Origin of the sequence: Coprococcus sp. AM97-35 (genome assembly GCF_027697525.1) — a bacterium.
GTDB classification, from domain to species: Bacteria; Bacillota; Clostridia; order Lachnospirales; family Lachnospiraceae; genus Allocoprococcus; species Allocoprococcus comes.
The window spans coordinates 1-50,017 of sequence record NZ_JAQESL010000020.1; the positions used below are offsets into that span (position 1 = coordinate 1).

A 50,017-nucleotide genomic window follows, 5' to 3' on the forward strand; every position below is an offset into this window, starting at 1 on the left:
CTTAAAAGCCGAAAATGAATCAACGAAATAAGGAACTATTATTGATCTAGATACTATAAAACTCAAAAACAAGTCAACAGAATAAGAATATTTTATTGACTTAGATACTGTAAAATTCAAAGCTAATCAACGAAATATGCAGATATAGTTGATTTAGAATTTCAGAAATTAAAAACAGATCAACAAATTCGTTTTAGTTTAATCTGGTTGATTGAAAATTACAGAAATCATAAATAAATCAACAAATTCGGCGTTGCTAGAGATGTTGGAAAATAATTGAATTAAATTTAGGGAACGCAAGACAAGGCGCGGGAAGCGGAGCTGAAGCTCCTGTTCCGCTGGAGATTGATTAGTTTGTGGAATGATGCACTCTACTCTTTTGCCCCGACACATACGCTGTGCTGCATTCGGCTAATGCTGTCGCATCAACCGAATGAGAGCTGGCGCTCTATATAAAAATAAAAAGATGCCAAAAATCATGCTCGCATGATTTTTGGCATCTTTCCATTTTTATGCACAGCTTGTAACGTTTTCAAACTGCGAATTATACAATTCCGCATAAAACCCATTCTTCTCAAGTAGTTCTTCATGGTTCCCCTGTTCGATAATATCGCCGTCTTTCATTACCAGTATAAGATCTGCATCTCTGATGGTTGAAAGTCGGTGGGCGATTACGAAGCTGGTTCTGCCTTTCATGAGGTTATCCATGGCTTTCTGGATCTGGACTTCGGTTCTGGTGTCTACGGAGCTGGTGGCTTCATCGAGGATCAGAATCTTTGGATCAGCCAGGATGGCTCTGGCGATCGTGAGGAGCTGTTTCTGACCCTGGGATACGTTGCTGGCTTCTTCGTTGAGAATCATGTTGTATCCGCTTGGAAGAGTCTGGACGAAACGATGTACGTGGGCAGCTTTGGCTGCTGCTACGACTTCTTCGTGAGTGGCATCGAGTTTGCCGTATTTGATGTTATCTTCGATGCTTCCGCTGAACAGCCAGGTATCCTGAAGTACCATTCCAAACATCTGTCTGAGTTCGCTCCGGTTGAAGTCTTTGATGTTGTGTCCATCGATCTTGATTGCCCCGCTGTTGACATCATAGAAACGCATCAGCAGTTTGATCATGGTTGTCTTTCCGGCTCCGGTCGGTCCTACGATGGCGATCTTCTGACCTTCTTTTACTTTTGCAGAGAAATCATTGATGATGATATGCTCCGGATTGTATCCGAAGTGTACGTGTTCAAATTCTACATTTCCCTGTAATCCTTCTACAGATACTGGATTTTCGGCAAACTGATCTTCTTCTTTTTCGTCCAGGAATTCAAATACTCTCTCTGATGCAGCGGCTGTCGACTGGAGCATGTTTGCTACCTGTGCAACCTGCTGGATCGGCTGTGTAAAGGATCTTACATACTGGATGAAGGACTGGATATCTCCAACTTCGATGGTCTGTTTGATTGCAAGGTAACCACCTAAGATAGAAACTCCTACATATCCAAGGTTTCCGACAAACTGCATGATCGGCATCATCATTCCGGAAAGGAACTGTGATTTCCATGCAGAACGGAACAGGATATCATTAGTCTCATCAAATTCGCGGATCACGTCTTCTTCTTTATTGAATGCTTTGACAATATTATGTCCGCCATATACTTCTTCTACCTGACCATTGATATGTCCCAGATATTCCTGCTGGCTTTTGAAGTATTTCTGTGAGTGTTTTACGATTACAGAAATCAGTACCATAGATACCGGCAGGATCAGAAGTGCGATCACGGTCATCAGCGGACTGATACTGAGCATCATGATCAGTACACCGATGATTGTTGTCACGGATGTGATCATCTGGGTTGCACTCTGGTTCAGGCTCTGGCTCAGAGTATCTACGTCATTGGTTACTCTGGAAAGTACCTCACCGTGTGTAGTCGTATCAAAATAATTCATCGGCATACGGTTGATCTTTTCAGAAATTTCTTTTCGCATGCGATAGGTCAGCTTCTGTGATACGCCTGTCATGATATATCCCTGGATAAAGGAGAAACATGCGCTGATCACGTACAGACACAATAAAGTTAACAGGATTTTACCAATCTTTGTAAAATCAATTCCACTGCCTCCGGATACTTTTCCAACCAGACCTTTGAAAATCTCCGTTGTCGCTTTTCCCAGAATCTTCGGACCAACGATATTGAAAACTGTACTTCCGATTGCGAATATCATAACAAAGAAAATACCGATTTTATATTCACTAAGGTAAGTAAAAAGTTTCTTCATGGTACCTTTGAAGTCTTTTGCTTTTTCGCCGGTTCCCATTCTTCCATGTCCACCGCCCATAGGTCCTCTTCTTCTTGGCTGATTACTCATACTATGCTTCCTCCTTTCCGTCAGTCTCATCATTCAAGTCTCTTGCCAGCTCTGTTTCTGAAAGCTGGGATGAAGCAATCTGATAATAAGCCTCACAGGATTTCAGAAGTTCTTTATGCGTTCCGATTCCTGCAACTTCTCCATCATCCAGGACAATGATCTGCTCTGCATGCAAGATCGTACTGATTCTCTGTGCTACGATGATCACTGTACTGTCCTGTGTATTTTCTTTCAGCGCCGCACGAAGTGCCACGTCCGTCTTATAATCCAGTGCTGAAAAACTGTCGTCAAAAATATAAACCTTCGGATTTTTTGCGATCGCACGTGCAATGGACAGACGCTGCTTCTGACCTCCGGATACATTGGATCCTCCCTGCGCGATCGGGCTGTTATATTTCTTATGTTTTTCTTCGATAAATTCGGTTGCCTGTGCAATTTCCGCTGCTTTCTTCATCTCAGCTTCGGAACCATCCGGATTGCCGTACAGAATATTGGACTCAATTGTTCCTGAGAAAAGTACACCTTTCTGTGGAACGTATCCAAGCTCATCCCGCAGATCATGCTGGGAAATGGTGCGGATATCTTTTCCATCCAATGTGATCGTACCTTCTGTTACATCGTAGAATCTTGGAATCAGGTTGATCATCGTAGATTTACCACTACCGGTACTTCCGATGATCGCCGTTGTCTGTCCCGGTTTTGCTGTAAAGCTGATATCATGAAGTACGTCCTCTTCTGCTCCAGGATAACGGAAGGATACGTGGTCAAATTTTACTTCGCCTTTTCTGGATTCTTCCAGTTTTTCCGGTGTTTTCGGATCTTCGATCGCTGTCCTGCTTGTCAGGATCTCATCCACACGTTCTGCTGCAACGGCTGCTCTTGGAAGCATAATGGAAACCATGCAGATCATAAGGAAGGACATGATGATCTGCATTGTATACTGGATAAATGCCATCATATCACCAACCTGCATCTGCCCGTCACTGACACCATGTGCACCGCTCCATACAATCAGCACAGTAATTCCATTCATGATCAGCATCATCATCGGCATCATAAATGTCATGGCACGGTTTACAAATAAGTTGGTTCTTGTCAGATCTCTGTTCGCTTTATCAAATCGTTCTTCTTCATGCTTTTCTGTACTAAATGCACGGATAACCGGAAGTCCGGTAAGGATCTCACGGGTAACAAGGTTCAGTCTGTCGACCAGGTTCTGCAGAATCTTGAATTTTGGTATTGCCACAATAAATAATACAGCAACAACCATCACGATCAGGATTACCCCAAGTACGATGATCCATGACATGCTGACATTCGTATGAAGAACCTTGAAAACTCCTCCGATTGCCATGATCGGTGCATACATAACCATTCTCAGAAGCATAACTGCAAGCATCTGGATCTGCTGGATATCATTGGTACTTCTTGTGATCAGGGATGCGGTTGAAAAATGGTCAAATTCTGCATTGGAAAATCCAACAACTTTTTTAAATACCTTTCCTCTCAGATCACGTCCCGTACTTGCTGCCACTCTGGAAGCAAGAAGTCCTACGGTAACACTTGCGAGCATTCCAAGAAATGCAAGTGCAAGCATCTTACCGCCAGTTGTTAAAATATATCTGTTCTGGATCTTATCTGTATTCACGCCCAGAACACTGTAGGTTTCTTTAATATATGAAGTTGCTGACTGTTCCAGCATAGTATCCGGCATATCGTCCATTTTTTCTGATATTTTATCAATAACGTCTGCTCTCTGTTCATCCGGTATCATGTTCAGGATCTCAAAAATATCTGCATTTTCGATCTTTTTCACCTGTTCATCAATGTTTTTCTGCATTTCATCCTGCTGTTTCTTGGCAAGCTCCGGATTTGCCGCAAGTGCTGCCTTCTGCTCATCTGTCATCTGGGACTGCATACTCTCTGCCTGTTTCTCAGCCTGTTCCTTTATAGAAGAAATCATATTCTCTTTCATGGATTCTTCCATCTTCTTTGTTGTATCACTTCCAGATTCAAATCCATAAGTCAGAAGCATCGGCTTTCCAAGGATGTCAAATACCTTTCCTGACTTTTCTTCATCTTTTTTCACGGAATCCTTCAGAACATAAATTGCTCCATCATACTTATAATCCGAATCGGATTCCTTTTTCTCATATGCATCCAGCACTGTCTGCTGGTCTTCTTCTGCCACAAAAAGCAACAGCTTATTCATCTCTTCCTCTGCGATTGCATCCGGAATCTTCTCATCAATTCCTCCCTGCTGGATTCCGACATTGACAATGTCTGAAGTATAAGAAGGCAATGACAGATCGCAGTACGCCTGAACAATCAGGATAACAACAATCGCTGCTATAGTTGCTGCATAAGGCTTCAAATGTTTGAATAACTTTCTCATATAGCAATTATTTCCTTTCTTAGTAACTATTTTTATTCCTCAAATGGGTTTTTACATGGCATATCACGGAATTCTTTTTCCTGGAAAAGATTGTCACTCATCTGTAAAAGCAGTCTTCTGCACAGTATTTTCTCTTCTGTGCTCATATTCTTCAGGAGTGTATTTTCCGTGCTTCGGAGAATCTCATGCATGTTGCCAAGAATCTTCTCTCCACGTTCTGTCAGATGGATCCTTGTCATCCGCTGGTCTTTTTCGTCCTGCTCTTTTCTAATATATCCGAGCTTTTCCAGTTTCTGAACTGCTACATTCACCGATGGCGGCGTAATATGAATATGATCTGCAAGCTCTCTCTGTGACATCGGTCCTACCATCTGCAATATTGCAAGAATTCCTGCCTGTCCGGCTTTCAGCTCTGTATCCTTCATCTGGTTCGTCACATACCATTTATACATATGTCCGACCTGTGCAAGAAGAAGTTGTACCGGCATATTCTCCCTGGTAAAATCCCCACACTCAAATTTATCCGACTTCACCCTTTCACCTCCCGCAATTTAATTAGATGTCTATTCATTAGAAGTCTAATCGTTATTTTATGCGTATCACACATATAAGTCAACATTTATTCTCAATAATTTATATTTTTATAATATTTTTCACAAACAAATAATTAAATGCCTAACTATTATTTTCTCATATTAAAACACTACGAAAAGCAAAAAAGGACTCTTCTGCCATTTTCTGTGCAAAAAAGTCCTTATCATTTACCATATCTGCCTTACCTGTAAAGCTTTATTCAATTTTTCACAAATTACATATCTTGCAGGAATGCCTTCACATTTTCCTCTTTTGTCGCCCAGGAAGTGCATAATCGGATCACACTATGGGTCTCATCGTACCTTTCCTGATAAGTTACGCCATATTTTTGACGGATTTCCTGCAATTTGGCATCTTCCACAATAATGAACTGCTGGTTGGTATTGCTGTCCATGAAGAATTCATATCCTTTTTCTTTCAGTCCGTCTTTCAAAAGCATTGCCATATCAATCGCATGTTTGGAGATTTCAAAATAAAGACCATCTTTAAAAAGCTCCAGGAACTGAACGCCAAGCAGTCTTCCTTTTGCAAGCATTCCACCTTTTTGTTTAATGCAGTAACGAAAATCTTGCTTTAGAAATGGATTTGCGATCACTACAGCCTCTCCAAATAATGCACCGACCTTTGTTCCTCCAATATAGAATACATCACAACACTTTGCAATATCCGGAAGTGTCACATCGGTTCCCGGTGCCATCAGCCCATAACCCATTCTTGCCCCATCCAGAAAAAGATAAAGTCCACATTCCTTACATACAGTAGAAATATTTTCAAGTTCATTCTTTGTATACAATGTTCCTACCTCTGTCGGATGTGAAATATAAACCATCTTTGGCTGTACAATATGTTCACGAGACTCATCACTCCAGTGCAGGTCGTAATATTCCTTGATCTGCTGTCCTGTGATTTTTCCTTCCTTTGAAGGAAGTGCCAGAACTTTGTGTCCGGTCGCTTCTACAGCCCCGGTCTCATGGACATTGATATGACCGCTGTCTGCGCAGAGCACTCCCTGAAATGGACGCAGAATAGAAGAAATTACTGTAAAATTCGTCTGGGTTCCTCCCACCAGAAAATGAACATCTGCCTCCGGTGCTTCACACACCTTCTTAATTGCTTCTCTCGCTTCTTCACAGTAAGGATCTTCCCCATATCCTACTGTCTGCTCCATATTGGTCTCGGCAAGCTTCTCGATAATTCTCGGATGTGCCCCTTCTGTGTAATCGCTAGTAAACAAAATCATTTCAACATACCCTCTACTTTCTCTTTTAATTCTTTTGTAGCCTGCTCAATATCCGGCTGTCCGAAAACTGCACTGATCACGGCAACTCCGCAGATTCCGTTTCCGGCAAGCTCTGTCACATTCTCTTCCGTGATTCCCCCAATTGCCACAACCGGAATGTCCACCGTCTCGCAGATTTCCTTTAAAACCTTATGATCCAGCTTTGTAGCATCTGCCTTTGATGTCGTGCCAAAGACTGCACCGACTCCCAGATAATCAGCTCCGTGTGCCTGTGCCTTTAGCGCCTGCTCGACCGTCTTTGCCGTAACACCGATGATCTTATCCTCACCCAGTGTTTTCCGCACATCAAGAGCTTCCATATCGCTCTGCCCCACATGCACACCATCGGCATCTACCTTCTTTGCAATCTCAACATTGTCATTGATCACAAATGGTACATGGTAGGATTTACAGAGCCTGGCAATCTCTTTTGCTTCTGCCAGAAACTCTTCCTCACCCAGATTTTTTTCCCTGAGCTGGATAAATGTAGCCCCACCTTTCAGCGCTTTTTCCACCTGGCTGTACAGGCTTTCTCCATTCAGCCAGTGACGGTCTGTTACCGCATACAGAACCATATCTTTCTTATCTAATCTCATATTTTGCACCTTCTTCCAATTCTTTTCCTTCCATATTATAAATCGCATCGATGATCCGATTACGGTAGGTTGCGTTTCCATCTCCCGGCTGCATATATTTCCAGCCAGTCTCACCGGCAAGCCCCATAGCACAGACCGCTGCTGCCGCTGCTTCCAGATTGTTCTCCGGATTCGCCGCAAGGAATGCCGTCATCATCCCGGAAAGCTGACACCCGGTTCCAGTAATCCGTCCCATCTCCGGACGACCGTTCCGGATCACAAAGCACCTCTTTGCATCACTTACAAGGTCTATTCCTCCAGTCACAGCAATCACGGAACCTGTCCTTCTGGAAAAATCCTTTATAAACGGAATCATTTTCTCCAGATTCTGCTCCGTCAGTGTATCTGCCTCGTCTGCATCCACACCACTCGTTGTACCATGTCCTGCTGCTAAGGTCTTGATCTCAGAAATATTTCCCCGGATCACATCAAACTGAATATCACGTATCAGATTCAGTGCCGCCTCTGTTCGGAACGAACTCGATCCTGCTCCGACCGGATCCAGCAACACTTTATGATGCAGTTCGTTGGATTTTTTCCCGGCTTTTTGCATACTTTCAATCTTGCGCGGATTTAACATTCCCATATTGATATTCAGTCCCTGACAGATGGATGTGATTTCTTCAATATCAGTCGGCTCATCTGACATAATCGGACTTGCACCGCAGGCAAGAACCATATTTGCCACATCATTGATCGTCACATAATTGGTGATATTGTGTATCAGTGGTGCTTTTTTTCGTACTTCATCCAGATAGTTTCCAAGCATTCTTTTCCTCCGGTAAATCATATTATTTCTTATATCTTTAAAATTGTCTCTATAATTATAAAAAGACAGATATATGTCTGCCTTTCTTCTTTTCACTATTTCTTATTATACTCTTGATTTTCTGAAATGCAATCTGCATTTACCTGAAACATATGTCATTTCCATTCTCATCCCTGTATCCGGCAGATCTATAAAAGACTTCTCCAGATAACAACCGGGGCAGATGCTTTTTCACATCCGCCCCGGCTTCTTATTCACATGTTCACATGGATTTCAATATTCTATTTACTTTCTGCTGCTTTCTTGCTCATCTCCGGTTTTACAATGAAGATTACCAGAAGAAGTCCAATCAGAGTAACGACTGCTGCTGTCCAGAATACAGATTTTACACCATTCTGGATCAGTGCTACATTGGTCGGATCAGCTGATGTACTTGCATTATATGCGACTGCAAATACTGCAACTGCAATTGTTCCTGAAAGTGAGTTTGCGAAATTAACCAGAGAAGTTCCGATTCCCATATCTTCCGGTGCCAGCATTGCCTGTGCTGTTGGCGTAATGGATACAGCACGGAAGCTTTCAGCGATACCTGTAACTGCAAGTGCTACAAAATAAATCATGATCGAAGCACCTGAATTTGTTACCAACGCCATCACAGCCATCGGGATCATTGCAAGACTTGTACCAATTACCATTGCTTTCCATGCATTGGCAGCTTTCTTTCCTACCCATGCACCTGCGATAGTAGGAAGAATGATTGTAATCAGTGTACGCGGCATCTGCAGTGCACCTGCTGCACTCGTGGATGCTCCCATAACCTGCATGGCACCGATCGGTGCATAATAGTTCATGGCATTCTGATAGAAATAACAGATAAATCCTACAATAAGGAGTACTGTGTAGTTTTTATTTTTAAATAATTTCATTGGAATCAACGGCTCTGCAGCTTTATTTTCAATCTTAACAAGTGCAATAAGAGCAATGATACCAATTACAAGACCTGCAAGAATCATTGGATTTGTCCATCCTATAGAAGATCCAAAGTTCAGTGCAAGCAGAATTCCGCAAAGTGATACGATGAGTGCGATCATCCCCGGAACATCAATCGTAACCTTTCCTTCTCTTTTCTGATTCGGCATGTTCATTCCGATCAGTACTATACCAAGAATAAGTGGAATTGCCGGCATAAGGATTGCCACAGTCAATAATCCCATATCTGTTAAAATACCTGCGATGATACTTCCTCCAAATCCACCAACAGCGATTGCGGTTGCAAGCATACCCATTGCCTTTGGTACATCTTTTCTTTCATTGATAAGACCTGCGATAATGTATGGTGCTGCTGTAAATGCGCCCTGTGCAAGGCTGACAATCAGTCTGAGGATCATAAGTGGAATCAGAGATCTGACAAATGCAAATGCAAAACCTGCAAGTGCGCAGATAATTCCAGGAATCACTACAATGTTTCTTCGCCCAATAAGGTCACCTAATTTTCCTCCGATCGGAGTCATAATCGATACACCGATCGCACCTACGATAGAGAAGAGTCCTACATATCCCATCGCATCAACTTTTTCAAGGATAGGTGCTGTTAACGTTGCAAATACCAGTCCATACATTGCTACAGAAAGCATCATGCAGATACATCCGATCTGAACCAAGTTTTTCTTTGCCTTCGGAAGCGGAATCGCAACCTGTGGCTGTGCCTGAGCCTGCTGTTCTTTACTCATATTTTTCTCCTCCTGTTCCTAAAGAAACCTTTACTCTCTATTTGTTATTTTTAAGCCACTGTGAAGCGCAATGTGCAAGACAAGCTGCTCCGATCGGGCAAACATCCTCATTAAACTGTGCTTTCGGATGATGTGCCGGATACTGTCCTCTTTCATCCAGATATCCTGCTGACAGATACATAAATGTACTTGGAACCTTTTCAGCGATCACTGCGAAATCTTCAGAAGCACTTGCAGAAATTCCCGGATATGGTGTGAGTCCCGGAATTCCAAGCTCCTGCATATATCCAACCACTTCGTCGGTAAGCTTCGGATTGCAGATCAGCGGAGGAACTTCTGAGATCATCTCAATATCAACGGTTCCGTTATATACAGCTGCTGTCTTTTCAGCGACTTCTTTCATTCTGCGGACCAGAAGTTCTCTTGCTTCCGGCTTGTTGGTACGGATCGTTCCCTGGAGAACAGCGGTCTCAGGAATGATGTTTGCTGCAGTTCCGCCTGCAAACTGTCCGATTGTAAGTACACAAGAATGTGTCGGATCACTTTCTCTTGCGATCAGTTCCTGCAATGCAAGATGGATATGAACTCCGATGTTGATCGGGTCAACTCCTACATGTGGATAAGCACCATGGGATCCTTTTCCATGGATGGTGATCTTAAATCCATCTACAGAATACATCATCGTATCCTTATCATTGTACATAAAAAGTCCGATTGGCATTTTTCCCGGTGATACATGGTATGCAAGTGCTGCATCAACCGGAGGATTCTCAAGAATACCATTCTCGATCATATTCTTGCTTCCTTCAAAAGTCTCTTCTGCCGGCTGGAACATGAATTTGATAGTTCCTTCCAGTGTATCTTCTTTTTCTTTCAGCATCTTTGCTGCTGTAAGAAGCATTGCAGCGTGGAAATCATGTCCGCATGTATGTGCTTCTTTTCCTGTAGGACATGCAAATTCTTCTCCGCTTTCTTCCGGCATCGGAAGTGCATCCATATCTGCTCTCAGAAGAAGAACCTTTCCCCCTTTGCCGAGTGTAGCTGTTACCCCGTAGCCACAATCCTTCGGCTCAAGTCCGTATTCTGTCAGCTTTTCCATAACATAAGCTTTGGTCTTTGGAAGATCCAGACCAGTTTCAGCATTTTTGTGGATGTGTCTGCGGTTTGCAATTGTTTCATCCTTTAATTCCAATGCTCTTTCATAGTAATTCATACTAAGCCCTCCTTTAACTTTGTTCCTGCCATTTACGTTAAAAATACTGTTCTACTTTTAGTATATTTACAGAATATTTTTATTTGTTTTTGGAACATTTACAGAATAGTTATCACGATTACAATATACCAACTTCTAACATTTTAGTCAATAATATTACAGAATATTCTTGATTTTCGTTGTTTTTACCTATTTAATCGTTATTTTTTTAATTTTCAGAATATTATGGTTGATTTATGGAAGATAATTTTATATGATACTTTTTGAGAGGTGAAAGAAAATGAGAAGAAAAATTGTGGCTATTACCAGCCAGTACTTAAAGGAACCTATCTCGCAGATCGTCTCAGAACTAAAACTAAACTGCGACATCCAGGTGGTTTCCTACAACAAATTTGACACAATATCAGAAGTTTACGATTCTTACGCCGGGGACACTGACGGATTTCTTATCAGTGGTAAGATCGCAAAAGCTGCCATTGAGTCAACTGCGCACGCTTATAACCGTCCGATTGTATCCTTTGAAATTGATATAGCCGGTCTGTACCGTGCTCTTTTGAATCTGCTGATTTCCAACCGGGATCTGGATATGGACCGGATTATTCTGGATTTCCTGATTCCGATCGATGGCGGCTGTACTGCAACCGCTTTCCTTAAGGAGCTGGACATTGATACAGTTCCACCACATATTAACAACTGGACCAAGGCACTGACCCGTACCAGTATCAGTACGATTGAAAATCATGTCCTTTCAGAGCTGATCCGTATGTGGAACAACAATGAAATGGATATGGTTCTCTGTCAGTACAGTAATATCCTGCCGGAGCTTCGTGCGCACGGGATCCCGACAATCTATCCGCTGCCAAGTGTCAGCCATATCCGGGATCTTGCAAATGAACTTCTGTCCACGATTGAGCTGGAGCACATGCGTTCCAACCTTCCGGTTATCATCAATGTATCTCCCCGTAGTTCGACAGATAACACACCGGAAAATATCCAGCAGATCTATGTCTGTATGGAAGATTTCTTTAAAAAGAATCTGATGAATTGTATCTCTCAGAAAGTGGATAATCACTGCAGTGCCCTGACCACTGTGGAAATGCTGCAGCATATTACACACAATAACAAGGTCTGCGAACTGAATGAATTTCTCACCGACAAACTGCATTTTGAATGTGCTGTAGGATACGGAATCGGGGCAAATTTTGACAATGCGATCCGTAATTCTGTAAATGCCCGCAAAGAGGCTGTTCAGTTTGGAAAAAGTTTTATCCAGAATGAAAACGGGGATATGATCGGACCCCTTGGTTCATCCGACCGAAGAGTGATCCAGAATCAGTATGTGCAGAATCTTGGAAAGATTGCAAAGCAGTGTAATCTTTCACCGGTTACGATCAAGAAAGTCCTTGCCAGTACGCATGCTGCCGGATCAAATAAAATTACAACGCACGAGCTTGCCGAACGGATGGGAAGTACGGTGAGAAATGCGAACCGGATTATTCAGAATCTGGAAAATGGAGGAGTCGCGAAGCTCGCTTATACGCAGACGACCAATGCGAAGGGGCGACCGGTTAAGGTGTACGAACTTTATTTTAATTTCTAAAGAAATATATTGATTTACAAAAATATAGGTTATGTCAGCATCAGACAAAAATAATTCCCATCAGATTCTTTGTGCAAACAATTGAATCTGGTGGGAATTATAGAGTATAAAAAATCTCCCGGAACTGCTTCCGAGAGGGCTCTACAGGGGATGACAGAATCGAACTGCCGCTAAGAGTTTTGGAGACTCCTGTCATACCATTTGACCAATCCCCTATTTAATTTTATGATCTAAAAAAGACCACTTGTTATTTATATCACAGTGGTCTTTTTTTGTCAATGAATTATTTTAGTTTTTCGCATTTTGGCGGATTTCATCAAGGTGAAGGATTCTCTGGTTGCGGCTTCCGCGGAATTCCAGGGTGAGATCTTTTTCGGCTTCGATGAACTCGCCGTCTACGAGGGTATCGATACAGGCGAGCATCTTGTCAGTGTATTCGGTGTAGACTTTTCCGCCGGGGATGAGGTCTACATCATAGAGATATCCGGTGTAGCACCAGACATTTTTCTCCGGGTAGCTTTCTTTGATCTTTTGCAGGAGTCCTGCGAGCTCTTTCTGGTTCTCCGGTTCGAAGGGTTCGCCGCCTAGGAGGGAAAATCCCTGGATATATGCCGGTTTAAGTGCTTCGAGGATCTCTGCTTCTACTTCTTTGGTATATGGATTGCCGTAATTGAAATCCCAGGTCTCGGAATTGAAGCATCCTTTGCAATGATGCCGGCAGCCGGATACGAAAAGGCTGACCCTGACGCCGGTTCCATTTGCGATATCGTAATTTTTGATTGTTCCGTAATTCATATCTTTATACTTCCCTTTTTCTCATTATAGCAGTACTACTCTGCTGTCCATTCTTACTCTTCTTATCAATTATAGCAAATCACACCTGAAAATCAACTACTACTGTCCTCCGATAAAGTACGATTCCAACCGCTCCGGCGGTCTTTTGACTCCTCCAAATGCTGTGATAAGTGCTGCTATGATTTGTCCGCATACATTCGCCCAAGCAACTGCCTTTTTGTAAAAATAATATTAGCGTTTTACAGCCAGCTCCATTATACTATACTTATAAACACCCAAAATGTGAAAGGTAGATCAATCCAATGGCAGGAAAACTATTTTAACTGCCCCCACAAGCAAAGGAGGGATTCTCATGACGAAAAAAGCAGCGCCAAAAATTTATTTTATTCTGTTACTTTTGTTTATTCTGCTTACTGGCTGCTCAGACAAAAAGGCATCTGAATCAGCCGTAAATCCGGAAGCCGAAGCAGTAATTACTGCAATGTTTACTGCGCCAAATGAAGAATTATACTCTCCGGATGCTTCTAATGTAATCGGTGAAAATACTGATGCAAATTCTGATGATGCTTTCGCCAATTCTGAGAAAATTCTTGAGAACTGGAACAAGCTTGTAGGAAAATATTTTGAGCGCGACCGATTAGAATATTTTGTTTCAACCTATGGTCAGACCTATCTGTCCGAAGCAGCTTATAATAATACAAAAATAACGGTAAAAGATATTTCACTTGATTCCAAAACAGATGATTCTGAAACAGTTCTTGTGACTTTTAAGATCAATAAAGAAGAAATGGTCGAAAAAATCTATTTTTCTTATGACCAGGATGGTTTGATAAAAGATGTTTATCCAATTAATTTTAAATAATTTATAATAAAGGACACGGCTTCGCCAAGCGAAAGCCGTGTCCTTTATTATATCTTCTCACTATTTTTTCAAAAACATTTCCATCCTTACAGATGCAGTACCCTGTCCTTAATCTCCTGGGTCCTTCCCTGATTCCAGAACTGGGTTCCGATATATCCGCAGGTTCTTCTCGCTACAAAGAGCTTATCCTGATCCCGGTTGCCACAGTTCGGGCATTCCCATACCAGCTTTCCGGTCTCGTCCTCGATGATCTTAATCTCTCCGTCATAGCCGCAGACTTCACAGAAATCACTCTTGGTATTCAGCTCTGCATACATGATATTCTCATAAATGTACTGTAATACGGAAAGTACCGCCGGAATATTGGTCTGCATATTCGGTACTTCGATATAGCTGATCGCCCCACCCGGTGAAAGCTTCTGAAATTCCGATTCAAATTTCAATTTGCTGAACGCATCAATTTTTTCGGTAACATGTACATGATAACTGTTGGTAATATAGTTCTTATCTGTGACGCCCGGAATGATTCCGAAACGCTTCTGCAGACATTTTGCGAACTTGTATGTGGTAGATTCCATCGGTGTGCCGTATACGGAATAGCTGATATTTTCTGCTTCTTTCCATTCTTTACATTTATCATTCAGGCGCTGCATAACTGCCAGTGCAAATGGCTTCGCCTCTGGATCTGTATGGGATTTGCCAAGCATCCGCATACACATCTCATAAAGTCCTGCATAGCCAAGAGAAATGGTGGAATATCCGTCAAATAACAGCTTGTCGATCGTCTCACCCTTTTTCAGACGGGCAAGTGCCCCGTTCTGCCACAGGATCGGTGCAACATCTGAAACGGTTCCGAGAAGGCGTTCATGTCTGCACCGGAGTGCTCTGTGACAAAGCTCCAGTCTCTCATCCAGGATTTCCCAGAAACGTTCCATATTGCCCTCTGCTGAACATGCCACGTCAACCAGGTTGATCGTTACAACCCCCTGATTGAAACGTCCATAGAACTTATGACTTCCGTCTGCATTTCTCTGGGAATCTTCTACGGTAAGGAATGAGCGGCACCCCATGCACGGATAAACATCTCCGTTTTTCAGTTCTTTCATGATCTTTGCAGAAATATAATCCGGCACCATACGCTTTGCCGTACATTTTGCAGCCAGCTCAGTCAGATACCAGTATTTGGAATCCTCGGTAATATTATCTTCATCCAGTACATAGATCAGCTTCGGGAACGCCGGTGTGATCCATACACCCTTTTCATTCTTAACACCCTGCATACGCTGCTTCATCACTTCTTCGATGATCATCGCAAGGTCATCCCTGGTTCTTCCTTCCGGGACCTCATCCAGATACATAAACACCGTTACGAAAGGTGCCTGTCCGTTACAGGTCATCAGTGTGATCAGCTGATACTGGATCGTCTGGATTCCGCTCTGTACTTCGGTACGAAGCCTTCTCTCTGTGATCTTGTCGATGATCGCATCATCCAGAACCTCTCCGGATTCTATTCTTTCTTCAATGACACTCTTGCGGAGCTTCTGACGGCTTACATCTACGAATGGTGCAAGATGTGACAGCGTAAATGACTGTCCGCCATACTGGTTACTTGCAACCTGTGCAACGATCTGTGTGGTCACATTACACGCGGTAAAGAAACTATGTGGTTTCTCAATCATCGTCTCGCTGATGACAGTTCCGTTCTGGAGCATATCCTCCAGGTTAATCAGATCACAGTTGTGCTCTTTCTGCGCAAAATAGTCCATATCATGAAAATGAATGATTCCTTCTTCGTGTGCACGGACGATTTCCTCCGGAAGAAGGACTCTCTTGGTAAGGTCCTTGCTGACCTCTCCTGCCATGTAATCTCTCTGTGTAGAGTTGATCACAGGATTCTTATTGGAGTTCTCCTGCTTTACTTCCTCGTTCATATGATCGATCAATGCAAGAATTCCGTTATCCGTTGTATTCGACTTTCTGGTTAATTCTCTCTTATAGCGATAGCGGACATACTTCTGGGCAACCTCATAACCACGCATCTCCATAATGCCGGTCTCAACCATATCCTGGATGTCCTCCACATTCACTGCATGCGTAAATTCCTCTGCCTGCTGTGCAATCTTCTCCGCAATTGCAATGATCTGAAAGTCATTCATCCTGTGGATGTTCTCAACCTCTTCATTCGCTTTTTTGATCGCATTCACAATCTTCTCCAGCCGGAAGTCTACTTCCTCACCGTTTCTTTTGATTACTCTCGTCTTTACTTCCAAATCCATCCCAACTTTCTCCTAACTTTGTTCCATCGCTCCACAAAATATAGTGTCACTTTTAAGTTTCTCCACTATATTTTGCGCTCTGTAGTATATGATACCCCATATTCACGAAAATGAAAAGGGGGATTTTTGTTTTTTTTATGTTATTTTTTTATCTTGCCATTTTCCAGATTCGGTCTTAAGAATTCTTCTTTCGCATACTCCCAGATCGCTTCTGAGCCTTTTGACGTATTCCGGTTACGGTTCAGGATCTGTTCAATATGAACATCGTGTTCCTCCCACGCTTTGCCGTCTGTAGCCGCATTTAACATGATCGGCTGGATATTGTCCATCGTCCGGGCAAACTTCGACTCAGCAGTCTCCTGTGCCTCAAATTCCTCCCAGAGCGCCCGAAATTCCTTTCCCTGCTTTTCCGGAAGAAGTCCGAAAATCCGGTCCGCAGCCTTCACTTCCCGTTCCCTCTGCGTCTTCTTCGCATCTTCATCATAGGCATAGGTATCCCCCGCATCAATTTCTACAATATCATGGATCAAAAGCATCGTCACTGTCTTAAGAACATCAATCTTCTCATTGGCATATCCCGCAAGCAGAACCGTCATGATCGCCATATGCCACGCATGCTCCGCGTCATTCTCCTTACGCACCCCATCCGTCAGATATGTCTGCCTTCCAATAAATTTTTCCTTATCAATCTCCCGAAAGAAATTAAATAATTGCGTAAGCTCCTCTTTTTCCACGTTTTTGCTCCTTCTATGATGAAATACACTCTATTTGAACACCTCAAAATCCTTTTTCTCAGTACACGCACACTGTTATATATTCTACCACAAACTACCCTGTATCGGAACTTTTATTTTGTAAAAGATTGTACCATTTTTCCCAATAAATTTTGTCAAAAATTCCGTATTGAAAAAGCGCGCAATCTGTAGTAGATTACGCGCTTCCACATAAATTTGTTTCCTATTTACCATTTTTTTCGCTTCGACACCTTCAACCGGTTCATCGCCCTTGAAAGCGAAGCCTGTGTCCGGTAATATTCCTGTATACTCTGTTTCTGGCGAAGCTTTTCTTCTGCATACTCCATCTGCTCCTGGGCATGTCTGGCATCGATATCCTCCGGTTTCTCTGCCGTCTGCACCAGCATCGTCACACGGTTGTTGACGATCTCAAGGAATCCGGCTCCGACCGCAAGGTTCACCCATTCGCCTTCTTCAAACTGAAGCATTGCCTCACCGATCACCACAGCGATCACCATATCTTCATGGTGCGGAAGAATTTCCATTCCACCGCCGTCCGGTACCGGCACGATCATCTTTCTGCAACGTCCTTCATAGAATACCCGGTCACTGGAAATGATTTTAAGTCCAAATGTATCCATACCTGGCACCTCTATTCTGCTTTTTCAGCCTTTGCCTTCTCGATGACTTCATCAATCGTTCCTACATTGAAGAATGCATTCTCCGGATACTCATCCATTTCTCCGTCGAGGATCATCTTAAATCCTCGGATCGTCTCTTTCAGAGGTACATATTTTCCCGGAACTCCGGTAAATGTCTCTGCAACGAAGAATGGCTGGGAGAGGAATTTCTGAATCTTTCTTGCTCTCATGACCGTTGCCTTGTCTTCATCGGAAAGCTCTTCCATACCAAGAATTGCGATGATATCCTGCAGCTCTTTGTATTTCTGCAGAACCTCTGTTACACGGTTTGCAACTTCATAATGTTCTTCTCCGACAATATCCGCCTCCAGAATACGGGAGTTAGATTCCAGTGGATCAACTGCCGGGTAAATACCCTGTTCTACAACCTTACGGGAGAGTACGGTTGTTGCATCCAGATGAGCAAATGTAGTTGCCGGTGCCGGGTCTGTAAGGTCATCGGCAGGGACATAAACAGCCTGTACGGATGTGACAGAACCATTCTTTGTAGATGCGATCCTCTCCTGCAGTTCACCCATTTCAGTTGCCAGTGTCGGCTGATAACCTACGGCTGATGGCATACGTCCAAGAAGTGCGGATACTTCGGAACCTGCCTGTGTAAAACGGAAAATATTATCAATGAAAAGAAGCACATTCTGATGTTCTTTATCACGGAAATATTCAGCCATCGTAAGTCCTGTCTCAGCGACACGCATACGTGCTCCAGGTGGTTCGTTCATCTGACCAAACACTAAGGCTGTCTTATCCAGAACTCCGGATGCTTTCATTTCTGTCCAGAGGTCGTTACCTTCACGGGAACGTTCTCCAACACCGGTAAAGATGGAATATCCGCCGTGCTCTGTGGCTACGTTACGGATCAGTTCCTGGATCAGTACAGTCTTACCTACACCGGCACCGCCGAACAGACCGATCTTACCACCTTTTGCATAAGGTGCAAGCAGGTCGATAACCTTGATCCCGGTTTCCAGGATTTCTACAACCGGGCTCTGGTCTTCAAATGATGGCGGATCTCTGTGGATCACCCAGTGTTCGGTATCTTCTTTGATTTCTTCGCCATTATCGATGGTTTCTCCAAGTACGTTGAACAGACGTCCAAGGGTCTGCTCTCCAACCGGTACTTTAATTCCAGAACCGGTAGCGGTTACTTCCATGTCCTTGCAAAGTCCTTCACTTGCTGCCAGCATCAGACAACGAACCTCATCATTTCCCAGATGCTGCGCAACTTCCATAATACAGGTTTTTCCGTTGTTCTCCACCTGCAGGGCATCTTTGATGCGCGGCAGATTTCCGTCTTCAAATACAACGTCAACAACTGGTCCCATGACCTGTACAATACGTCCTTTATTCATACCTGTTTTCACTTCCTTTTCCGTTTCTGGGCTTTGGCGCCTGCACAAACCTCAGTAATTTCCTGTGTGATCGCAGCCTGCCTTGCCCTGTTATATATAATAGAAAGATCTTTGATGATTTCCTGCGCGCTGTCTGTTGCTGATTGCATTGCTGTCATTCGCGCATTGTGTTCGCTTGCATATGCCTCTACCAGACATCCATAGATCATACCAACCACGTAGTTTGGTACGATGCTGTCCAGAACCGCCTCTGCTGATGGATAAAGCGCAATCGCCTCTCTATGGATGTTAAGCGGCATTTTCATTTCATTAAATAAAGATCTCTCAAGCGGCAGGATCTTCATTTTTTCAACCGTTGTCAGCATCGAATTTTCCATTCTGGTGTAAACGATGTAGACCTCGTCCAGTTCACCTCTCTCATACTGGGAAAGAATCACTTCCGCGATATCTCTTGCCCTGTGCATGGTCGGTTTCTGCACAGTATAGAGGAAATTGGTGTCAATTTCCACACCCTTATTCGCATAATAGTGTCTGCCAAGCTCACCGACTACGAACAGCTTATGCTCTCCCGGCTCCTCCAGGATCTCATCCTCCACCTTGACAATGTTGTGGTTGTAAGCTCCTGCAAGTCCTTTATCCGCAGTAATGACAATGGAACCTATCTTTCGTTTCTCTTTTGGAATCTCTTCCCGCACATCAAAATACCGGTGCTCGATCTCAGGAATATGCCTCAGGATTCTGGAAATCTCTCCCTGAAGTCCGTAAAAGTACGGCTCTGAATCTGTCAGCTTTTTCTTCGCCTGTCTCATCTTGGTAGACGAGATCATATACATGGCGTTCGTGATCTTCATCGTATCTTTGACGCTGTTGATTCGAGTCTGTATTTCTCTGATATTTGCCATATTAACACCTGCTGTCTTTGAATTCCTTCGCTGTTTCCACAATCTTTGCAGCCAGTTCATCGGACAGAGCCTTTGTCTGCTCAATCTCTTCACTGATTTCCGGATGAACTGTTGCAAAATAATTCAGCATATCCATCTGGAATTTCTTAACCTCTTTTACCGGAATTCCCAGAAGCACTTTATTTCGTGCTGCGCAGAGGGTGATGACCATCTCATGCATGGACATTGGATGTCCGAGTGGCTGTTTCAGAAGTTCCATCAGACCAGATCCATATTCCAGCTGTTCCTTTGTTGCTGCATCCAGATCGGAACTGAACTGTGTGAATACTTCCATCTCACGATACTGTGCAAGATCGATACGGATACTTCCGGCTGCCTTCTTCATTGCCTTTGTCTGTGCTGCACCACCAACACGGGATACGGAAAGACCTACGTTAACCGCCGGTCTCATTCCTGAGAAGAACAGATCACTTTCCAGGAAGATCTGTCCATCTGTAATGGAAATGACGTTGGTCGGAATGTATGCAGATACATCTCCTGCCTGTGTCTCGATGATTGGAAGTGCTGTGATCGAACCGCCTCCCATTTCATCACTTAAACGGCTTGATCTCTCAAGCAGTCTTGAATGCAGATAGAAAACATCTCCAGGATAAGCTTCACGTCCCGGTGAACGTCCAAGAAGCAGGGACAGCGCACGGTATGCAACTGCGTGCTTTGAAAGATCATCGTAAACGATCAGGACATCTTTTCCTTTATGCATGAAATGTTCTGCGATCGCGGTTCCTGCATATGGTGCAATATACTGAAGCGGTGCACAGTCACTTGCTGTTGATGCTACTACGATGGTGTAATCCATTGCGCCGCCGTTTTTAAAAGTATTGACAACCTTTGCGATCGTTGATGCTTTCTGACCGATTGCTACATAGATACAGATGACATCCTTACCCTTCTGATTCAAAATCGTGTCTGTAGCAATGGAAGTTTTTCCTGTCTGACGGTCTCCAATGATCAACTCTCTCTGTCCACGTCCGATCGGGAACATAGAATCGATAGAAAGGATTCCTGTTTCCATTGGAACGCCGACGGATTTACGGTCTACAATTCCTGGTGCTTCATTTTCAATCGGTCTGTAATCTTCTGCTTCGATTTCTCCCGCTCCATCAATCGGAGCTCCAAGTGCATTTACGACACGTCCGATAAATTTATCGCCAACCGGTACTCCGGCTTTCTTTTTGGTACGCATCACTTTCGTACCTTCTTTGATCTCTACATCTGATCCGAACAGGATGCAGCCGATCGTATCTTTCTGAATGTCCTGAACCATACCTTTCAGTCCATTTTCAAATGTCACGATTTCTCCGTACATTGCATGCTCTATTCCATAGATATTTGCAATTCCGTCACCGACAGAGACAACCGTACCGACCTCGCTGTCTTTACTGATCTGATCAAAGTTCTCTATTTCATTTTTCAGAATAGAAATAATTTCATCTGAGCTAATTGAACTCACTTTGTTCACCTCCAGGTCAATTTTTGCTCTAATCTCGATAATCTTCCTTTCAGACTCCAGTCATATTCATCATCACCGGTCTTTAAGATAAATCCGCCAAGTAATGCCGGATCTTTGACTATCTCAATCTTCACATCTGTCTTATGGTACTTCTCACAAAGAAATTCTCTGATTTTCTCAAGTCGCTTTTCATCTGGTGCTTCCACACAGGTAAGCGTTGCCATCTGGATTCCTTCCTGCATTTTACAGTATCTGTCATAAGCAAAAAGAATCTGACTGATCTCGCTCATTCTCTGATTACGGCATACAACCTTGAGAAAATTTTTTATTTCTTCCGGGAAAATCTTGTCGATCGAACTTAATTTTTCCCGCATCGGTACCACCGGACTTGCAAATGTTTCTTCAAGCACCGGTACTTCTTCAAAAAGCCTTTCAGTCTCTCCTACCGCTTCTTTTGAAATTCCAAGCTCATATAAAACATGTGCATACTGTTTTGCCGAAGGGCTACAGCAATACTCTTTATTTAACCTCTTCATTGACATGAGCATCACCTGCACCTTTCAGAAACTGATCATATATATCCTGATTTCCTTTTGTGTCATCCACAATCTTACGTGCTGCCTGCATTGCCAGTCCTGCGATCTCACTTTGCAGATCATTCATGGTCTGTTTGCGTTCATTTTCAATCGTCTTTCTGGCATCTTTCAGGATTCCTACGGCTTCCGTATTGGCTTCCTGAAGGATACGCTCTGATTCTCCGGCTGCAGTTTTCTTAGCTTTTTCCACGATCTGAATGGATTCTGCCTTTGCTCCTTCCAGAGCCTTTTCATATTCCGCTTTCAGTCTCGCCGCTTCTTCCTGACTATCACTGGCATTCTTCAGTCCGTCAGCAATCATTTTTTCACGTTTTTCCATAATTCCCATTACTGGTTTGAATAAGAATTTTTTCAGCAAAAGATAAAAGACAATCAGGTTGATGATCGTAAAGAGAAGGCTTACATTAAACTGTATCACCTGTCCCACCTGCCTTTCTTCATTTTACTTTTCTTATTTCAGCATCAAGATGATAAGAAGTCCGATAATGAAACCGTAAATAGCGGTTGCCTCTGCAAGTGCACAACCAAGGATCAGGTTCTTGCTGATCTTGCTTTCTGCTTCCGGCTGTCTTGCGATCGCATCTACTGCTTTACCTGTTGCAAGGCTGATTCCAAGTCCTGCTCCTAAACCTGTTAAAACTGCTACTGCTGCTCCAATTGCTACTAACATAATCTTAATCTCCTTTTTTCTTATAGATTTGTGTTTCTTCTGTCATTTCGGGATTATTCCTGCTCCTCATTCATGAAAAGTGCTGTCAGGAATACGAATACATATGCCTGCAGGAATCCATCGAAAATATCGAAGTAAAAACTAAATGGTATCGGGATAAGAACCGGAGCCACTGCTTTTAAAAGCTCCATGATAACAAACGCTCCCAATACATTACCGAACAGACGCATGCAAAGTGATAATGGTCTGATCACAATCTCCAGAACCATAATTGGTGCTACGAATGGTACCGGCTTTGCAAAATGCGCCGCCCAATGCTTAAATCCATTCTTCCGGATTCCGGAAAATTCAATCAGGCACATACTCATGATTGCAAGTGCTGCTGTTACATTGAGGTCTTTTGTCGGTGACTTAAATCCGAACAGACCAATGATATTGGCTATCCCAATATAGATAAGCACTGTAATCAGATACGGAATATATTTCCTGTTTTCTTTTCCCATGATGTCTTCAAAGAAGTCCAGTCCTTTTCCTATTGCGGATTCCAATAAAAGCTGAACCTTTCCCGGATTTTCGACGCTCAAGCTTCGGACAAATATGATACAAAGTCCTACGATTACCGCCATGATGATCCAGGTAACTACGACCGACTCTTTTACCGGTATTCCGCCGAATATCGGGATCGTAAACACCGTCTCGCAGTTCAGCTCTTCTAACAGAGTCTCTGTTAAATGTTCCGTATCGCTCCCTCCCTTTCGTTTTATTTATTCTTATTTTAGAGTACTTTTTAGAGTGTCCTCTAAAAGTCATGCTTATATTACGCTCACACTTTTTCTTTGTCAATATTTTCAGCTTTTGTAGATTGTACAGTAAAAAAACCAATTTTTTTATCTATTTTCACCATCTTCATCTATTTTTCTTTTATTTTCTTTAGCTGTTTTTACTTCTATTTTTTGACACTTTTTTTAGTTTGTAGCATTCGAGATTCTTTTTTGACGGATTTTGTGCTTTCGTACAGTTGAATTTTTGGCATTTTTTACAATTATTTTCTTTTATTTTTATGCACTATGTATAGTGACTATGTCGAATATGTATATGGTGGGATGGTTATTTTGTTTTTGGAAATGAAGAGTTGATTTGGACTTGCGCTATCACTATTCCGCACTTGATCCATTAGATATAAAAAAGGACTCAAACTGAGTCCTTCAAGTTACAGGGGATGACAGAATCGAACTGCCGCTAAGAGTTTTGGAGACTCCTGTCATACCATTTGACCAATCCCCTATATGAAATTGTTGATTGCTGAAGCAACCATGGACTATATTAACACAATGGCTGCTTCCTGTCAATCATTTATTCAATATTTTCTTTGCGTCCTTTGCAAATAATTTCTTCGCGCAGGTTTCACTTACAGATCGCCCCTGCTGATCTGATCGATCTTTTTCAGTTCTTCCCGGGTGAACTTCGTATTCTGCACAATCTCCACATTCTGAATGATCTGCTCCGGTCTGGACGCTCCGATCAGCACACTGGTCACATCCTCATCTTTCAGGATCCAGCTCAGTGCCATCTGTGCAAGAGACTGTCCTCTCTCACCTGCCATCTTGTTCAGAGCCTCGATCTGCGCAAGCTTTTCTTTCGTCAATGCATCGGCATGTAGAAATCTTCCATCCACCGCAATCCGGCTGTCTGACGGTATTCCGTGCAGATATTTATCTGTCAGAAGCCCCTGTGCCAGCGGACTAAATGCAATGATTCCTTTTCCCATCTGGTTCGCCGTCTTTTTCAAGCCGTTCTGTTCAATCGTCCGGTCAAAAATGGAATACCGGTTCTGGTTAATGACAAACGGACATTTCAGATCTTCCAGAATCTCCGCTGCACGTACCATTGTCGGACCATCATAGTTAGAAATTCCGACATAAAGTGCCTTCCCACTCTTTACGATGGAATCGAGTGCACCCATCGTTTCTTCCAGTGGGGTATTCGGATCCATTCTGTGATGATAGAAGATATCTACATAATCCAGCCCCATTCTCTTCAGGCTCTGGTCAAGGCTTGCGAGCAGATACTTCCTGCTTCCCCAGTTCCCGTAAGGTCCCGGCCACATATCATAGCCTGCCTTGGTACTGATGATCATCTCGTCCCTGTATGGTGCAAAGTCTTCTTTTAAAAGCTTCCCAAAATTCGTCTCAGCACTTCCGTATTCCGGTCCATAGTTATTCGCAAGATCGAAATGGGTGATTCCCAGATCAAATGCTGTCTTCAACATTGCCTTCATATTCTCCGGATCCGCATTGGTTCCAAAATTGTGCCAGAGTCCTAAAGAAACTGCCGGCAGCAAAAGCCCGCTTTTCCCACAACGGTTATATACCATGATATCATATCTCTCAGATGATGCTGTATACATAATTCATTTTCTCCTTCATTATCTCTGAATTGAAACTTTACTATTTCTTTTACAGATTTCTCTTATCAGATATGATACCTTTTTCCTGCATAAATGTCCAGTAAATCCCGGCATCTGCCCTTTTTCTGCCGGAAAACGGGATTCTTTTTGTAACCGTCAGCCGAAAATTACATCTGTCTCAGAAGATTTACCATTTCGATTGCAGAAAGTGCACAGTCATATCCCTTATTTCCGCCTTTACTTCCGGCTCTTGAAATTGCCTGCTCGATATTTTCAGTCGTGATCACACCAAATAATACCGGCACTCCGGTTGCAAGTCCGACCTGTGCGATCCCTTTGGATACCTCATTGCAGACATAATCATAATGCGTCGTGTCTCCACGGATCACTGCTCCCACACAGATCACCGCATCATACTTTCCGGATGCCGCCATTTTAGAAGCTGCTGTCGGAATCTCAAATGCTCCAGGTACCCATGCTGCCGTTATGTTTTCATCTTCCACGCCATGGCGTACCAGCCCGTCTACCGCACCACCAAGTAGTTTATTGACAATAATCTCATTAAATCTTGAAGCAACAATTCCTACTTTCATTCCCTCTGGTGCTACTACTTTTCCTTCTAATACGTTGATCTGTCTCATGTTTTTTCCTCCTGTAATTAAAATGTTTATTCTATATATAAATACTGTTTATTCTCTTTTTACTGAAATTTGATTTCTTTAAAGATATGTCCCATCTTTTCCTGCTTCGTCTTCATATAAAATGCATCAAATTTCTGCGGTGCTATTTCAATCGGTACTCTCTCATGGATTGCAAGCCCGAAACCGGAAAGTCCATATACCTTCTCCGGATTATTAGTAAGAAGCCTGAGTGATTTTACTCCCAGATCTGATAAAATCTGAGCCCCTACCCAGTATTCCCTGAGATCCGGTGCAAATCCCAGACGGATGTTGGCTTCCACGGTATCGTATCCCTGTTCCTGAAGTTCATACGCTTTCAGCTTGTTGATCAGACCGATTCCCCTTCCCTCCTGTCGCATATACAGAAGAACTCCTCTTCCTTCTCTCTCAATCTGCTTCATCGCCGACTGCAGCTGTTTTCCACAATCGCACCGGAGAGATCCGAAAGTATCGCCGGTCAGGCACTCGGAATGTACACGGCACAGAACGTCTTCCCCATCACCAATCTCACCTTTCACCAGTGCCACATGATGTTCACCGGTAATGTCATTCACATACCCATAGATCTGAAATTCTCCATACTGGGTTGGCATCTTTGCACATGCTTCCCGCACGACATGTTTTTCATGGATTCTGCAGTAATCCTGCAGATCTTTAATCGTAATAAATTTCAGGTCGTACTTCTTCGCCAGCTTCCAGAGATTCTCTGTCCGCATCATCGTTCCGTCCTCTTCCATGATCTCACAGCAGATTCCACATTCTTTCAGTCCGGCAAGACGCATCAGATCAACCGTTGCCTCGGTATGACCATTTCTTACCAGCACACCTCCATGCCTTGCCACCAGTGGAAATACATGCCCCGGTCTTCGAAGGTCCTGTGGTTTTGTTCCTTCTTCTGTCAGGCTACGCATGGTATATCCGCGCTCTGCTGCTGAAATTCCCGTTGTCGTATCCACATGGTCAACGGATACCGTAAATGCAGTCGAATGGTTATCTGTATTTTCAGAAACCATCTGTGGCAGCCCAAGCTGTCCGGCCAGCGCTGCACTCATCGGTGTGCAGATCAGCCCTTTCGCATGGCATGCCATAAAATTGATATTCTCCTGGGTTGCAAATTCCGCCGCGCAGATCATATCCCCTTCATTTTCCCGGTCCGGATCATCCGTTACCAGAACGATCCTTCCCTGGCGTAATTCTTCAAGTGCCTCTTCTACGCTATTGTATTGATACTGTTTCTCCATTTGTTACTTCCTCCTGTCCGATCATAACTCATTTTTATCCTGTTCTTCTTTGTACTCTCCATTTCAATCCCGGAATTTCTTCGCATCAAATTCCATACTCCTCTAATAATTCCATGGTAAGTCCTCCACATTTTCCAGCCGGTTCCGATGGTGTAAGAAACTTTTTAATATACTTCCCTACAATATCATTTTCCAGATTCACCCTGTCCCCAGCTTTTTTCTTCAGCAGCGTGGTTTCCTCTCCGGTATGAGGAATGACTGATACCTGAAAGCTTTTTTCATTTACTTCTGCCACTGTCAGACTGATTCCATCAATACAGATTGAACCTTTTTCTACGATCAGTTCCAGAATCTCCGGCGTTGTCCGGATTTTTACCCATACTGCATTTTCTTCCTTTCTGAGTTCTTCAATCATTCCGGTCCCATCAATATGCCCTGCAACGATATGTCCGCCGAATCTGCCATCTGCCGCCATCGCGCGTTCCAGATTCACTTTTTCACCGATCTTTGTGTCACCGAGGTTGGTTCTTCGCACCGTCTCCGCCATCACATCTGCGGTAAATCCATCTTTTTCCAGGGAAACCACCGTCAGGCAGACACCATTTACCGCAATACTGTCTCCGATCCTGGTTCCACCGAGTACTTTTTTTGCCCGAATCGCAATCTTCCCGGATGATCCAGAAAGTCGGAGTGACCGGATGGATCCGGTTTCTTCTACAATTCCTGTAAACATTTACATTTCCTCCAAAACCTTATACTCTGCCAGAATATCTTCTCCAACCTGCGAGATTCTCATAAGCTGTAGCTTGATGGCATCGTCTACTTTCTCAACTCCAAAGCCTTCCACCGGAGTCTTGCCGCCTCTTCCGCCAAAAATTTTCGGTGCGATAAAAGCTTTCACCTCATTTACAATACCGGATTGCAGGGCATCCTCATTTAAAGTTCCACCGCCTTCAATAAGTACACTGTCAATTCCCAGCTCTCCAAGCTTTCTCATCAGAAGCTGCAGATTGATCTCCCCTTTTTCCGAAGGAACGCTGAGAAGCACGACTCCAAGCTTTTCCAGACTGTGTTTTTTCTCTTCTAAACAAATCGCATTCCCCTTTTCACCGGCATATGCAACGATCGTCCGGTATCTCCCTGCTGTCTGGCAGATCTGACTGTCCAGTGGGATCCTGAGCATACTGTCACAGATAATTCTGACCGGACTTTTCTTTCCCTCCAGACGCACATTCAGCATCGGATCATCTGCCAGAACCGTTCCGATTCCTGCCATGATCGCCATATAGTCATGGCGCATCTCATGTACCAGACTTCTTGCTTCCTCACCGGATATCCATTTTGATGCTCCTGTTTTTGTCGCAATCTTTCCGTCTGCCGTCATTGCGTATTTCATCACCACATAGGGCAGCCCTGTTGTGATATAGTGGAAAAAGACCGGATTTAACGCATCACATTCTTCGCGCAGGAAATCCTCTTCCACCCGGACGCCTGCCTCGCGTAAAATCTTTGCTCCTTTGCCGGACACTTTCGGATTCGGATCTCTCGATCCAATCACAACCCGTGCGATCTTCTGTTCCAGAATCGCTTCCGTACATGGTGGTGTCTTCCCATAATGGCAGCACGGCTCCAGCGTCACATAAAGTGTTGCTCCCTCGGCGCTTTCTGTCAGGGATGCGATTGCGTTCCGTTCTGCATGAAGCTCACCACATTTTTCGTGATATCCTTCCCCGATAATGCTTCCGTCCTTTACGATCACGGCACCAACCATCGGGTTTGGATTTGTCCATCCACGTCCTTTTTTTGCCAGTTCAATTGCACGGCGCATGTAAAATTCATCTGTCATTTTTTCTCCTTTCTCATCTCTCCCGGAAAAACCCCCGGGAAATGTACTTTACTGAACGGTTTAGATCTATCGGATAATTTTCCTGTGAAAATGTTTTTTCCACTTAACCGGAAGTTCCTGTGAAATACGAAAACCCTGACAGCTTTTTTCCTGTCAGGGTTTTCTTTTATTGGTTGTATTTCTGTAGATCCTGCCGTATCTGCAGGAGACCTTCTATCCTGAAAACTTTATTTCCCGGTATAGAAAAAACGCTCTGAAACGATTCACGTTCCAGAGCGTTTTACTTTCTTTATTCCTGTAGATATGATAGAGAATCTTTCTATCAGCAACGATTCAACTTCTTCCATCCAGACTTTACTGTCGGCACTGGAATCTCACCAGTTCATACCTTACGGCTCGCGGGCTTTACCGCCGGTGGGGAATTTCGCCCCGCCCTGAAGCATTATTTGGTTTTACAAACCTTACTATAGCACGGTAACGCAGTAATTGCAAGATTATTTTTTCGACAAACCAGTATGTTTATGCTATTCTTATATGGAGATATCAGAGTCCGCTTATTACCAGGCTGGTACAGATGGTTATTTCATTTAATCTGGCTTTAAGAAAGATGAGGAATTCAAAAACATGTTTCATAAATTTTTAAAATACATTTCCCAGAGTATTTCCGGAATGATCGGTGTCTCCGTCTACATTCTGGCAGATACCTTTTTTATCTCTTACAAATGCGGTGCAGATGGACTTGCTGCCCTGAATCTGATCCTGCCGGTGTTCGGTCTGGTCTTCGCAATCGGTTCGATGATCGGAATCGGCTCCGCCACACGATACAATATCAGCACAGCCAAAGGTTCACCTTCGGACTACTATTTTACCCAGTCCATCTTCTGGTGTCTCATATGCAGCATTCCTTTTATGCTCACCGGAATCTTCATTCCGCATAAAGCACTTGCACTTTTAGGAGCAGATGCCGGGCTCATCCGGCTTGGACGTAATTATATGCGTATCGTCCTGCTCTTTACCCCGTTTTTTATGTCAAACTATACCTTCACGGCATTTGCGAGGAATGACCATGCGACCTCTATCGCCATGATCGGTTCCATTTCCGGAAGCTTCTTTAATATTTTATTTGACTATATTTTCATGTTCCCTTTGAATCTTGGATTTCTGGGGGCTGCACTTGCAACCGCTCTTTCACCGGTTGTGACGATGCTGGTATGTTCGACACATTATCTTGGAAAGAATAACCATGTAGAGTTTCACTGGCGCAAGCCCTCTCTTCGCCGGATCATCGGATGCTGCCAGCTTGGTGTTTCTGCATTTTTTGCTGAAATTTCTTCCGCTGTCATTACGATTATATTTAACATGCTGATCCTGCGCATTGCGGGAAATATCGGGATCGCAGCCTACGGCGTAGTTGCAAATATTTCACTGGTCGCAATGGCGATCCTAAACGGACTTGCCCAGGGTGCACAGCCGCTGATCAGCCAGAGTTACGGAAAAGGTGAACATGATCTAGTCCGTAAATTTCTCAACTGGTCTCTTGCTGCAGCACTTCTAATCGAGCTTGTGATCGTTGTACTGATCTACGGATTTACGGATACCTTTATCAGTATCTTTAACAGCGAACATAATCTCCAGCTGCTTGCTTACGCCCATACTGGTCTTAGGCTTTATTTCCTGGGCTTTTTAGCCGCCGGTATCAATATTGTGCTGGTTGCCTATTTTTCCGCAATCGACCGGGCACTTCCTGCCGTCCTTGGTTCTGTTATGCGCGGCATTATCGCAATTGCTTTCTGTGCGATTCTGTTCTCACAGCTTCTGGGGCTGAATGGAATCTGGCTTTCTTTCTTAGGATCGGAAATCATCACATTTTTTGTGATTCTGATTTTCCGGAAATCTTGATTTTGTAATTGACAATTTTTCTTTTATCATGTATTCTTTAATTATAGTAATGATTCTTATTATTGAGTTTAAAAGTCAGGAGGAATGTCATATGGATAAAAAAGCACTTTACAATTTATCTTATGGAGTATTTATGCTTGCAACACGCTCTGGGAATGTAGTAAACGGATGTATTACCAACACCTGCATCCAGGTTGCGAATAATCCGGTACGAATCGCAATCTCTGTGCTGAATAGCAACTATACCTGTGATCTGATCAAAGAGAGCGGCATTTTTACGTTAAGCCTGCTTGACCAGACCTGCTCTTTTGAAACGATCCGGCATTTCGGTTTCCAGTCCGGCAGAGATGTTGATAAATTCGCAAATATCACTGCACCTGCAGATGAAAATGCAGTTCCTTACCTCGGATGGCAGACATGTTCTGTTCTCAGCGCAAAAGTAGTTTCCAGTCAGGATCTTGGAACACACACCCTTTTTATTGCTGAAGTAACCGATGCGAAACTTTTAAGTGACAATCCGCCTCTGACTTACGCAGATTATCAGGCACATGTAAAGCCAAAACCAGAACAGAAAAAAGAGGATAAGAAGATTATCGGATGGCGCTGTAAGATCTGCAATTATGTATACGAAGGAAGCAATCTTCCGGAAGAATTCACCTGCCCGCTCTGTGGACACGGCGCAGATGATTTCGAACCCATTTATGAAAATGCATAGCCTGTTAGAAAATAGACGTTTCAAAAAGAGGGAGTGTATGACTTGAGTTTAAGTCACGCACTCCCTCTTCCAAATTTCCTGTTTTCCGATATTCCTTTTCTAAAACACCATCAGTTTATAAATATTTTCCACATCTTTCTGATCGAGAGTTGCAAATCCTTCCACTGTACCTGTATTTACATCTCCATAACAGCAGATATGTGCCAGCTTTTCAATATCTTCTTCTTTGGCTCCAAGCTCTGCAAAATTCTTTGGCATTCCAATCGAAATTAAAAAGTTTCGAAGTGCCTCAATTCCTTCCCGTGCCGTTCTCTTTGGATCTGTAAAATCCATCTGACAGCCCCAGACACGGACTGCAGCCTGTGCAAAACGCATCACATTGTGTTCCAGAGTATAAGTAAATACAGCCGGCATAACAACCGCAAGTCCTGCACCATGCGCGCAGTCATATAATGCAGATAATTCGTGCTCGATGTTATGGCTTGTCCAGTCCTGTGTACGTCCTACTCCGCAGGAATTGTTGTGCGCCATCATACCTGCCCACATGATATTTGCTCTTGCCTGATAATTATCCGGATCTGCAATGACTCTCGGTCCTTCATGGATCATCGTCAGAAGAAGTCCTTCGATCATACGGTCTGTCACCTCTACTTCTTCGGTATTGGTCAGATAACGCTCATACAGATGTGCCATAATATCCGTAATTCCGCAAGCTGTCTGATATGCCGGAAGTGTCTGTGTAAGTGTCGGGTTCATGATCGTGAATTTCGGACGGAATGCTTCTCCGGTTGCCCCTCTTTTGAACATTCCTTCTTCTTTTGTAATAACAGAGTCCGGTGATCCTTCGCTTCCTGCTGCTGAAATCGTAATAACTGTTCCGATCGGAAGTGCTTCTTCGACAAGCTTTCCTTCATAATAATCCCAGAAATCTCCATCGTAAACCGCACCTGCCGCAATCGCCTTTGCGGAATCAATGGTACTTCCGCCTCCGACTGCAAGTACAAAGTCTACTTTTTCTTTCCGGCACAGATCAATTCCTTCATATACAAGACCACTTCTCGGATTTGGCTTTACGCCTCCTAATTCTACATAAGAAATTCCTTCCCCATCCAGAGATTTTTTAACACGGTCCAAAAGTCCGGAACGAATGACAGAACCTCCGCCATAATGGAGCAGTACACGGTTGCCGCCAAAACGTTTTACATACTTTCCGGTATCATTTTCAGTATCCTTACCAAAAGCAAAATAAGTCGGTGCATAAAATGTGAAATTTTCCATCTTTTATTTCCTTCTTTCCTCTTATGATTTTCTGCTAATTTTTAGTATAAATCCTTTTTTGGGCCTTCGCAAGATGACGTAGAAAATATTATTCTCTCCCTGCTCTTCGGATAAATTTTCATAATACATCCAAGCCAAAATCAGTATTTTCCCATATGCACACAAAATGGCTGCCACCCGGACAGCCATTTCCCATATCTCTTTATTTTCCGGCTTCTTCTACAGCCGCTTTCATTTTCTTCACATACTCAGCCACATACGGCACACAATCCTCACCATACTTTGCAACGATCTTCACGATTGCCGATCCCACGATCGCACCATCGGAAAGGGATGCCATCTCCTTTGCCTGCTCCGGCTCGGCAATTCCAAAACCTACCGCGCAAGGGATATCTGTCACTTCTCTTACCTTCTCGATCATATCACCGATATTGGTTGTAATCTGCTTTCTTACTCCGGTAACACCAAGTGAAGACACGCAATAGAGAAATCCTTCCGCTTCTTTTGCAATCATTTTGATTCTTTCATGGGAAGTCGGCGCGATCAACGATACCAGTTCGATCCCATATTCCTTACATACTCCTGAAAGCTCTCCCTTTTCCTCGAACGGAACATCCGGTACGATCACGCCTGCCATACCGCATTCCACACATCGCTGCATGAACTTCTCTTTTCCGTAAGTAAAAATTGGATTGACATAAGTCATAAATACCATCGGAATATGGATCTCATCCTTTACTTCTTTTATCGCATCAAATAATTTGTCCAGAGTACAGCCCGCTGAAAGTGCCCGTTCGTCTGCCTCCTGGATCACCGGTCCTTCTGCGATCGGATCAGAAAATGGGATTCCGACCTCGATCAGGTCTGCTCCTGCCTCCTGCATTGCAAGGATCAGTTTTTTCGTCACATCCAGGGACGGATCCCCTCCTGTGATAAATGGGATAAATGCTTTTTTATTTTCAAATGCTTCGCTTATCTTATTCATAGATTTCCACTCCTCTGTATCTTGCAATTGCCGCTACGTCTTTGTCTCCACGTCCGGATACGGTTACAACGATGATCTTGTCCTTGTCCATAGTCGGTGCCAGCTTCATTGCATAGGCGATCGCATGTGCACTTTCTACTGCCGGGATGATTCCCTCTGTTCTTGACAGATATTCAAATGCATTTACCGCTTCCTCGTCGGTGATCGGCACATACTCCGCTCTGCCTTCAGCTGCAAGCATTGCATGCTCCGGTCCGATTCCCGGATAATCCAGTCCTGCTGAAATCGAGTAAACCGGTGCGATCTGTCCGTCTTTGTTCTGGCAGAACAGAGATTTCATACCATGGAAAATTCCAGTTGTACCATTTGCGATCGTTGCCGCATTTTTCTCAGTATCCACACCAAGTCCTGCTGCCTCACATCCGATGAGCCGGACTTCCTTATCCGGAATAAATTCGTAAAATGTTCCCATCGCATTGCTTCCGCCTCCGACACAGGCAATCACTGCATCCGGAAGACGTCCTTCTTTTTCCAGCATCTGCGCTTTGATCTCTTCTCCGATGACCTTCTGGAAATCACGGACGATCATTGGAAATGGATGTGGTCCCATAACAGAACCTAATACATAAAGAGTATCATCCATACGGTTTGCCCATTCCCTCATAGTTTCGTTGACCGCATCTTTGAGCGTCATGGTTCCGCTTGTAACTGCGTGTACCTTTGCTCCAAGAAGTTCCATACGATAGACATTCAGTGCCTGACGGTCCGTATCCTCTTTTCCCATAAAGATTTCACATTCCATATCCATCAGTGCTGCAGCTGTCGCTGTTGCCACGCCGTGCTGTCCGGCTCCGGTCTCTGCAATGACACGGGTTTTTCCCATTTTCTTTGCAAGAAGCACCTGACCTAAAACGTTGTTGATCTTATGTGCACCGGTATGGTTCAGATCTTCACGTTTCAGATAAATCTTTGCTCCGCCAAGATCTCTGGTCATCTTCTTTGCCTCATATAAAAGTGACGGGCGACCTGCATAGTTCTTTAACAGATCATCCAATTCCCGGTTAAATTCCGGATCATTTTTATATTTCTCGTAGGCTTCTTCTACCTCATGCACCGCATTCATCAGTGTTTCCGGCACATACTGTCCGCCGTATTCTCCATATCTTCCTTTACTCATGATTTCGTACCCTTTCTATGAATTCCTCTATTTTTGTTTCATCCTTCACGCCATCCGTTTCGACTGCGCTGCTCACATCCACCGCAAACGGATTGCATCTGGAAATATTTTCGTTTACATTTTCTGCATCCAGACCACCTGCAAGAAAATATGGCTTTGTAAGCTTTGGGATCAGTGCTTTGTCAAAACTGATTCCACTGCCACCATATTGCCCTTTTACATAAGTATCCAGAAGCAGATAATCCACATCCAGCTTTTCTGCCTCCAGAATCTGCTCTTTGGACTGCACCCGCACCGCCTTGATAAGCGGAGTATCCGGCAGGTTCTTCCTGATCTCTTCTATATAACATTCATCCTCATTCCCGTGAAGCTGCACCAGCTGAATGATCCCTTCCCGGCAAAATTCTGTGACATTTGGGATCGGTTCATTTACAAAAACTCCGACTGCCGGAATATCCGGATCCAGTGCTTCATGTAGTTTCCCCGCCTGTTTTTTGTCAATTTTTCTCTTGCTTTCAGCAAATACAAACCCGACAAAATCCGGCTTCAGGCGATTCACGATCCCGATGTCTTCCGGTCTTTTCAGACCACATATTTTAATTTTAGTTTTTCCCATTTATAAGCTTCCACCATTCAGTTTTTCAAGCGCCGCTTTCTTATCCGGGCTTCTCATCAGTGTCTCACCGATCAGTACCCCGCTCACTTTCGCCTCGCGCAGTTTTTCAATATCTTCCGCTGTCTTTATCCCACTTTCTGCCACAAAAAGTACATTTTCCGGTGCCAGACCACGGAGCCGGATGCTGTTACCGATATCCACGGTGAAATCCTTCAGATTCCGGTTATTTACACCGATTACCCTTGCTCCTGCTTCAATCGCTGACTGCATTTCTTCTTCATCATGGACTTCCACCAATGCGGAAAGGCCAAGCCGGTCCGCAACTTTTATGTATCTTTTCAGTGTCTCGGTATCCAGAAGTGCGCAGATCAAAAGCACCACTGAAGCCCCCAGTGTCTTTGCCTCATAGATCATATACTCATCAATGGTAAAATCCTTTCTGAGCACCGGGATCGATACATTTTCCGTAATTTCTTTCAGATAAGCATCCTTCCCCTGAAAATATTTTGGCTCTGTCAGACAGGAAATCGCGGCTGCCCCTGCTTTTTCATACTCCCTCGCAATCTCCAGATACGGGAAATCCTGCGCGATCACACCTTTTGACGGGGACGCTTTTTTCACCTCACAGATATAATGGATCCCCGGCTCTGCAAGTGCTTTTTCAAATGGGAATCCGGTATTGGCATCCATCGCCATTGCCCTTCTGCAGATTTCCGAATACGGAACCTTTCTTTTTGCTTTTTCCACACGCAGCTTCGTATCTGCTGCAATCTTTTCTAAAATCATTGCCCTCTCCTATTTTGCTGCGACTGCTTTTGTTGCCTCACGGAACTCTTCGTACTTCTTAAGTGCTGCTCCGCTCTCGATCAGTTCTTTTGTTTTCTCCACGCCTTCGGCAAGCGTGATTCCGTCAATTCCAAGGTAAAGTGCCATACCTGCATTCATCAGAACCACATCTCTCTTTGCCCCAGTCTCTTTTCCGGTCAAAATATCCATCGTGATCTGTGCATTTTCTTCCGGTGTTCCTCCGATCAGATCGGCAAGCGGGCATCTGGACAGCCCGAACTGTTCCGGTGTGATCGTATAAGAAGTAATTTCTCCAAAACGGATTTCGTGTACATCCGTTTCTCCGGTGAGTGTAATTTCATCCAGCCCGTCCTCGCCACAAACGGCAACGCCCCTGGTTACACCCAGGTTGGAAAGTACCTCTGCCATCGTTCCCGCAAGCTCTTTATCATATACACCGAGAAGCTGCATGGTTGCCGCTGCCGGATTGGAAAGAGGTCCGAGAATGTTGAATACCGTTCTCACTCCTAGCTCCTTTCTGACCGGTGCCGCATATTTCATCGAAGAGTGGTAAACCGGTGCAAACATGAAGCAGATACCAGTCTCGTTTAATACTTTTTCATTCTGCTCCGCAGTAAGTGCAACTTCCACGCCAAGCTTTTCAAGAACATCAGCCGCTCCGCTCCGGCTGGACACGCTGCGGTTTCCATGCTTTGCAACCGGCACGCCGCCTGCTGCCACTACAAATGCAGAGGTTGTGGAAATGTTGAAGGTTCCCACCTGGTCTCCGCCCGTTCCGACGATATCAATGACTTCCCTCTCCGGTTTGATCTTCACACCCTTTTCACGCATCACTTCTGCAAATGCGGTGATCTCATCAATGGTCTCACCCTGCATGGAAAGTGCCATCAAAAGACCTCCCATCTGCGCCTGCGTTGCAGTACCATCCATCATTTCTTCCATGACACCTCTTGCCTCTTCGTATGTAAGATCTTCTTTTCTTGTTAACTTTGCAATTGCTTCTCTGATCATATTTTTCCTCCATCTTGTCTGCCTTGTTGTCTCTGCTGTTTTATGTAAAATGTATTTTATTAAATTTTCACGTGTACCTGAAATCCTTACTTCTTCTTTCTGTTCGATACCATATGATCCGGGCAACACCTTTCCTCTCTACAGCCCCAGGAAATTCTCCAGAATCTTCCTTCCCTTCGGTGTCAGAATCGATTCCGGATGAAACTGTAATCCGTACACCGGATACTCTTTGTGCTGGACTGCCATCACTTCTCCGTCATCTGCAGTAGCTATCACTTTTAAAGTTCTCGGTATCTTTTCGGTATCTGCCGCCAGAGAATGGTATCTTGCCGCATCGATTTCTTCCGGCATTCCCTGAAAGATCGGACTTGCTGTGTCAATTTTTACGTTGCTTTTTTTACCATGCATCAATTCCTTTGCATGGATGATCTCACCGCCGTAGGCTTCGCAGATTGCCTGATGCCCAAGGCAGACTCCCATGATCGGAAACTTGCCCTGCAGCTTCTGTACCACTTCTTCACACACACCGGCATCCTTTGGATATCCCGGTCCCGGAGATAAGATGATCTTATCCGGATGCAGATTCTCAATTTCTTCTACCGTAAGCTCATCATTTCGGATGACCTTAATATCCGGGTTGATACTTCCTGCCATCTGCACCAGATTGTAGGAAAAGCTGTCGTAATTATCAATTAAAAGAATCATTATTCCAGTACCTCCTTTGCTGCCTTGATCGCATTCATCACAGCTGCTGCTTTGTTTGCTGATTCCTGGTATTCATTTTCCGGAATACTGTCGGCTACAATTCCGCCGCCCGCCTGTACATAGACTCTTCCGTCTTTCTTGACTGCCATCCGGATCGCAATACAGGTATCCATATTGCCGGTGAAATCCAGGTATCCGAGTGCACCTCCGTAAACACCTCTCTCTTCGCTTTCCAGCTCCTCGATGATCTCGCATGCACGGATCTTTGGCGCACCGGAAAGAGTTCCTGCCGGAAGTACAGACTCGATCGCGCTGAGTGCATCACAGTCATCCCGGATATCTCCTTCCACCTGTGAGCAGATGTGCATGATCTTTGAATACTTGTGGATCATCATATATTTCGTAACTTCCACCGAATCGAATTTGGAAATCCGCCCCAGATCATTTCTTCCAAGATCTACCAGCATGTTATGCTCGGAAAGCTCTTTTTCATCGGAAAGAAGATCTGCTTCCAGTTCCTGATCCTCTTCTTCTGTCAGTCCTCTTGGTCTGGATCCTGCTACCGGGAATGTGGTAAGCCTGCCATTTTCCAGCCGGACAAGCGTCTCCGGCGAGGTACTCATGATCTCTTCGTCATCAATCTTCATGTAAACCATGTACGGAGACGGGTTCGTGGTTCTGAGTACCCGGTAAGGATTGATCAGACTTCCCTCATACGGGCTGGAAAACTGTCTGGAAATGACTGCCTGGAAAATATCTCCGTCCACGATATACTCTTTTGTCTTTTCAACCAGCTTACAATACTCTTCTTTACTGACATTGCAGGTAAAATCAATCTTACTTTTTGACACCGGGATATCTGCTGTCTGCTGGCTTCGGATCAGGTTTGCCAGATCCTGGATCTGTGCGGTTGCCTTTCCATAATTCTCCATCACCTTATCTGTTTTCATATTGACGATAATGCTGATCTTCTGTTTCAGGTGGTCATAGGCAATGACCTTATCGAAAAGCATCATATCATAGTCATTGAAGGTTCCTTTTTTGATCTTCAGCTTCGGCTCTGCGTATCCGATCATCGCATAAGCAAAATATCCGACAAATCCTCCGGCAAATGGTGGCAGTCCGGCAAGCCGCGGCGCTTTATAATCTTTCAGGATCTCCCGCAGCACTTCAAGCGGTTTGTCTGTCACTTTTTCCGTTTCTTCGCCGTCCTTTTCTATCGTTACTTTTCCACAACTGCATTTTACACGCATCACCGGATCAAACCCAAGGAAAGAATAACGTCCCCACTTTTCGCCTCCCTCTACACTCTCCAGCAGATAATAGCGTTTGCTGACTGCTGCGAGCTTCCGTAGAAGTGTGATCGGTGTAATAACATCTGCGTAGATTTCACGGCAAACCGGAATGATGTCATAATCCGGTGCCATTTTTAAAATTTCATCACAATCTGGGTACATGATTCTTTCCTCCTGAATTTTCGTTGTTGTTTTTATGTTGAGTAAGCTTGTTATTGAATGATTTACACCGGGCGTGCGTCTTTACACACCTCGATTTCGCTACGCTGCATCTCGGTCGTGTGAATACTGCTTATACGTCCTGTAAAGAATCATTCTTTGTGCGAGCACAAAAATGATTCTTTTTCGGACGTGCACGTCCTCTTTGTAGCACGCAAAAAGAGCCTTCGTCCTCGTATAAGTTTTCACTTATACAGGGACAAAAGCTCTTGAAATTCTACTTCTGCGGTACCACCCTTATTGCCGGTCTGCGCCGACCTCTCAACTGCGTACTGACATACACATCTCCTTGGTAACGGGCGAGCATCCCGTCAGCGTCTACTCCTGCTCTGCAGTTTCAAGCTGCCCTCACAAGTCCATTCGGTAAAAACTCTTACTACTGCCTTCCCACCACCGGCAGCTCTCTGGAAATAAATATCTTTACTTACTCCTCTTGTTCATCGGTTTATCGCTTTAATTGGTTACATTATATGCTGATATTTTCCATTTGTCAACTGATTTTTTTTATTTATTTTTGCAAAATTCCGCAATTGTCTCAATTACTTTGTTCATCTGAAATGGCTTCGGCAGATGTGCATTCATTCCTGCTTCCATACATCTTCTGGCATCCTCTTCAAATGCATTCGCCGTCATTGCAATGATCGGAATATCTTTTGCATCCTGCCGGTTCATCGTGCGAATCCTTTTCGTTGCAGTGATTCCATCCATGTTTGGCATCATGATATCCATCAGGATCGCATCAAAAGTTCCCGGTTCACTTCCGACAAATGCATCGACCGCCTGCTGTCCATCCTTCACCAGAGTAATGTGAGCGCCTTCATCCTTCAGCAATACCTCTGCAATCTCCGCATTCAGCTCATTGTCTTCCGCAAGCAGAAGACTGAGTCCAGAGATACTCAGTGTCTCCTCTTCCGGAAGGCTCTCCACCTTTTTCTTTTCCTGCGCCACCTCAAAAGGAAGCGTGATGATAAATGTACTGCCCTTTCCCTCTGTACTGCTCACTTCGATTGTACCATTCATTTTGTGGACAAGTGTATTGACAATTGCCATTCCAAGTCCGGTCCCGTTATAAACACTTCTTGCGTCCGTATGTTCCTGCGCAAACGGTTCAAAGATATGCTTCAAGAATTCCTGGCTCATCCCTCTTCCCGTATCTGAAATGATCCATCGATAGGTGACAATTCCATCCTTCAACCCTAAATTTTCCAGACGGATCTTTACTTTTCCACCAACCTGATTATATTTCACACAGTTCCCATACACATTCAGGAAAAGCTGACGGACATGTAATGCACTCGCATACACATACGGGAACTCTACCTTATCCGATGTTCTGTCATACTCTATGTTAACACCTGCTTCTGCTGCACGTTGCTCCATGATCGTCAGAATATCCCGCGATAACTCATTTAAATTTACCACCTCATGTGCCAGAACCATCTCTCCACTTTCCAGTTTGCTCATCTGCAGCACATCATTAATCAGTGCCAGAAGATGATTGGCTGCTACCAGCATTTTCTCCCGGTTTTTATCTACCTGTTCTCTATCGTCCGGATGCTTCGCGTCAATCTTAAGTAAACCGATAATTCCATTTAACGGTGTCCTTATATCGTGGCTCATCCGGGAAAGGAATCCTGTCTTCGCAGTGTTCGCCGCCTTCGCTTCCTCTGCCGACTTTTTGATTTTTTCTGCGTAACGCGCCTCTTTATAACTCCGCATTCTACGTTGCCAGTACAGCATCGCGATCAGGACCGCAAGGAGTGCACTTAACAGACTGTTCAGCCAAAGCTGTGATTTGGAATACCATCCTTCTTTCGGGCATATTTCAAAATACCAGGTATCATTCGGAACCTCACATACGACTTCCAGGGCATTATCCATCACCGGTTCCTCGCATTGCGCAATCGTGAGCTTTTTACCTGTGACAGGATTCTTTTTCCATACCTGATAATGATAAGATGCTTCCTCCAGCTTTTCCAGCTCAACCTCATCTATAAATTTCTCCCAGTCAATAACCAGAATCGTAAATCCCCAGAATTCTTCCTGCCCGTTTTCTCCTTTCACATAGACCGGATCGAATAATAATGCGCCATCTCCGCCCTGCACCAGCTGAAACGGACCTGCGATCGTATATTCTCCACTGTTTTTTGCGATTGTTGCACTTGTCTTCCGATCCGGGTCAGTAAGCATGTCCAGTCCCATTGCTTCTTCATTCCCACTCAGCGGATACACAGACGATACGGTGCCGCCTTTTGCCAGTTCGATCACATCGATCACATCATCATCGGCCATCATAAACCCGGAAAGCTCCGTAAAATGTTCATCGGATATCGTACTTTCGGACTCAATGATCTGTTTCAGCAGATCGGATTTTGACAGATATTTATTAATCTGCGCCTCTATTCTCCGGACTGTAGCCTCCGCTGTATACGTCGCTTTTAGTTTTTCTTCATTTATACGGTTCATTATCTGCAAATGCACCGCACAGTTTATCCCGATAAACATAACAATAAATACCAGTATTGTCTTGTTCCGGATTCTCCCAGTATATTTTTTCTTATCCATAGCTGTATTTTCTCTTAGTTGTCCTCCAGAGCAAACTCTGTAAATTTCTCCATCTCTTTTGTTTTAAACTTGTTTTTATGATAGAAAATCTGACGATACATCGTAATTTCTATATCTTTCACATCCAAAAGTGTGAGTTTCTTTTTCTCAATATCATCTTCCACTGCAAAACGTGGCAGGAATGAAACGCCTCCCCCATACATCAGCATTTTTTTGATAAATGCAGTATCACTGATCTCCAGCATCGGAGAAAGCTCTTTTCTTCTTAACGCCAGCTGACCATCAAGTGCCTGCCTGTAATTGGCATTGCGCTCTGTAAGATAAAAAGACTCTTTCAGCAGATTATCAAGCAATAAATTTCTTTCTTTTGCCAGCCGGTGACTGACTGATGTCACAAACATAACTGGTTCTGCCTTCTCCATCACCTTAATCCAGTTGCTGTCCCATCTTGGTGTATCCAGAATATAGATCATATCCAGTTCATTATGTTCCATCATCTGGATCAGCTTTTCCGGAGAATCTACCGTGATCCGGATAGAAACCCTGGGATACTGTTCCCTGAATTTCCTTATGATCTTTGGAAATTTCACCGTACACAGAGACTCGATCGTCCCAATGTGAAGTGGGTTTTTCAATTCATCCGTATCATTCATGGATGCTTTCGCCTGATGAACATCATAAAGGATCCGGTTGGCATGCTCCAGAAATTCTTCCCCCTGCGGGGTAAGCACCACTTTCTTTCCTGTCCTGTCGAACAGCCTTTTCCCAAGTTCGTTTTCCAGCTGGCGGATCTGAACCGTCACTGCCGACTGCGAATACCCCAGCATCTCTGCCGTTCTGGAAAAGCTCTGCATCTGCGCGATCTGTATAAAAGTCTGTAATTGACGTAATTCCATCTTCTGACTCCATTATGAAAATTTTTCAACATCTTCATAAAATCTATGAATTTGTTTCACTCATAAGTTGATGGTACAATATAACTAATAAGACGTCAATCCTTTTTACGTGCGTGAAACAATTATTTTACAGGAGGTTTACTATGTCCTTTATCAGTGTTTTTGATGTCATGGGACCGAATATGATCGGACCATCCAGCTCCCATACTGCTGGAGCTGCCAGAATCGCTCTGCTTGCAAGAAAGCTTCTCACCGGTTCTCTTAAAAAAGTAGAATTTACCCTTTATGGATCTTTTGCCAAAACCTATCATGGTCATGGTACGGACCGTGCTCTTCTCGGCGGTATTATGGGATTTGCCACCGATGACGTGCGCATCCGCGATTCCTTCCAGATCGCGACAGACAACGGAATCGAATATTCTTTCATTCCGAACAACGTAGAAACCGACGTACACCCGAATACCGTCGATATCCTGATGGTAAATGAAGAAGGGCAGGAGATGACGATCCGCGGAGAATCTCTCGGTGGCGGAAAAGCCCGCCTGTGCCGGATCAATGGTGTGGAGGTCGATTTTACCGGAGAATACAGCTCGATCGTCGTCGTCCAGAAAGATGCACCGGGCGTTGTTGCTTACATTACCAAATGCCTCAGTGAGCTTGGAATCAATATCGCATTCATGCGTCTGTTCCGCGAATCCAAAGGAAATACCGCTTATACCATCGTAGAATCCGATGATCTGGTACCGGAAGATATCGCAGATACAATCAGAAGAAACAAAAATGTATACAACGTTATGGTTGTTCAGATGTAATTGGAAGGAGAATACAGATTATGGATTTTAGAAATGCAAAAGAATTATTAAAAGTCTGTCAGGAACAAGACCTTTCAATTTCTGCTGTGATGCTTCAGAGAGAGCTCACAGAGGGAGAACAGGATCCGGAAGAGACAGACCGCAAAATGGATCGTGTTCTTGAGATCATGAAATCAGCCGCTTCTACTCCGATCCATACCCCGGTCAAATCCATGGGTGGACTGATCGGTGGCGAAGCAAAAAAGATCTCAGATCACAAAGATACCGGAAAAGGTCTTTGCGGAGATCTTCTGGAAAGAGCTGTCATTTACGCGATGGCAACTCTGGAAACCAATGCTTCCATGGGTGTGATCGTAGCTTCCCCGACTGCCGGATCTGCCGGTATCGTTCCGGGACTTCTGCTTGCCCTCCAGGAAACCTATGATCTTTCCGATGAACAGATCAAGCAGGGACTTTATAATGCCAGCGCAATCGGTTATCTTGCTATGCGCAATGCAACTGTCGCCGGAGCAGTCGGTGGATGTCAGGCAGAAGTCGGAATCGCATCTGCAATGGCGGCATCTGCAACCGTTGAACTGATGGGCGGATCCCCGGAACAATCCCTTGCTGCAGCATCCACTGTTCTTATGAATATGCTCGGTCTGGTCTGCGATCCGGTCGGCGGGCTGGTCGAATATCCTTGCCAGAACCGTAATGCTGCCGGTGTGGCAAATGCAACGATCGCTGCAGAGATCGCCCTTTCCGGGGTACGCCAGCTGATTCCATTCGATGAAATGCTGGAAGCGGTGTACACTGTAGGAAAGCGTCTTCCGGCAGAGCTTCGGGAGACAGCTCTCGGCGGATGCGCAACGACACCGTCTGCATGCGCAGCCTGCCATATGTGTGATTAAGCTGTGTAATGTTTTGCAAATATAGACCAGCACACACTGCTTACAATTTTACGATATAAAAAGCTTCTTTTTCAGAAACGGCCCTCCTGTTTTTCTGAAAAGAAGCTTTTTTGTTTACTTATTTTGATTTCCTCACTTACTCATGTTTTTGAGGATTGCGAGAGTGCAAAGCACGTAGCAATCTGGTATCAAAGGTGTCAAAATACCTTTTGACACCAACATCATGACATCTCATAATAATGCGCATAAATTCCACCCTGCTCAAGCAATTCATCATGATTTCCCCGTTCAGCGATTCCATTATTTGCAACCACAAGAATCTCATCCGCATTGCGGATCGTAGAAAGCCGGTGTGCGATCGTGATCGTGGTCCGGTTCTTCGCAAGCTCTTCCAGGCTCTGCTGGATCCAGCGCTCACTCTCATTGTCAAGCGCACTGGTCGCCTCGTCCAGAATCAATATCGGCGGATTCTTAAGAAATACTCTTGCAATCGAAATCCTCTGCTTCTGTCCACCCGACAGACGGGTTCCTCGTTCTCCTACAAAGCTTTCATATCCATCCGGCAGGGACATGATAAATTCATGGATATTTGCCTTCTTCGCCGCATCGATAATTTCTTCCATCGATGCCCCCGGTTTTCCATAAGCAATATTTTCCCTGATTGATCCACAGAACAGATAGACATCCTGCTGTACCAGCCCGATCTGACTTCTCAGACTTTCCAGTGTCAGCTTTCTTACATCCTGCCCGTCGATTGTGATCACACCTCCGGTCACATCATAAAATCTTGGAAGCAGGGAACAGATTGTCGTCTTTCCACTTCCCGACGGTCCCACAAGGGCAATGGATCTGCCAGCCGGGATCTTAAAAGATACCCGATCCAGTACCGGCGTATCATCATCGCTATAATGGAAAGAAACATTTTTATATTCCACTTCACCCTTTACATTTTCAAGTGGCTCTGCATCCGGTGCATTTACAATCTCCGGCTCCGTCTCCACAACATCCAGAAAGCGCCGGAAACCGGAAAGACCTTTCTGCATCATCTCGGTAAGCTCCACAAGAATCTGGATCGGGCTGATAAAAATTCCGATGTATAGCGCATACATGGCAAGATCGGCAGCTTCCATTTTCCCATGTGCGATCAGCCATCCGCCGAACACTAATGTGATCAGATACATCATTCCCTGGAAGAAAAGATTGCCACTCATAAAGCTTCCCATACAATGATAGTTTGCATCCTTGGATACCAGAAATCCTTCATTGCTTTTCTTGAATTTCTCCCGTTCAATCTTTTCATTTGCAAACGACTGCACCACACGGATTCCCGCAAGCGTATCCTGCAGACTGGAATTGACATCCCCGATCTTTCTCCGGTTGTCCATAAAAGTCTCCTGCATCTGACGGTTCTGCTTATAAGAAAAGATCAGCATAAATACAACCATCACAAGCAGCGGAATCGCCAGTCTCCAGTTAATAAGAAACAAAAATGTAAACGAACCAACGATTTTAATTACGGATATAAATAAATTCTCCGGTCCATGGTGCGCAAACTCGGAAATATCAAACAGATCCGATACCAGCTTACTCATCATCTGTCCGGAATTATTCTGGTCATAATAAGAAAAAGAAAGTCTCTCATAATGATCAAATAACTTCTGGCGCATATCCCGTTCCATATGTGCCCCCATCATATGGCCCTGATAACTGACATAATATTTACAAAATGTCTGTATGATATACATCACAAGCAAAGCCAGTCCGATCGGCAGAAGTGCTCCAAGGATCTGTGATGGATCCTCTGTAAATAAAGTCTTTGTCAGTGTTCTTAAAATCTGTGGAAATGCAAGATCCACCAGACTGATGATCGCCGCACAGATCAGATCCAGAAAGAATACTGTCCTGTACGGCGCATAATATTTTACAAATTTTTTCAGTGTATGCATCACTTTCTTTTGTGCAATGTCCGGATTCCCCGTTTTATCACACTTTACCTCCTTATCCCCAAAATCATATATTGTTATTATATCGGGAATCTTTCGTTATTTCCACCTTATTCTCAAATTACTTTGGGAATTTTCCTTCCTTCATCTTTTTATTCTGCTGTTTTTATGCTATGATAGGACAGATCGTTATGAGAGTAACTTATTTATTTCACTTGAAAGGGGTATTTCTATGAATTTTATAACAAAAAGCTGGAAAGGCATCTTACTTTGTCTGGTCATCGCCGTTCCATGCTGGTTCCTCGGACAGACATTTCCGATCATCGGCGGACCGGTATTCGGTATCCTTGCCGGAATGATCATCACTTTATTATTAAAAGACAAATCCATGTTTCAGGACGGTATTACTTTTGTGTCAAAGAAGGTTCTTCAGTACGCAGTAATCCTTCTCGGTTTCGGACTGAATCTCTCCGTGATTCTGGAAACCGGAAAACAGTCACTGCCAATTATCGTAACGACAATTTCAACGTCCCTGATCATTGCATATCTGTTACATAAAGTTATGCATGTACCGGGAAATATTTCCACACTGGTCGGTGTCGGATCTTCCATCTGCGGAGGCTCTGCAATTGCCGCAACAGCACCGGTCATTGATGCGGATGATGAAGAAGTTGCACAGGCAATCTCTGTTATCTTCTTTTTCAACATGCTCGCCGCACTGTTCTTCCCGTCACTTGGTGCACTGCTTGGATTTTCAACCAAAAGCGGGGAAGCCTTCGGTATCTTTGCCGGAACTGCGATCAACGATACCTCTTCCGTAACTGCAGCGGCTTCCACCTGGGATTCGCTCTACGCCCTCGGTTCTGCCACACTGGATAAGGCAGTTACGGTCAAACTTACCAGAACGCTCGCGATCATCCCGATCACACTGGTTCTCGCATTTATCCGGACACGCAACTCCAAAGCCGAAGGAAAGAAAGTGGAATTTAAAAAGATTTTCCCGATGTTCATCCTCTACTTTGTTTTCGCTTCCGTGATCACAACGATCGCAACTTCAGCCGGCGTATCCGCAGATGTATTTACTCCGCTGAAGACACTCAGCAAGTTCTTCATCGTCCTCGCCATGAGTGCAGTCGGTCTGAATACAAATATCATCAAGCTGATCAAAACCGGCGGCAAGCCACTCGCTCTTGGTTTCTGCTGTTGGATTGGTATCACGATCGCCAGTCTTTCCATGCAGCATGTGCTTGGAATCTGGTAAATGAAAATCTTTCTCATACTTCAAAAGCCTTGCATAAAGCAGGGCTTTTTCTATAATACAGCTTGCCGATGCCAGCAAGCTGTTTCTCTTATTATCCTTATATCTTATACAATTACTTCCAAAATCCTTTTCCCTTGATACTCCAAGTTCTGGATTCCGCGCTTCTTATTTTTATTAAAAATTGAAACTTAACAAATATCCCCTGTCCTGTTTATAGTATTCCAGATATTCAAACAGCTGCTCTCTCTACTTCTATATTTTTTCTGCCGACTGCATTACTTGCACATTAGAATGTCCATAAAAGGGAATGTCCATGCCATAACACTAAACATTCCCTTTCTCATGGTTGATTTTTCATTATCTGTAATTCTCCGATTCCCACATTCGAAAACTCTCTCAGATTTTATTTTTCGATTCACCACTACTACACAGCTTTTCTGATGGATATTTCTCCCTTTTTCCACATCTCAAAATACAGATCAAATCCTAACTTCATTATACTATCCAGACTTTCTCAAATTTCCATTTATATAGATGGCAAAAAGGGCAGCATACAGGATTTTGCTCCTGTATGCTGCCCTCATCATATGGTGTATTTGAAAGTTTTTAACGTGTTGTCATTATCCTTCGATACTGATATATTTCTTCTCTTCTACTGCTGGTTTTACTTCTTTCTTCGGGACAAAGAGTTTCAGGATACCATGCTTAAACTCAGCCTTGATATCTTCTTCCGTGATATCTTCACCTACATAATAACTTCTCTGGCAGGCTCCTGCGTAACGTTCACGACGGATGTACTTACCAGTTTCTTTCTCCTGCTCATCCTGATCCAGTCCTTTGGCAGCGCTGACTGTCAGATATCCGTCATTCAGTTCTGCTGTAACTTCATCTTTCTTGAATCCCGGAAGATCGATCTCCAGTTCATAACCATCTTTTTTCTCTTTGATATCTGTCTTCATCAGATTGCCTGCATGATGTCCATACAGTTTTCTCTGGATCTTACGATCTGCTTTATCATCATAAAATGGAAAATCAAAGAAATCATCAAATAAGTTATCATTAAAAATACTAGGCATTAACATAAGTCGTTCCTCCTTATAAATCTATCTGAATTTAGCTAACTTTCTTTTTAAGCGGCTGCCTCATCTGGCAGCCTTGTAACCGGACGCTTACAATCCGCATTCTGATTATCCCTCAATGGAAATGTATTTCTTCTGTTCTACAGCAGGTTTTGCTGCTTCTTTCGGTACGAACAGTTTCAATGTACCGTCTTCAAATTTGGCTTTGATGTCTTCCTGTTTGACACCGTCGCCTACATAAAAGCTTCTGCTGCAGGATCCACTGTAACGTTCACGGCGGATGTACTTGCCATCTTCAGCTTTTTCATCTTTCTTCGTGTTCGTCTCAGCACTGACTGTCAGATAACCATCTTTCAGTTCTGCTTTTACATCTTCTTTTTTAACTCCAGGCATGTTCATCGTTACTTCATAGCCTTTATCGGTATCTTTTACATCCGTTGTCATAAGTCCGGATTCACTGTAATCATATCCTCCAAATGGTTCTCCAAAGAAATCATCCAATAAGTTCTCTCCAAAAATACTAGGCATTAACATAAGTCATATCTCCTTTCAAAAGACATTTATTAATTTATTTAGCACATTCGGATTTACTCTGAAGTGTTGTTGTCATCTCAAACACCGGTCGGTGGAATCTTTATTATCTCTTTTTGTTCCCCTTCCTTTGTTCTAGTTGTAATATAACACTTATTATTAGCACTGTCAATAGGTGAGTGCTAATTATT

General features: G+C 43.9%; 44 protein-coding genes, 2 tRNA genes, 1 riboswitch and 1 other annotated feature. Of the genes, 7 read left to right on the forward strand and 39 right to left on the reverse strand.

Features of this window, described 5'->3' with window-relative positions; translation table 11 throughout:
* Positions 1–510: 510 nt before the first annotated feature.
* The 8 genes from PG840_RS12325 to PG840_RS12360 form a co-directional block, all read right to left on the reverse strand.
* The gene (locus PG840_RS12325; RefSeq protein ID WP_270613686.1) at positions 511–2,358 is read right to left on the reverse strand and encodes an ABC transporter ATP-binding protein; all 1,848 of its coding nucleotides are present in this window, start codon (positions 2,356–2,358) and stop codon (positions 511–513) included.
* Position 2,359: 1 nt separating this feature from the next.
* On the reverse strand, positions 2,360–4,753 hold the full coding sequence (locus PG840_RS12330) for an ABC transporter ATP-binding protein (protein ID WP_117556917.1): 2,394 nt from the start codon (positions 4,751–4,753) through the stop codon (positions 2,360–2,362).
* A 32-nt stretch (positions 4,754–4,785) separates the two neighbouring features.
* Complete coding sequence (locus PG840_RS12335) at positions 4,786–5,286, reverse strand: MarR family winged helix-turn-helix transcriptional regulator (protein WP_117835418.1); 501 nt, start codon at positions 5,284–5,286, stop codon at positions 4,786–4,788.
* Positions 5,287–5,561: 275 nt separating this feature from the next.
* A complete protein-coding gene (locus PG840_RS12340; protein WP_270613687.1) occupies positions 5,562–6,587 on the reverse strand; it encodes a threonine aldolase family protein in 1,026 nt (341 codons plus the stop codon).
* Positions 6,584–7,222, reverse strand: coding sequence for a thiamine phosphate synthase (gene thiE, locus PG840_RS12345; protein ID WP_117556911.1), 639 nt, complete (start codon positions 7,220–7,222; stop codon positions 6,584–6,586). Before thiE ends, PG840_RS12340 begins: the two co-directional genes overlap by 4 nt.
* Complete coding sequence (gene thiM, locus PG840_RS12350) at positions 7,209–8,030, reverse strand: hydroxyethylthiazole kinase (RefSeq protein WP_022220107.1); 822 nt, start codon at positions 8,028–8,030, stop codon at positions 7,209–7,211. Before thiM ends, thiE begins: the two co-directional genes overlap by 14 nt.
* Before the next feature lie 281 nt (positions 8,031–8,311).
* Positions 8,312–9,760 (reverse strand): MFS transporter, encoded by a 1,449-nt coding sequence (locus tag PG840_RS12355; protein WP_270613688.1) that lies wholly within the window; start codon positions 9,758–9,760, stop codon positions 8,312–8,314.
* Positions 9,761–9,797: 37 nt separating this feature from the next.
* Positions 9,798–10,973 (reverse strand): M20 family metallopeptidase, encoded by a 1,176-nt coding sequence (locus tag PG840_RS12360; protein ID WP_008374392.1) that lies wholly within the window; start codon positions 10,971–10,973, stop codon positions 9,798–9,800.
* Between the two features lie 280 nt (positions 10,974–11,253).
* On the opposite strand from PG840_RS12360, the gene PG840_RS12365 reads away from it, so the two are divergent.
* The gene (locus tag PG840_RS12365; RefSeq protein WP_055156452.1) at positions 11,254–12,573 is read left to right on the forward strand and encodes a hypothetical protein; all 1,320 of its coding nucleotides are present in this window, start codon (positions 11,254–11,256) and stop codon (positions 12,571–12,573) included.
* Between the two features lie 144 nt (positions 12,574–12,717).
* Here the strand turns inward: PG840_RS12365 and PG840_RS12370 are convergent.
* Together PG840_RS12370 and nrdG are read right to left on the reverse strand one after the other, a co-directional pair.
* Positions 12,718–12,788 (reverse strand) — tRNA-Trp (locus PG840_RS12370).
* A 73-nt stretch (positions 12,789–12,861) separates the two neighbouring features.
* Complete coding sequence (nrdG, locus tag PG840_RS12375) at positions 12,862–13,368, reverse strand: anaerobic ribonucleoside-triphosphate reductase activating protein (RefSeq protein ID WP_022220109.1); 507 nt, start codon at positions 13,366–13,368, stop codon at positions 12,862–12,864.
* Positions 13,369–13,720: 352 nt separating this feature from the next.
* Here nrdG and PG840_RS12380 point away from each other — a divergent pair, with 352 nt between their 5' ends.
* Positions 13,721–14,230 (forward strand): hypothetical protein, encoded by a 510-nt coding sequence (locus PG840_RS12380; protein WP_055156450.1) that lies wholly within the window; start codon positions 13,721–13,723, stop codon positions 14,228–14,230.
* Positions 14,231–14,316: 86 nt separating this feature from the next.
* Here the strand turns inward: PG840_RS12380 and nrdD are convergent, their stop codons facing one another.
* The 16 genes from nrdD to ribD form a co-directional block, all read right to left on the reverse strand.
* Complete coding sequence (gene nrdD, locus PG840_RS12385; protein WP_008374382.1) at positions 14,317–16,506, reverse strand: anaerobic ribonucleoside-triphosphate reductase; 2,190 nt, start codon at positions 16,504–16,506, stop codon at positions 14,317–14,319.
* 140 nt (positions 16,507–16,646) lie between these two features.
* Positions 16,647–17,240, reverse strand: a complete 594-nt coding sequence (locus tag PG840_RS12390) for an HD domain-containing protein (RefSeq protein WP_055156448.1) — start codon at positions 17,238–17,240, stop codon at positions 16,647–16,649.
* A gap of 227 nt (positions 17,241–17,467) precedes the next feature.
* Positions 17,468–17,881: an ATP synthase F1 subunit epsilon gene (gene atpC / locus PG840_RS12395; RefSeq protein ID WP_055156446.1), complete on the reverse strand. Its 414-nt coding sequence runs from the start codon at positions 17,879–17,881 to the stop codon at positions 17,468–17,470.
* Between the two features lie 11 nt (positions 17,882–17,892).
* Positions 17,893–19,290, reverse strand: a complete 1,398-nt coding sequence (gene atpD, locus PG840_RS12400; RefSeq protein WP_117556895.1) for a F0F1 ATP synthase subunit beta — start codon at positions 19,288–19,290, stop codon at positions 17,893–17,895.
* 8 nt (positions 19,291–19,298) lie between these two features.
* A complete protein-coding gene (atpG, locus tag PG840_RS12405) occupies positions 19,299–20,192 on the reverse strand; it encodes an ATP synthase F1 subunit gamma (RefSeq protein ID WP_270613690.1) in 894 nt (297 codons plus the stop codon).
* A gap of 1 nt (position 20,193) precedes the next feature.
* Positions 20,194–21,702 carry a F0F1 ATP synthase subunit alpha gene (gene atpA / locus PG840_RS12410; protein WP_270613691.1) on the reverse strand — a complete coding sequence of 503 codons (1,509 nt, stop codon included), beginning with the start codon at positions 21,700–21,702 and terminating at the stop codon, positions 20,194–20,196.
* A 5-nt stretch (positions 21,703–21,707) separates the two neighbouring features.
* On the reverse strand, positions 21,708–22,238 hold the full coding sequence (atpH, locus tag PG840_RS12415; protein WP_319637934.1) for an ATP synthase F1 subunit delta: 531 nt from the start codon (positions 22,236–22,238) through the stop codon (positions 21,708–21,710).
* Positions 22,222–22,716, reverse strand: a complete 495-nt coding sequence (gene atpF, locus PG840_RS12420) for a F0F1 ATP synthase subunit B (protein WP_117557023.1) — start codon at positions 22,714–22,716, stop codon at positions 22,222–22,224. Before atpF ends, atpH begins: the two co-directional genes overlap by 17 nt.
* 33 nt (positions 22,717–22,749) lie before the next feature.
* Entirely contained in the window at positions 22,750–22,968 is a 219-nt protein-coding gene (atpE, locus tag PG840_RS12425; protein ID WP_008374373.1) for an ATP synthase F0 subunit C, read from the reverse strand.
* A 53-nt stretch (positions 22,969–23,021) separates the two neighbouring features.
* Complete coding sequence (locus tag PG840_RS12430; RefSeq protein ID WP_081445281.1) at positions 23,022–23,687, reverse strand: F0F1 ATP synthase subunit A; 666 nt, start codon at positions 23,685–23,687, stop codon at positions 23,022–23,024.
* Between the two features lie 494 nt (positions 23,688–24,181).
* Positions 24,182–24,252: transfer RNA gene (locus PG840_RS12435), tRNA-Trp, on the reverse strand.
* A 124-nt stretch (positions 24,253–24,376) separates the two neighbouring features.
* Positions 24,377–25,375 (reverse strand): L-glyceraldehyde 3-phosphate reductase, encoded by a 999-nt coding sequence (gene mgrA, locus PG840_RS12440; RefSeq protein ID WP_270613692.1) that lies wholly within the window; start codon positions 25,373–25,375, stop codon positions 24,377–24,379.
* Positions 25,376–25,542: 167 nt separating this feature from the next.
* Positions 25,543–26,016: a 6,7-dimethyl-8-ribityllumazine synthase gene (ribH, locus tag PG840_RS12445; RefSeq protein ID WP_008374369.1), complete on the reverse strand. Its 474-nt coding sequence runs from the start codon at positions 26,014–26,016 to the stop codon at positions 25,543–25,545.
* 59 nt (positions 26,017–26,075) lie between these two features.
* Positions 26,076–27,296 (reverse strand): bifunctional 3,4-dihydroxy-2-butanone-4-phosphate synthase/GTP cyclohydrolase II, encoded by a 1,221-nt coding sequence (locus PG840_RS12450; RefSeq protein ID WP_173824741.1) that lies wholly within the window; start codon positions 27,294–27,296, stop codon positions 26,076–26,078.
* 85 nt (positions 27,297–27,381) lie between these two features.
* A complete protein-coding gene (gene ribE / locus PG840_RS12455) occupies positions 27,382–28,029 on the reverse strand; it encodes a riboflavin synthase (RefSeq protein WP_117556885.1) in 648 nt (215 codons plus the stop codon).
* Complete coding sequence (ribD, locus tag PG840_RS12460; protein WP_008374365.1) at positions 28,030–29,142, reverse strand: bifunctional diaminohydroxyphosphoribosylaminopyrimidine deaminase/5-amino-6-(5-phosphoribosylamino)uracil reductase RibD; 1,113 nt, start codon at positions 29,140–29,142, stop codon at positions 28,030–28,032. It abuts the gene before it with no gap.
* Positions 29,143–29,473: 331 nt separating this feature from the next.
* Positions 29,474–29,588, reverse strand: a riboswitch (FMN riboswitch).
* Positions 29,589–29,766: 178 nt separating this feature from the next.
* On the opposite strand from ribD, the gene PG840_RS12465 reads away from it, so the two are divergent.
* A complete protein-coding gene (locus PG840_RS12465) occupies positions 29,767–31,041 on the forward strand; it encodes an MATE family efflux transporter (RefSeq protein ID WP_270205490.1) in 1,275 nt (424 codons plus the stop codon).
* Between the two features lie 91 nt (positions 31,042–31,132).
* Entirely contained in the window at positions 31,133–31,756 is a 624-nt protein-coding gene (locus PG840_RS12470) for a flavin reductase (protein ID WP_195250574.1), read from the forward strand.
* 99 nt (positions 31,757–31,855) lie between these two features.
* On the opposite strand, the gene PG840_RS12475 is transcribed toward PG840_RS12470, so the two are convergent.
* The 10 genes from PG840_RS12475 to PG840_RS12520 form a co-directional block, all read right to left on the reverse strand.
* Positions 31,856–33,034: an iron-containing alcohol dehydrogenase gene (locus PG840_RS12475; RefSeq protein WP_270205489.1), complete on the reverse strand. Its 1,179-nt coding sequence runs from the start codon at positions 33,032–33,034 to the stop codon at positions 31,856–31,858.
* A 202-nt stretch (positions 33,035–33,236) separates the two neighbouring features.
* Positions 33,237–34,019 carry a tryptophan synthase subunit alpha gene (gene trpA / locus PG840_RS12480; protein WP_195250575.1) on the reverse strand — a complete coding sequence of 261 codons (783 nt, stop codon included), beginning with the start codon at positions 34,017–34,019 and terminating at the stop codon, positions 33,237–33,239.
* The gene (trpB, locus tag PG840_RS12485; protein WP_195502382.1) at positions 34,012–35,196 is read right to left on the reverse strand and encodes a tryptophan synthase subunit beta; all 1,185 of its coding nucleotides are present in this window, start codon (positions 35,194–35,196) and stop codon (positions 34,012–34,014) included. The genes trpA and trpB overlap by 8 nt, the downstream gene beginning before the upstream one ends.
* A complete protein-coding gene (locus PG840_RS12490) occupies positions 35,189–35,812 on the reverse strand; it encodes a phosphoribosylanthranilate isomerase (protein ID WP_195502381.1) in 624 nt (207 codons plus the stop codon). The genes trpB and PG840_RS12490 overlap by 8 nt, the downstream gene beginning before the upstream one ends.
* Complete coding sequence (trpC, locus tag PG840_RS12495) at positions 35,813–36,598, reverse strand: indole-3-glycerol phosphate synthase TrpC (protein ID WP_195502380.1); 786 nt, start codon at positions 36,596–36,598, stop codon at positions 35,813–35,815.
* Positions 36,599–36,607: 9 nt separating this feature from the next.
* Positions 36,608–37,630: an anthranilate phosphoribosyltransferase gene (gene trpD, locus PG840_RS12500; RefSeq protein WP_195502379.1), complete on the reverse strand. Its 1,023-nt coding sequence runs from the start codon at positions 37,628–37,630 to the stop codon at positions 36,608–36,610.
* Positions 37,631–37,768: 138 nt separating this feature from the next.
* Positions 37,769–38,335 (reverse strand): anthranilate synthase component II, encoded by a 567-nt coding sequence (locus PG840_RS12505; protein WP_195502378.1) that lies wholly within the window; start codon positions 38,333–38,335, stop codon positions 37,769–37,771.
* A complete protein-coding gene (gene trpE, locus PG840_RS12510; protein WP_195250588.1) occupies positions 38,335–39,795 on the reverse strand; it encodes an anthranilate synthase component I in 1,461 nt (486 codons plus the stop codon). The genes PG840_RS12505 and trpE overlap by 1 nt, the downstream gene beginning before the upstream one ends.
* Before the next feature lie 246 nt (positions 39,796–40,041).
* Positions 40,042–40,299, reverse strand: a binding site (T-box leader).
* A gap of 54 nt (positions 40,300–40,353) precedes the next feature.
* Entirely contained in the window at positions 40,354–42,414 is a 2,061-nt protein-coding gene (locus PG840_RS12515) for an ATP-binding protein (protein WP_195250579.1), read from the reverse strand.
* A gap of 14 nt (positions 42,415–42,428) precedes the next feature.
* Positions 42,429–43,310, reverse strand: coding sequence for a LysR family transcriptional regulator (locus PG840_RS12520; RefSeq protein WP_270613694.1), 882 nt, complete (start codon positions 43,308–43,310; stop codon positions 42,429–42,431).
* A gap of 143 nt (positions 43,311–43,453) precedes the next feature.
* Between PG840_RS12520 and sdaAB the strand changes: the two genes are divergently transcribed.
* Both sdaAB and sdaAA read left to right on the forward strand, forming a co-directional pair.
* Positions 43,454–44,122, forward strand: coding sequence for an L-serine ammonia-lyase, iron-sulfur-dependent subunit beta (sdaAB, locus tag PG840_RS12525; protein ID WP_008374350.1), 669 nt, complete (start codon positions 43,454–43,456; stop codon positions 44,120–44,122).
* A 20-nt stretch (positions 44,123–44,142) separates the two neighbouring features.
* On the forward strand, positions 44,143–45,012 hold the full coding sequence (gene sdaAA / locus PG840_RS12530; RefSeq protein WP_117824148.1) for an L-serine ammonia-lyase, iron-sulfur-dependent, subunit alpha: 870 nt from the start codon (positions 44,143–44,145) through the stop codon (positions 45,010–45,012).
* Positions 45,013–45,233: 221 nt separating this feature from the next.
* On the opposite strand, the gene PG840_RS12535 is transcribed toward sdaAA, so the two are convergent.
* Complete coding sequence (locus PG840_RS12535) at positions 45,234–46,958, reverse strand: ABC transporter ATP-binding protein (protein ID WP_270613695.1); 1,725 nt, start codon at positions 46,956–46,958, stop codon at positions 45,234–45,236.
* Between the two features lie 229 nt (positions 46,959–47,187).
* On the opposite strand from PG840_RS12535, the gene PG840_RS12540 reads away from it, so the two are divergent.
* Positions 47,188–48,216 (forward strand): YeiH family protein, encoded by a 1,029-nt coding sequence (locus tag PG840_RS12540; protein WP_270613696.1) that lies wholly within the window; start codon positions 47,188–47,190, stop codon positions 48,214–48,216.
* Between the two features lie 620 nt (positions 48,217–48,836).
* On the opposite strand, the gene PG840_RS12545 is transcribed toward PG840_RS12540, so the two are convergent.
* The gene (locus PG840_RS12545; protein ID WP_008374342.1) at positions 48,837–49,298 is read right to left on the reverse strand and encodes an Hsp20/alpha crystallin family protein; all 462 of its coding nucleotides are present in this window, start codon (positions 49,296–49,298) and stop codon (positions 48,837–48,839) included.
* Positions 49,299–49,403: 105 nt separating this feature from the next.
* Positions 49,404–49,829, reverse strand: a complete 426-nt coding sequence (locus PG840_RS12550; RefSeq protein ID WP_008374340.1) for an Hsp20/alpha crystallin family protein — start codon at positions 49,827–49,829, stop codon at positions 49,404–49,406.
* Positions 49,830–50,017: the final 188 nt, after the last annotated feature.

Bases quoted from the DNA above. Each gene is read 5' to 3' on its own strand.
- PG840_RS12325 (WP_270613686.1), bottom strand. From the start codon at position 2,358: ATGAGTAATCAGCCAAGAAGAAGAGGACCTATGGGCGGTGGACATGGA.
- PG840_RS12330 (WP_117556917.1), bottom strand. From the start codon at position 4,753: ATGAGAAAGTTATTCAAACATTTGAAGCCTTATGCAGCAACTATAGCA.
- PG840_RS12340 (WP_270613687.1), bottom strand. From the start codon at position 6,587: ATGATTTTGTTTACTAGCGATTACACAGAAGGGGCACATCCGAGAATT.
- thiE (WP_117556911.1), bottom strand. From the start codon at position 7,222: ATGAGATTAGATAAGAAAGATATGGTTCTGTATGCGGTAACAGACCGT.
- thiM (WP_022220107.1), bottom strand. From the start codon at position 8,030: ATGCTTGGAAACTATCTGGATGAAGTACGAAAAAAAGCACCACTGATA.
- PG840_RS12355 (WP_270613688.1), bottom strand. From the start codon at position 9,760: ATGAGTAAAGAACAGCAGGCTCAGGCACAGCCACAGGTTGCGATTCCG.
- PG840_RS12360 (WP_008374392.1), bottom strand. From the start codon at position 10,973: ATGAATTACTATGAAAGAGCATTGGAATTAAAGGATGAAACAATTGCA.
- PG840_RS12365 (WP_055156452.1), top strand. From the start codon at position 11,254: ATGAGAAGAAAAATTGTGGCTATTACCAGCCAGTACTTAAAGGAACCT.
- nrdG (WP_022220109.1), bottom strand. From the start codon at position 13,368: ATGAATTACGGAACAATCAAAAATTACGATATCGCAAATGGAACCGGC.
- PG840_RS12380 (WP_055156450.1), top strand. From the start codon at position 13,721: ATGACGAAAAAAGCAGCGCCAAAAATTTATTTTATTCTGTTACTTTTG.
- nrdD (WP_008374382.1), bottom strand. From the start codon at position 16,506: ATGGATTTGGAAGTAAAGACGAGAGTAATCAAAAGAAACGGTGAGGAA.
- atpC (WP_055156446.1), bottom strand. From the start codon at position 17,881: ATGGATACATTTGGACTTAAAATCATTTCCAGTGACCGGGTATTCTAT.
- atpD (WP_117556895.1), bottom strand. From the start codon at position 19,290: ATGAATAAAGGACGTATTGTACAGGTCATGGGACCAGTTGTTGACGTT.
- atpG (WP_270613690.1), bottom strand. From the start codon at position 20,192: ATGGCAAATATCAGAGAAATACAGACTCGAATCAACAGCGTCAAAGAT.
- atpH (WP_319637934.1), bottom strand. From the start codon at position 22,238: ATGAAGAGGTTAAATAAAGAGTATTGCTGTAGCCCTTCGGCAAAACAG.
- atpE (WP_008374373.1), bottom strand. From the start codon at position 22,968: ATGTTAGTAGCAATTGGAGCAGCAGTAGCAGTTTTAACAGGTTTAGGA.
- mgrA (WP_270613692.1), bottom strand. From the start codon at position 25,375: ATGTATACAGCATCATCTGAGAGATATGATATCATGGTATATAACCGT.
- ribH (WP_008374369.1), bottom strand. From the start codon at position 26,016: ATGAGACAGATCAACGTATTAGAAGGAAAAGTAGTAGCACCAGAGGGA.
- PG840_RS12450 (WP_173824741.1), bottom strand. From the start codon at position 27,296: ATGGAGAAACAGTATCAATACAATAGCGTAGAAGAGGCACTTGAAGAA.
- ribE (WP_117556885.1), bottom strand. From the start codon at position 28,029: ATGTTTACAGGAATTGTAGAAGAAACCGGATCCATCCGGTCACTCCGA.
- ribD (WP_008374365.1), bottom strand. From the start codon at position 29,142: ATGACAGATGAATTTTACATGCGCCGTGCAATTGAACTGGCAAAAAAA.
- PG840_RS12465 (WP_270205490.1), top strand. From the start codon at position 29,767: ATGTTTCATAAATTTTTAAAATACATTTCCCAGAGTATTTCCGGAATG.
- PG840_RS12470 (WP_195250574.1), top strand. From the start codon at position 31,133: ATGGATAAAAAAGCACTTTACAATTTATCTTATGGAGTATTTATGCTT.
- PG840_RS12475 (WP_270205489.1), bottom strand. From the start codon at position 33,034: ATGGAAAATTTCACATTTTATGCACCGACTTATTTTGCTTTTGGTAAG.
- trpA (WP_195250575.1), bottom strand. From the start codon at position 34,019: ATGAATAAGATAAGCGAAGCATTTGAAAATAAAAAAGCATTTATCCCA.
- trpB (WP_195502382.1), bottom strand. From the start codon at position 35,196: ATGAGTAAAGGAAGATATGGAGAATACGGCGGACAGTATGTGCCGGAA.
- PG840_RS12490 (WP_195502381.1), bottom strand. From the start codon at position 35,812: ATGGGAAAAACTAAAATTAAAATATGTGGTCTGAAAAGACCGGAAGAC.
- trpC (WP_195502380.1), bottom strand. From the start codon at position 36,598: ATGATTTTAGAAAAGATTGCAGCAGATACGAAGCTGCGTGTGGAAAAA.
- trpD (WP_195502379.1), bottom strand. From the start codon at position 37,630: ATGATCAGAGAAGCAATTGCAAAGTTAACAAGAAAAGAAGATCTTACA.
- PG840_RS12505 (WP_195502378.1), bottom strand. From the start codon at position 38,335: ATGATTCTTTTAATTGATAATTACGACAGCTTTTCCTACAATCTGGTG.
- PG840_RS12515 (WP_195250579.1), bottom strand. From the start codon at position 42,414: ATGGATAAGAAAAAATATACTGGGAGAATCCGGAACAAGACAATACTG.
- PG840_RS12520 (WP_270613694.1), bottom strand. From the start codon at position 43,310: ATGGAATTACGTCAATTACAGACTTTTATACAGATCGCGCAGATGCAG.
- sdaAB (WP_008374350.1), top strand. From the start codon at position 43,454: ATGTCCTTTATCAGTGTTTTTGATGTCATGGGACCGAATATGATCGGA.
- sdaAA (WP_117824148.1), top strand. From the start codon at position 44,143: ATGGATTTTAGAAATGCAAAAGAATTATTAAAAGTCTGTCAGGAACAA.
- PG840_RS12535 (WP_270613695.1), bottom strand. From the start codon at position 46,958: ATGCATACACTGAAAAAATTTGTAAAATATTATGCGCCGTACAGGACA.
- PG840_RS12540 (WP_270613696.1), top strand. From the start codon at position 47,188: ATGAATTTTATAACAAAAAGCTGGAAAGGCATCTTACTTTGTCTGGTC.
- PG840_RS12545 (WP_008374342.1), bottom strand. From the start codon at position 49,298: ATGTTAATGCCTAGTATTTTTAATGATAACTTATTTGATGATTTCTTT.
- PG840_RS12550 (WP_008374340.1), bottom strand. From the start codon at position 49,829: ATGTTAATGCCTAGTATTTTTGGAGAGAACTTATTGGATGATTTCTTT.